We start from the raw sequence: 47,061 nt of genomic DNA, 5'->3' as shown, positions 1-47,061 counted from the left end.
GCCTTCATCTGGGTTTTCAGTTTTTTGGTTCATCGGGAGTAGTCCCCCGCTGCTATAGCTTTAAAAAATGTGCGCAAGATTCCGGACGTTATCGGCGCTGGCGATGTGGCGCTCGCTGGAGCAATGGATGAGTGCGAAAGGCCTTGGGACAAGCGCGAGACAACTGGTCAAGGAAATGGCGGGCGTCAAAAGCATGGACGTGATCATTCCTCTGAAACGCGCGGCTGAAGAGGCGCAAATGCGTTTGCGAGTGGTGAGCACGCCGGAGCCCGAGTTGGGGCAATTGCTTGCGCACCTCGGGTTGCGCCTGCCGAAAGGAGCTCGTCAAATTGCGAATGTAGTGCCGAAAATCGCCCACTAAATCGCGCAATCCGTTGATTCCCAACACTCGTGTTTTTTGAACTGACGAACTCGGGTTAAAACTGCACAGGCTTTTGTCTTCCGCGAGTCAGGAAAAATCAGTTTTAATAACTAATTTTTCCCGATTGTTAATCACTTTTTCGGAAATCAGGATGCCATCTTTAAATTTAAGAATTATATCTTTTTCAAATATTGATGCATACCCCATGTGTATATACGCTAGCATTTCTCCAACGGGTAGTCTAATTTTTCCAGAAAACCATTCTGCAAATACTTTTTTTTGACCCGGAAAGAAATACTCCAAGTCAACAGCAGCATAATTTTTATATGAATAAAAAATTTTCCTTTTCGTCTCCATATTCCGGATATTGGCAGAAATAGACACAAGAAATAGTTTTCCTTTTATTATTTCCCATTCCCCGTAATAGCCTCTCCAATTTGCAGTGCATTCTGATACTGTCTGTATGTTATGTGTCTCTAAATATATGTCAAATGGCTGTGTTGCCATTTTGTATTTTTTACCATTGTAACGAAGCTGGTCTCCGAATTGTGCTGTCATAATGTTTAGGTTTCTAAACTTTATTCGTCATAATTTTCAAAAAATATTGAAGCCGTAAAGCAATGTCGGGACACACTTTAGCAAAACAAATCAACGTAAAAATAAGCGGATGTAGTTTTGCTTTATTTTCATAGCAAATCATAACAAATCTTTTCTGGCCTTTTTGAATCTGCACCAGAAGGTTCATAAGATGGAATCAGTTTTTTCTTAAATTTCTGTGTCCAGAGATAGCACTTCCTCACATCGCATGTTCCATTGGCAAAAGCACGGTGTATTTCTTCAATTTTTCTGCGGCCATACAGACTTAAAGCCCAAGCATCGCGTTCATTATTTAATATCAAATCGCGCATCACGGCATCTTTACGAGCCCAGGCGAGAAGCGTGTGATATTTTGGCTCTTTCTTGTTTTCGTAAGAAGGAAGATCGTGTTTTGTGACATCGTAATAACCGGAGCGAGTTATATGATCGATTACCTCTTGCTTTGTATTCGTGCCGATTCGTTCGTGGAGTGTCTGTAAAACGAGTATCATGCCTTGCCAGCGATTGCTATATGCAGTAATTTTTAATGTTGGAGTCATAATATTATAGTATTTGATTAAGGGTAATATCTTTTTAAAATTTGAACTGCAGTCCAAAGATTATTCGCCTAGCGCTCTCTCTTTACCTCGCTGCAGACCGAAGTAACGGGCGGAATATTTTCAATATTCAAATATATGATACAGAAGCCCCATCCTTGGTTTGGGTGAAGAGTATCGGTGAGAATTACAAAATAAGTGGTTTAACGTGTGGCTTTATCGTAACTTGCCATCGGTTTTCCTCCTTTTGGCCTATGCGGGTTAAAATAAGCAAATCGTTAGGTTGGGCATGGGATTCCCTATACAAACGTCCTACTGCGCCCCGCTCTCTCAATTTATTACCTGGTTGAATTATTTCCGATTCTACTATTTCCGATTTTGTTTCTAGGATCATTTTTTGACCGGCCTTTAATTTCCCTTTTTTAATAGGCTTGGTAAAAGTCAGTAAATTTTGTCGAATCATGCCCTCCGTTATCTTGATTTCAACTTTATCGCGTTCATCAATCCCGGGCTTGTCGCTACCCAGAAGATCATTAAATGCCCGAGATACTTTTTCAGCATTCGAATCCACGAAAAAACCACCGCACCACGAAGAATTCTCAATATCCCACAGCTCTGCCTCAATCTTATCTAGCGCAGCAGCAACGCTAACTAAGCGGTCATGAATAACGATTGCGTTGCGCGCATAGCTGACGATGAAGTCTTTGTCTCCATCATACAGCCCATCTGCTTCCATTATCTTGAATGCCATAACTTCCTTACCATTTTGGATCGCCTCTCGGAGCGAGTCGATTTCTGGACATTTCTTGGATATCTTCATGTGCTTTGAGGTGGTTTAAAATTAGGGCCGTGTCAATAATAAAAGTTAAGACATGTTATTACAGTAAATCTAACTAATTTTCAATTAACATGATACACATAATAATTTTAAAAAATATCACAGCAGACCTTACAAAAGAAACAACAGGAGATGACATAGGAGGGTGTTTTGTCATTATAGATCTTTGGGCAAATCCGCCCAAGCATGCTGGTTTGTCGCTTCACGCTGCTAAAACCGTCAACCATATTGACAGGATGCCCAATGTTCCAAGTGGCACAAGCCGCAGAGTCGCAGAGCATGGAAGATTGCAATCAATGTTATCACTTGATTATTCGCAATTCGCGAATAATGTATTCCCATGTTTATCAAGCAACAAGACATTGTTGTTGCGCTCAAATTCACCTTGGGTGGCGACTTGCTCAGCTATGCCGAGTTGGGACGGGAACTGGGGATGAGCGCGTCGGAAGCGCATGCGGCAGTCCGGCGCTTGGACGAGGCGCGTTTGGTTGAGCCGGAAAGCAAAATCGTGCGGCGGGACGTATTGATGAAGTTTCTTGTTCACGGTGTGCCGTATGCATTTCCCGCAAGAACCAAGGAGGTCACTCGCGGCATGCCGACCGCTTGGGCCGCGCCGACGCTGGCGGACAAATTTCAAATTTCAGGGCAAATGTCCCCGGTGTGGCCCGCGCCTGATGGCACTGTGCAGGGCGTTGCGGTAAAGCCTCTCTATCCAAGCGTGCCCGGCGCGGCGCAACGCGATTCCGCGCTTTATGAAATGCTGTCACTTGTCGATGCTATCCGCATCGGACGCGCCCGCGAACGGCAGCTCGCGGAAAAGGAGCTCTCCAACCGTTTGAAACCCCATGCCGCCTAAGCGGTTATCCAGAATTAAGATTTTCCAATCTTTTTGACCACGGATTACACGGATAAATACCAAAATCCGGAGTCTGCATCCGTGTATATCCGTGTAATCCGTGGTCATGTATTATTCAGGGATAAGCTCTAATTTAGGAGCATTGCGCGCAATTGCCGACCGGCTTGAAAAACTGGGGCTGGATTATGCCTTTGTCGGCGGCTCCATCGTGGGTTTTTTGCTGGATAATCCCGATCTTTCCGGAGTGCGCCCAACGGATGACGTGGACGTGATTCTTGAGGTGGTGACTTGAAGGCGTCGGCCCCTTGTCATGCTCAAAAATTCCCTTCTGCCATTCTGCACCGTTGGGCTGGCCATTCAGCGCCGCTTTTTTTACCCCAGCAATTTTTCGAGGCGTTTTGCGCATTCGACGCGGTCGATTTTCCCGGCGGCGACATCGAGCACAAACCGTTCCCATGCATCGGCGGCCTTCGTGGTGACGGCCTCGTCGGCAAGAAGCCCGTTGAGGTCGAGAAAAACAAGGCACGCGCCGAGCGCGGCGCGTTTGTTTCCGTCGAGGAAGGGGTGATTGAGGCAAATATAATAAAGATACGCCGCCGCGATTTCGACGGGGTCTTGAATCATCGGCTCGCCAAGCATGGTTGCCTGCGGCGCGAGCACCGCCGATTCCAGCATTCCGCGATCGCGCAGGCCCGGCGCGCCGCCATGCGCGGCGAGCGCCTCGTCGTGAATCGCCTCAACCGCCGCCACGGTGAGGTGGGCGATTTCGCGTTTCATGAGAGGCTCCGGAAAACCCCGGCGTTTTTGCGGATGAGTTTTTTGGCGGAGGCGCGCGCGTCCCCGGCGGTGATTTTCCGTTTGAGCGGGGTGAGCGTCACGGTGCCGCCGTCGTGCACGGTGACATCAACCTGATCCCCGACCGCGAGGCGGGCCATGTCGAGCAGGGCGGCGTCAAAAATGATGCCCTGCGAGTTCCCGATTTTGGAGATGGTTTTGATCATGGTGTAAAACTATGTTTTACGCCATGGGTGTCAATAATCCGATGTCGCGCAATGCCGCGCCGCCGCATCTTGCGCGCGTGTGTTTTCAAAAAATTTTGGGACGCGCCCCGTTTCGCAAACAAATCTTTCCTCCCTTTACACCCGTCTTTGCATTTGTTCTCTTATGCGTTTTTAACAGCACGCAAGCACACACTTTTCCACCCATGTCGAACCACCCTCCGCACGCACACAACCCGAAGAAACCCGTTGACGAGACGCCTCGCGCACCCACATCGGACGAGCAACTCAAGAGCTTCTGGCTCAAGAACGAGAAAAGCATCTACATCATTTGCTTTGTCATAATCCTCGTGGTGGCCGGCGTCGGCGTATTCCGCAACATGCAGAAGGAAAGCGCCGACAAGGTCGGCCTCGAATACGCCATGGCCAAATCCACGGACCAGCTCCGCGCCTTCATCACCGCGCATCCCGGGCATCCCCTCGCCACCGCCGCCGAGCTTCGTATCGCCGACGAGGATTACCAGGCGAAAAATTACTCCTCGGCCGCCGCCGCTTACGACAAGGTGGCCGCCGCCAAGTCGCCGATCTTTTCCGGCCGCGCGCTCATTGGCGCGGCCATGTCGAAAGTGCTCGGAGGAGCCGTTTCGGACGGCGAGGCCCGGCTCAAGCAAATCTCCAACGACGCCACCCAGCCGCCCGTCATTCGCGGCGAGGCCACCTACCATCTCGCCACGCTTGCCGCCGACGCCGGGCGCGCAGCCGAGGCGATCGGCCTCTACAAGCAGGTGGCCGACATTGCCCCCGACACAATCTGGGCGGAAAACGCCAGCTATCAAAGCGAGCGTATTTCCGGCGGCGCCACCGCGGCCGCGACCCCGGCAGCCTAGTTTTAATAGCCGCCCGAACTTCGCGAAACATCGCGGCTTTGAATTCCAAAAACGCTCCCGGCAAACGGGGGCGTTTTTTTGAAATTTCAAAATTTATCCTTCCTTTACGTCTTCAAAATTCCCCCCTCAATTCATCCGAATTCACGGCAATTTTGGTCGGGGCGGAGAGATTCGAACTCTCGACCTCCTGCTCCCAAAGCAGGCGCTCTACCAGGCTAAGCTACACCCCGTCGGTGATAAAAACAATCGACACACGAACCTCCCGAAACCAACCTGTCAACTTTCTAGCGCAACTGTGAACAACTAATGCACTCTCTGCTTGCTACGGCAACTCATTAACCCTAACGGTAATTCAGCAATCTTTAATCCATGGACACTATTTCCTCGCACGAATCGAACACCAACTACCTGCCGCTGGCCGGGGTTATCACCGGAGGCGTCGCGCTTTTGCTCGCGATTTTTGCCTTCGTGCAAGTCAAGTCGGTTAAAAACGACATCGCCGACATCAGAAGCCTTTCGGATCGTGTCGCGGGCATTGAGACACAGCTCTCGCAGGTTGCCGGTGCCGTTCAGGTTGCCAATAACGCGAACCAGGTTGCCAGCAACACGCACAACAGCCTCATGACCGTGGCGAGGGAAACCAACGCGTCCTTCAGGACGGTCACCGAGCAGCTCACGGCGCTTCGCGACCGCCTCGACAAAATGGGAACCCGCGCCACCACCCGCCCCCCGCAACAAGCGGCGGCCGGCAATGCCACTGCCGCCGCGCCCGTCGAGGCCGGAACGGATGTTTACACCGTCAAGAGCGGCGACAACGGCACCAAAATTTTCCGCGCCACCGGTTTCTCCCAGGCGCAGCTTGAGGCCGTCAACCCCGGCATCAATTGGAGCCGCCTGGCCATCGGCCAGCGCATCGTTCTTCCAAAGAAATAAATTTCGCATCCTGAAAAGGAGCCTCCCGCGCCCCCGGGCCCGGGAGGTTTTTTGTATCCAAAAAAACAATACGCCGTCGCCCGCGCCGCCCGGTTTGAGCTTCAAAATCCATGCCGTCACAAAAAACAAAACCAAGCCCCGTCGCGCCCGCGCGATGGGAGAAGGGCGCGGACAATGTCATCACGCGCACGAGCATCTTCGATTTGCGCGCGACGCGCTACACCCATCCCTCGCGCAAAACGGAGCGCGATTTCTACGTCGTCAACGCGCCCGACTGGGTCAACGTCGTCGCGCTCACGCCCGACCACCGTCTCGTGCTCGTGCGCCAGTTTCGTTTTGGCATAAATGATTTTTCACTGGAAATCCCCGGCGGCGTCATTGATCCCGGCGAGACCGATCCCGTCGCCGCCGGCCTGCGCGAACTGCGCGAGGAAACCGGCTACGAAAGCCGCGACGCCCGCCTGCTCGGAAGCATCCATCCCAATCCCGCGTTTTTGAACAACAGCTGCCATCTTGTGTTTGCCGGGCAATGTGAAAAGACAACGGGCGTCGAATGGGACGAGGACGAGGAAATTGAGGTTTCGCTTGCTCCCGTCGACCAGGTTTACGAGTGGGCGCGCACGGGCAAAATCACGCACAGTCTCGTGCTCGACGCGTTGTTCCTTTTTGCTCCATATTGGGAAAAATTGAAATGACACGCACCGCCCCCAAGCCCGCCATCAAGCGCACCGTTGACATGCAAACCATCTCCGAATGGGTGGAGCCGCGCTCGCGTGTGCTCGACCTCGGATGCGGGCGCGGCGTGCTTCTCGAGTCGCTTGTGCACTCGAAGGACGTGCAGGCTGTGGGCGTCGATCTCGATGTCGGAAAAATCGCCGCGTGCATACGCCGCGGCATCACGGCGTATCAGGGCGACATGCTCGCGTTCATGCGCGCGTTTCCCGACGGACACTTCTCGCGCGTCATTTGCTCGCGCACGCTCGAGGAGGTCGGCAATCCCGCGGCGGTGATCGCGGAGGCGCTGCGCGTCGCCCGCGCCGTGGCGGTCGGTTTTGTGAACCACGGTTATTGGAGAAACCGGCTCGACACGTTTTTTCACGGACGCAAGCCGCGCAATGAGGTCTACACGACGCCGTGGCACGAGAGCCGTCCGGCGAACCTGGCGAGCATCGCCGACTTCGAGCAGTTTTGCGCGGAAAAAAACATTCGCGTCGCGCGCCGCGTATTTCTGCGCGGCGACTGGAAAACACCCTGCCACGCGTTTCCCAACCTGCGCGCCGGCTACGCGCTCTACGACTTGACGCGCTGAAACGCGTCGCGCCGCCCGCGTTCTGTTGCCCTCCGCTGAAAAGCAGACTTGGCAGTCCGCGCCTTCGCGCGCATGATGAGCGTTCTTCATTTTGCCCACATCCATGTCGCAACACCAAGCCCCCCAGCCGTTCGAGCCCTACATACCCGACAACACCAAGCTCCCCGAGTTTACCCTGCGCGCAGTCCTCACCGGCGCGATTCTCGGCATGGTCTTCGGCGCGTCGTCACTCTACCTCGTCCTCAAGGTCGGCCTCACCGTGAGCGCGTCGATCCCGGTCGCGGTCATTTCGCTGGCGCTGTTTCGCGGGCTCTCGAAGCTCGGCGTGCGCGACTCCTCCATTCTCGAAAACAACATCACGCAAACCGCCGGTTCCGCGGGCGAGTCAATCGCGTTCGGCGTGGGCGTCACCATGCCGGCGATTTTTATCCTCGGCTTCGACCTTGAGCTCACGCGCGTGATGCTTGTGGCGATCCTTGGCGGGCTGCTCGGCATCCTCATGATGATTCCGTTGCGCCGCACGCACATCGTCGAGGATCACGGCAAGTTGAAATATCCCGAGGGCACCGCGTGCGCCGCCGTGCTCAAGGCCGGCGCCAACGCGCGGGATCGCGCCGTTGCCTCGCCCTCCGCCCAGGCCGATATGCGCGCCGCCGAGGCCGCCGGGCTAGGCAATGCTCCCGGCGCCATCCAGATTTTCACGGGCTTCGGAATCGGGCTCGTTTACAAAACACTCAACGTCGCCATGCGCGGGTGGCAGGATATTCCGCAGAAAATTTTCGGCAAACCGCTCGCGGGCGGTTCGATCTCGGCGGAGGTTTCGCCGGAGCTGCTCGGCGTCGGCTACATCATCGGGCCGCGCATCTCGGGCATCATGTGCGCGGGTGGCGCGCTTTCGTATTTGGTGCTGATTCCGTTGATAAAATTTTTCGGCGACGGCATCAACGGCATCGTCGAGCCCGGCACCATTCCCATCAGTGAAATGCCCATCGAGGGAGCGAATAGTATTCGCGACGCGTATATCCTTTACATCGGCGCGGGCGCGGTGGCGTCCGCCGGCATCATCAGCATGGTGCAGGCAATGCCGGCCATCTGGCGCGGCATCAAGGCCGGCTTCGCGGATATTCGCGGGATGCCGCGGCCCGGCGAAAACGCCCCCGGGAAAAACGGCTCCACCGCGCGCACGCAGCGCGACCTTCCGATGAAAACCGTGTTCATCGGTATTCTCGCGCTCATCGCGGTCATTTCCCTCGCGCCCTCGCTGCACATGAACGTGCTCGGCGCGCTGCTCATTGTTCTTTTCGGATTTTTGTTTGTCACGGTTTCGTCGCGCATCACCGGCGAGATCGGTTCCACGTCGAACCCGGTTTCGGGCATGACTGTGGCGACGCTGCTGTTCACCTGCCTCGTGTTCCTGATCGTGGGATGGACGGGCAGCCAGTATTACGTGACGGCGCTTTCCGTTGGCGCGATCGTGTGCATCGCGGCGTCGAACGGCGGCACGACTTCGCAGGATTTGAAGACGGGTTTCCTGCTCGGCGCGACCCCGCGCTCGCAGCAACTGGCGATTTTGATCGGTGCGTTCGCGGCGGCGCTCGTGCTCGGGCCGCTGCTGAGCTTGCTCAACAACGGAAGCACGGTTTATGTGCCGGTCGCGCAAGTCGCCCCCGCGGGAATCCAGGTCGATGTCAGCGCGCTCTCGCGCAAGGAATCGCTGCACGGCCCGCAAAGTCGCGACGACTCCGGCGTTTATTACACTTGGCACAACACCGATCCCAAGGCCGGCATCGAGGGTAAGTATTTGGTTAATGAAAAAGGCGTGGCGGTTTGGTTTGTCGATCCGGGCATCAACGGCTCGTTTGACACACGCCCGGACGGCAGCAAGGTGCGCAAGTTTGTCGCCCCGAAGGCGACGCTCATGTCGTATATAATTAAGGGCATTCTTGACCAGCGCCTGCCGTGGGCGCTGGTGCTGCTCGGTGTGATGATCACGGTGACGCTGCAGCTTTCCTTTATTCCCGCGCTCGCGTTTGCGGTGGGCGTGTATCTGCCGCTTTCGTCCACGACGCCGATTCTTGCGGGCGGCATGATCCGCTGGTTGATCGACCGCTGGATGAGCCGGAAGTCCTCCCACGCGAATCTCACGCCGGAGCAGTTTAATGCCGAAAGCGACAAGAGCCCCGGTGTGCTGCTCTCGTCCGGCTACATCGCGGGCGGTGCGATAGGCGGCATTGTGTTTGCGGTGCTGGCGGGCTTTTTCCCCGGCGCGGACAACGCCATCGCAACTTGGGCGCAAAATCACAACCCGCTTTACAACGGCCCCCACGCCGGGTTGCTTTCGCTGATCCCCTTCGCGCTGCTGGCGATTTTCCTCTACGGCGTGGCCAGGGAATGGTTTCTGTCGCCGAGGAAAAAATAGGTGCGGGCATGGGAGCTTCTTAATAATGAAAAAACAACTGCTCGATCACATCAGGCGCATGGAGCGGGAGCTTGCCGCGATCGAATCCTCTCCCTGCGAAAACAGGCACCCCGGGCATCTTCGCGCCCTGCTTGCCTATCACCTTGCGCAAACACAGGCCTTTCAGCACGAACGCCTGATCCACCTGCTCGTAACGCTCTTTTTCGCGATGCTGCTGCTTGCGGCGGCCATTGGCGCGATATTCCTGCCCACCTGGCAAATGCTCGCGGTCACGATTATTCTCACACTCACCGAAATCTGCTACCTGCGCCATTATTACGTGCTCGAGAATAATACCCAAAAACTCTACCCGCTCACACAACGATTGCACGCGCTGCAATCCGGGGAACGGTAATATATAAAGGCGTATCCCAAAATTTGGGGATACGCGCGGTGCAAACGGTGTCCGATGAGATTGTCCCGTTTGATTTCACCGGCTGGCGCTGACTCAGCGGATTTTTTCAATCACCTTGCGCAATTCCTCGTTTTCCGGCCACGCGCGAACCCTCGCTGCAAGCATGTCGAGATATTCCTTCGGCAGTTTCACATCCGTGTGCGTCCATACCTGCGCAAATTGCACATACGTCTGCTGCGACGCGCCGTTTTGCTTGAGCGCCTCGGCTAGCGGCTCGATGACGGTGTTCAGTTCGTCTTTCGTCAGTCTATGCTTTTCACCTTTTAGCTCCAAAAGGTTTTCGAGTCGCAGTCGTGAAAGCGTGCGCCATGCCTCGGGGCGCACGACTTGTTTCGACGCCATGGCTTTTTCGAGCATGGCGACCGCGCTGTGTTTCCGCCCATGTGCGGCTTCGCTCAGGCCAAACGCGGCGACAAACTCCGGATCTCTTCGCACTTGAGCGGATTCGTCGTTGGCCTTGACCAGCACTTGGCGCGCCAGGTCGCGCGCGCCGCAAAGCGCGAACCAATCGCTTAGAATCCGCGCTGTCTCGCTGCGGCGTGACGGGCGAAACTTCGGAGTGGGGGGAATGTTCTCCCTCTTGAATTTCGCCACGGCAATCCCAGGCGGCCCCCACGGGTTGTCCTTGTGCTCGGGGTCGTTTTTGCCGAGCTGTGTGTAAAAATCATACATGCGCGCGCGAAATGCGTCGTAGTCCATGCCGAAGCATTCCTTAAAAACGACTTCGTTTGGTCGTTGTTTCCTCGTGCGGACGACAAACCGCGCAAATGCCATGCGCGTTTTAGCGTCCGCAACGAATGTGCAATAATACACAAAGTCCCGCGCCTCGCGCTCCGCGATAATCGCAGCATTCAGAATCGCGACATTTGGTTTTTTCCTCACCGGGTTTTCGAGAAAAACGCCAAGGCTCGCATTTGGCGCGAGCGCGTAATTGAGCCAGATTTTCTTTCGCCGTTCGATGGCATCCTTGTCGTCTTCGCGTGGATAATCAAACGCCCTGCTCAAAAACAAGGTCTCGCATGCGACACAGTAGCGCCCGACGAGCATTTCATAATCGCTAATCGAAAACCATGAGGGTCGATACTTGCGCTTGTAGATTGGCGACCCAAATCCACGGCTCGGCGTTGAGGGCGTTGGCGTGGATTGCGTGTGACCGCGCAAACACTTGAGCGCCGTCGCAAGCCACGGCGGACTGCCTCGCCCGGTCTGAATATCGACGCACATGAGCAAATAATTAAGCGCAAGGTCAATGGCATTTTCGGTTACGCGTTCATCAAACGGCGTTTCGTTATCGAGGTATGCTTGCGTGATAAGCTTTAAGAACACAGCTTGTTCTTCATCGTGGAAACCGCGCACGGAAATTTGTCTCGAAGGGATGAATAATATGCGATCCGGAAACACGCCCAGCGGTGGGTTATCGCGGGCGTGCCGCAGGTCTTCCTTGCCAGCGAGCACAAGGTAACGATCGACACCCTGGTCGTTGATAAAGATGAGTTTTGCGGGCAACTCGCGCTGCATTCGAAAGAGTGGGCTGTTTTTTTCAAACACACCGATGATTTGCTCCGCGCGCTGCACGACACGCGAAACAAACTTGGTATAGTCAACAGCTGAGAGAATTTCGAAATGCTCCGAGCGTGAGTAGCGCCACTGATGCCTCTTGGTGGACACAGTGAGCGTGTCGAGTGTGATGATCTCTTCATCAGCCGCATGGCAATGCAGCGGCACGAGCACAAACACCAGCAACAATAACAGTATGCGCGGGGTCTGGTTCATAGGGCGGTCAGGGTGCGCAACGCGCGGACAAAGGCAAGTAAAACGGCAATCCGCGCAACCCTTACGGCACAAAAAGAATACCATGTTCGCACTTTTTACAATCACGCTCTTAATTACACCTGTGCATCGGACATCATCCCATTTTAATATTACCCATATTTTATTTCACACAATACTCAAGCTGCATGTAAGAATATTGATAGATTTAGTTTTCGATAAACCCTTCGGAAACATGTTATATAAAAACTCAAACCCTACGATGAAAACTCCAAATATATTAAAATACCTACTGCTGTCGTCTTGTGTCATCCTAATTACCCAACAAGCGCACGCTTGCGAGGATTGCGGAGAGGGCGGAAGTCATTATGATCCCTGCTCCAGTTGCGGTGATCTCGAATGCGGCGGAGACTGCTCCCCGTGCGATAATTGCGGGAGCCCTAATTGCCCGGGCAGCGAGTGCATGCAAACATGCACCGATTGCGGCAATGAGACCTATGACTGCGAATACAGCGACCAATGCCCCCTATGCGGCTTCAGCAACTGGCTTTGCATGTGCGCTGATATATGTCCAGAGTGCGACAGCGATGGTTGTTCCTGTGATCCATGTCCCCATTGTGGATATCGGAATTGTAACTGTCCCACATGCATCTTTTGTGGCGACTATGGCTGGCTTTGTTTTGGCGAATGCATGGAAGAGTGTCCTATGTGCGGCAGTGACGGAGCGTGCCTTACAACTTGTCCTTGGTGGATTGACCCCGATGACATTGATCCCGCCCCGGCTCCGAGGTTACCCCACCTGTAACATGCCCCGATTGCGGCAGAGATAACTATTGCGGAGGTGGGTTTTGTAAATGTGGGGATAACGGATGCCAATGCGGACCGTGATCGAAATTATCATCAGAGTCGTGCTTAATTTTGTATTCATAGCCCAAGGCAGGCGTTCGCGCCCTTCTTGAGTTTGCTTTTAGAGAAGATTTTTCGTATTCGAACGCACGCAACAAAAGGCGGACCATTGACTTCGTTTGGCTGTTCTATGTGCAAGGTTCTCTTTGATATTCAAAATCTGAGATTCACCCTTTATAGTCCCTCTATGAAAAAAATATTATTTCACTCTTTCCTCGTTTTTATTTCCGGTCTTTTTGTTTCCGGTTTTGCGGGCGCACAATCGGCATGCAGTATCAAGCCGGTTAATTTGCGAACAGAGTATCTCGACAGGCCGGAGGGGCTTGATGAAAGGAAGCCCCGGTTTGGTTGGGCGTTTGAGGCTGCAAACTCCGACGGGCGCGGTCAGGGGCAGACTGCCTATCGTGTGATTGTTAAATGCGGGGAATGCACCGCTTGGGATTCCGACTGGGTTGCATCGAATCGGATGCAGCAGATCGAGTATCAGGGAAAGTCGCTGAAGTCCGACCGTCGTTATACATGGACGCTGCTCGTGAAAGATGAAAATGGCATCGAGGCGCCGCCCGCGCAAAGCGAATGGACGACCGGTTTGTTTGAACAATCGGAATGGAGCGCGAAGTGGATCGGCTCCGATGAGGTTTTTGATTATAAAATCGGCATGAAAAAAGGCGACTGCAACCTCGCCGATCCCTGGTTGCGCAAGACATTTATGCTAAATGAAAAACCGGGGCGCGCGGTCCTGTTCGTCGCCTCGGTCGGTTATCATGAATTGTATGTGAACGGGAAACAAATCGACAGCCACCATGTGCTTTCCCCGGCGGCGACCGACCATACAAAGAGGGCGCGATATATCGCCTACGATATTGCCGGGGCGCTTCAGCCGGGGAAAAACGCAATTACCATTTGGCTGGGCGCGTCGTGGTCGATTTTTCCCGGTTATATAACGGAAAATCTTCCGCGCACGCCAATCGTTCGCGCGCAGGCGGATATTTATAAAAATCGAAGCGACACATCGCCCCTTCTTCGCCTGCAAACAGATGAAACATGGAAAACACGTCCAAGCCCAAACAGGCTTTTGGGCACTTGGGATTTTGGCAACATGGGCGGCGAAATCTTTGACGGTTTGCGGGAGCAGGAGATGGATGATTTTTCCAGTGTTTCCCTTGATGATACAAATTGGAAAAGTGCCACAGTATATAATCCGAAACTTCAGGTGACGGCGCAGCGGGTTGAGAAAAATCGCCTTTTCGACGAAATCCGCCCGGTCGCAATTGAAGATCGTGGCGATGGCGTCTGGCGTGTTGACATGGGGGTGAATTTTGCCGGCTGGACGGAAATCAAAATCGCGGGGAACCCCGGCGACCGGATTGATTTTCTGTTTTCCGAGAGACAGCAGAACGAAATGACTTTCCGGAATCGAAGCGCATATATAATCGGAGCATCGGGGCGGGGCGTTTTCCGCAATCGCTTTAATTATAGCTCCGGGCGCTGGATCACAATTAAAGGCCTCAAGGCGAAACCGGCGCTTGATGATATTCGCGGCTGGAATGTGCGCACGGATGTAGGGCGTGCAACGACGTTCGAGTGCTCCGATCCCCTGCAAAACTGGATATATAATCGTGTTTGCTGGACATTTGAAAACCTCTCGATTGGCGGGATGGTAGTCGATTGTCCCCAGCGCGAGCGAATGGGTTACGGTGGCGACGCCCATGCGACGGCGGAAACCGCCATGTATAATTATCGCATGGCCGCGTTTTATACAAAGTGGCTGGAGGACTGGCGCGACGTGCAGGGAACCGAGGCGATGGTTGGCAGCATGAATGATCCGGATTATGCGCGGAAAGCGGAAACCAGCGGACGGCTTCTTGGAGGCGGCATCATGCCGCACACGGCCCCGACCTATTGGGGCGGCGGCGGTCCCGGCTGGGGCGGCATTTGCGTTGTCCTGCCATGGTATCTTTATCAACACGAGGGGGACGCGCGCGTTCTCGAAACCAATTTTGACATGATAAAGAAATGGCTCGCGTTTCTTGACACGCATGTCGAGGGCGGCCTGCTCAAGCGTTTTGGCGGCAAGTGGGATTTTCTTGGCGACTGGCTCTGGCCAAACGCGACCGCCGAGGGCATGAACAACGACAGCGCGCAAACACTGTGTCTTAATAATTGTTATCGCGTGTATAATATTAAAACGGCGGCGAAGATTGCGCGCGTCCTTGGCAGGGAGGCGGAGGCCGCGGAATGGGAAAACCAAGCCCGCGTTTCGAGCCGCGCGATTCATGAAAAATACTACAACGCCGGCGACAGCAGTTATGCCGACGGATCAATGGCGTGCCTGGCAGGCGCATTGCTTGCGGATGTGATGCCTTCGAAATTGCGGGGCGAGGTCATGCAACGCTTGGAGCATGAAATCCTGGTCGTGCGCAAAGGCCGCATGCACGCCGGAATCACCGCGGGTGCGATGCTTTTTAAGGTGCTCCGCGACGAGGACAGGCACGATCTGCTCCATTCCATGACATCGCAAACGGATTACCCAAGCTGGGGTTATATGCGGGAAAATGGCGCGACGACACTTTGGGAGATGTGGGAAAAAGACCTGCGCGGGCACTCGCTCCTGCACAGCTCGTATTTGTTTCCGGGTGCTTGGTATGTTGACGGTATTGCTGGAATCAAGCGCGACCCGGAGCATCCCGGCTTTCAGCATTTCATAATACGCCCGCCCCATCCCGGGGATGTTGGGGTGACATGGGCGAAGGCGGCGTTTGATTCGCCTGCCGGGCTGATTCGGTCCGCTTGGGAAATCGACGCAAACGGAAATATGCGGCTGCGCGTCAGCGTGCCCCCGAACACAAGCGCGACCATTTTTCTTCCTGACAACAAACGGCGCCATAAAATCATGAGTGTCGGCGCGGGAAATTACACATTTCAGGCCGGGTTTTAGATGCGTTTTCGATGCAGAATATTTTATAAACTCTGTCTTGGCACTTGTTTAAATGTCACCAAACGATTCCGTTTTTTGCAAATTCCCCACGCAATTATCTTCTTTGCTTTGCGCCCGGAGTAATGAAGATGCTTGGCTGACAATTCGTCCTTTTTTACATTCTGCACCTTCGCATCGTTGATGAAGCAGTTCACACATTCTGCCCGCGCATTTTCCTCCCTGTTTTTCACAGTGATGGCCGCGGCGCTTTTTTCACTTGGCTCGGGTGGCTCATGCCTGCGCGCGCAATCGGCCGCCACCGCGCCGCAGGACCGCATTTTCGCGCCGGCTCCCGGGTTCAACCGCGAGGCCGCCAGTGTCGTCGCCCTGCTTGAGCAATTTCACTACAATCGCAACGCCGTCAGGCCCGCCGACTACGCCGAGATCATCCCCAATTTCATGACCGACTTTGACGGGCAGCGCCTCTTTTTCCTCGAGTCCGACAAGGTTGCGTTCACCACCCGTTACAGTCCGCGCTGGGTTTACAACAACCTCACCAGCCTCGGCAAAACCGACCCCGCCTACGATATTTTCAGTGTCTATGCCAGGCGCGTCACCGACCGCATCAAATGGGCGCTCGACAAACTCGACGCCATCACATCCGACGACCTTGCCGGAAACGACGGCTACCTCTACGACCGCAAGGACGCCCCCTGGCCCGTCGACATGGCCGAGGCCGACGCCCTCTGGATGCAACGCCTCAAAAACGAAATCATCGGCGAAATGCTCAACGAAAAGAGTCTCGAAGACGCCGGGAAAAATATTCGCAAGCGCTACGAACGCTGGCTCAAAAATCTCGCCGACATTGAGCCGAAGGACATTTCTGAAACCTACCTCACCACCGTCGCCCATCTCTACGATCCGCACACTGCCTACATGTCCGCCGAAACCCTTGAGGAGTTTAGCATCGGCATCAAACTCCAGCTCATCGGCATCGGCGCCGTCCTCTCAATCGAGGATGATTATTGCACCATTCAGGAAGTCGTCGTGGGCGGCCCCGCCGACCTGAGCAAACAACTTCAGCCAAAGGATAAAATCATCGCGGTCGCCGAGGACGGGCATGAGCCCGTTGACGTCATCGGCATGAAACTCCGCAAAATTGTGCAGCTTATTCGGGGCAAAAAAGACACCAAGGTTCACCTCACCGTCATTCCCGCCGCCGACTCCTCCCAGCGCAAACAAATCATCATTACGCGCGATGTTGTCAGCCTCGACGCCTCGCGCGCGCGCGGCGCCATCCACGAGGTTCCCTCTCCTGACGGCAAGGGCACGACGCCCATCGGCGTCATCACGCTCCCCGGTTTCTACGACGCCGGCATCAATGACAAGGGCGAGCCCAGCCCCAGCGCCACGCAGGATATTGCCAGGCTCATCACCCAGTTTCAGCAAAGCGAAACCGGCATCCAGGGTCTCATCATCGACCTTCGCGGCAACGGCGGCGGCCTCCTCTCCGAGGCCATCAAGCTCACCGGACTCTTCGTGAAAGCCGGTCCCGTTGTCCAAGTCAAAAATTACTACGGCCAGGTGCAGGTGGACAGCAGCGAGGCGCCCGAGCCCCTTTACACCGGTCCCCTTGCCGTGCTCGTCTCGCGCTTCTCCGCCTCCGCCTCCGAGATCGTTGCAGGCGCGCTTCAAAACTACGGCCGCGCCATCATTGTCGGCGACAGCTCCACGCATGGCAAAGGCACCGTGCAGCAACTCCTCGAAATGCAGCAGCTCGTCCCCGCGCTCGCCCGCCTCAACAGCAAAACCGGCGGCGTGAAGCTCACCATTCAAAAATTCTACCTCCCCAACGGCGACTCCACCCAGCTCAAGGGCGTCGTTTCCGACATCCCGCTGCCGTCGATCGACGACTACCTGCCCATCGGTGAAAAAAGCCTTCCTCGCGCGCTTGCATGGGACGAAATCACACCGAGCAGATACGAGGGGTCCGCCCTCCATCCCGATCTTCTCGAGGCTCTTCGCGAAGCGAGTGAAAAACGCCAGCAATCACTCGAGGAGTTTGGTTATTTCCGCAAAAGCATCGACTGGTTCAAGACGCGCCAGGAGCAAAAAATCCTGTCGCTCAACCTTGATGAACGACTCGCGCAACAAGCCCGCGACAAAGCATTCAAGAAAGGGCAGGACGAGGAGCGCAACCGCCTTGCCGCCGCCGTCGGCTACACTTCCAAGGAGTTTCTCCTCGGTCCGCCAAAGGAAAAAAGGCGCAAGGCCTCGAAGACGCCCTCGGCAAACACCGTCCCTCCCGCGAGCGCCGAGCCCCTCCCCGAATCCACCCCTGACGCCGGGGATGACAAGCAGCCGGCGCTTCCCGACCAAAGCAGCGCCATTCCCAAAAACCTTCCGGACGGTATTCGCTTGGCGGGGACCAGTGTTGCCAGCTCCGGTAATGCCGATGCTCAGCCCGGCGCTGACGCGTCAGCCACCGGAAGCGACGAGACCACTATCAGCGACGAGCAACTGGAGGAGGATGCCAAAAAACTCGACATCCACCTCCGAGAAACCCTGCGCGTGTTGAACGACGCCATTAACATGGCCAGGCACCCCGGCCCCAGTGTCGCCGCCAACGCTCCCGCGCCCCTGACCGCCGCCGCTGTCGGACGCCATTGATTCTTTCGACGGCAGTATTATTTCTCTAAAAACCGCCCTCGCGCGGCATGCCGCCGCAACGGAAAGACGAGACGCGCTGCGATGCGGCAAGTTGGACCAAGGCTGCGTGAGTCTCGCATGAAAAAACACCGCGTGGAAACAAAACGCATTTTTCTAACTCCGCAATTAGTTGAAGGCCAAGGAGATGGGTGGACGAAAAATCGGGGGTTATTTTATACTGGAACCCGTGCGAGAATGCCTGTCTGTCAAAGCTCGCGCCGGTGAAAACCCGATTGATCCGGTTTTTCGACCGACGCAAAAAACAAACACTAATCCACCTAAACCATCCATATGAAATTCATCTACACTGCAGTTATCGCCCTCGCCGTTCTTGCTTTCGCCGGTTGCGGCGCGAAGAAAGAAGCGCTTCCCTCCACGCAAAACGCGCCCAAGTTTGAAAATGCCGCGACCAACGAATTTGTTAAGGCTTATTCCGACGTGGCCAACGAGGTCGCCGTCGCCTACAAGGCGAAGGACTACACCAAGATCGCATCCCTCTCGACCAAGATGGCTGAAATCACTGGCAAGAGCGCCGACGCCCTCAAGGGCCTCAAGGACGCCGATTCCAAGAAGCTCACCGACTGGATCAACGCTGTCACCCAGGAACTGGCCGACGCCGCCGCGAAGGCAGCAAAGTAAATTCTGTGTTTTGGATGAACCGGCGCCGCTCCCCGTGACGGCAGCCCCGTTTATTCCGTGACCTAAAATTAATCCGGAGTGGCCTCGCGCCACTCCGGTTTTATTTTGGATAGTCCGCGCCACGCCACTCCTCACACGGCGGCATTTTCCGTTTCCAATAAAAAGCCGAGAAGACCTTGGCCCGCGCCGTTGTGGTTTGGTGTGCCCGACGCGCCCGTGATGCCGAGCGCGCGGAGGTATGCGGCAAAACGCGCGGGCATGTCGCCCGCAAACCAGTTCGTCCACGCCTCGCGAAGCGTCTCCTCGCGCGCGTGATTTTGCGCGGCGAGAAGCGGCAGAAAACCGTCGCAAACAAGCGTGTCGAATCGCGAGCCGCCAAGCGCGTCGCCGCAGATTTCCATGCGGATGCGTTTGCGCAGCGAGGCGGCCTTGTTCACGCGCCGCCACTCAGCGACACTGGCCGGCGCCGGCTCGTTTTTTTGAAATCCCGCGGCAAACTTTTGCAGCAATTGAGGCCACGCGGGGCGCGCCGATGCCCACAAGGCATACTGGCGCAGGCGGGTGCGCGGATGATTTGCCGGGCGCGAGGAACGCGGCGCCCACGCGCGGTTGTCAGTCTGTTCGTTGAAAATGCGTTCCGCGAACGAAATGGCATTTTGCGCGCTCACCGATTGCGGCCAGCTTTCCAGCGGATGCTCCCCGGCAATCGCAACCATCGCGGGGCGGTTGTTCCGGTATCCGAGGATTTCGAGCGCGGTGTGATGGCACGCGTCGTCCCAGCCGAGCCGCGTGACGCGCCCGCTGGCGAAATGGATTTTCTGATGCCAGCGCTTTTGGGCGTGATGCGCGATCGCGGAGGAAAGCTCGGGGGGCGTGAGCGAGGAAAGGCTTTTGCCGGCGGTCGAAAGCGGATGCGCGGCGAGACGCTCGACGGCATCATCCGCCGCGTATTGCTCGAGGTCGTGGTGCAGGAGCGGGAGAAGCGCGAGGACCGGGATTTCGCGACCGTTGACTCCCCGGGTCGTGGCGCATTGCGGGGGAAAAAGCACGACGTGCAAAACCACGTTTGCATGGGCCGGATCGCTCGCGTGATGGTGCGCGTGCCAGTCGGCCTCCCGCAAATGCACCTCGACATCGCCGGTGATGCTTGCGTTTCCGATATGCAGGCGCGCGTTTTTGAAATCGGGCCCGCCGCCGTGATTCCACTGGCCGGGGTGCCCGATGCGCACGCGCTGTCCGCCGACGGTTGCGGCGTGAAGCGTGTCGAAATCGCGCCGGTCCCAGATTTTCTGGAGCAACGTCTCGGGAAAGGTGAACGGGCCGTAGAGCCCTTGGATTTCAGCGACGGCGGGGAATTTCATGGGGCGTGGTGGTTTTGCGTGGAAATGAAACAGAACACGGACGGTTTGTTGATTCCAAAGTGCGCGAATTTTTCAGGGGAGGCGCATCAGCGCTTGCACACGGAGGCGTATGCCCGCTTTTTATACACATTATGCAACCCGCAAAAGTCATCGGCCCAATCGTTCTCATCCTTGTAATCATCGTCGCGGCGGCGCAGGCCACGTTTGTTGTCGAGCCCGGTTATCGCGGTGTGCTTGTGACGCTGGGAACCGTCGGCAAACAATTTGAGCCGGAGGGCTTCGGCGTGAAAAAACCCTTTATCTCGACGGTGATCCCCGTGCTGATTCGCCAGCAAACGCGCGAGCTGCCGTCGGAGTGCTACTCGTCGGATTTGCAGCAAGTGCAGATGAAGCTGCGCGTGCTCTACCGCATTCCCGAGCAATCGGTCGTGAAGATTTACCAGGAATACGCGGGCGATCCGTTCACGAGCCTGATCGCGCCGCGCGTGCAGGAGGCGCTCAAGGAAGTGGCGGCGTTGCAAAGCGCCGAGCAAATCGTGCGCCAGCGCGAGCAGATCAAAAACCACGCGCTCGAAAACGCCCGCAGAAAAATCGGGGACATTCTCAACATCGTCGACCTCGTGATCGAGGACACCACGCTGTCGCGCGAACTGGAGGCGGCGATTGAATCCAAGATGGTCCAGGAGCAGGAGGCGGCCAAGGCGCGCTTCACGCAACAAAAGACCGAAATCGAGGCGGCGACGGCGATCATCCGCGCAAAGGGCGAGGCCGAGGCGATCCGCATTCGCGGCGAGGCGCTTCGCGACAACCCGACCTTGATCGAATTGCAGATTGTCGAGAAGTGGGACGGCAAGAGCCCGCTCGTCATCGGCGGCGGAAGCCAAAGCGCCGCAAACATATTGCTGCCGATCAACGTCTCCGCGGCCAACCGCGCAAAGTAAACCGCCCGGGCGCCGCGCAACAAGCTGTCGCCGGCGCGCGTGCTATCAGAGACAGCAGTGCTTGTATTTTTTGCCGCTGCCGCAGGGGCAGGGGTCGTTGCGCCCGACCTTGGGCGTTGCCGAAACCTTGGGCGCGGGGCCGGTGCGGATCGGGCGCGTGTAAATCCATTCGCCGCCTGTGCGCGTGAACGCGGACTTTTCCTGGAGCGGATGCTCGTTTTTCTCCTCGTCGAGGAAGTAGGCGGTGAACTCGACCGTGGACGAGTCGGGGTTGCCGTTGACGACGGCTTCGTGCGAGTGAATCACGAGGCGCGTCCATTCCAAGTCGTAGGTGTTTTCCTTTGCGCGGACTTCATCGTAGGGTTTTTTTGCGGTGCCGGCGTAGGAGAGGTGCAGGTGCTTGTAGTCGCGGACGACGTGCGCGGTGAAGCGCGAGCGCATGAGCGCCTCGGCCGTGGCGGCCGGCCGTTTTCTCTGGAGCACGGGCTGGCAGCATGCGCCAAAAGTTTGCCCGCTGCCGCAAGGGCAGGGGGATTCGGAAGTGATGTCGGCGGGGAGCGCGGCGGGAGTTGTCATGATGAGAATTGGGCGAGGTGTTAAGCGGATCGTCCGCAGCGCGCGAGCAAAGAAAATCGGCGCCGCCGGCGGCGCGCGTGTTTTGACCGCTTGCACTTGGACGGCGGAGGCCTCAAAGTGACCGTTCTTTTTCAACCATGGTCAAAGGACAAAAAGTCGTCTGCATCAATGACACGTTCAACGATTTCATTCGTGCGATCTATCTGCAGCTTCCCGTAAAGGGGAAGACCTACACGATTCGCGAGGTGTTTCTCGGTCGCGAGAAAATCGTGAAGGGCGGCGAATCCGCGACCGTGGGCATCCTCCTTGAGGAGCTGGTAAATCCGCCCGACCCGTTTCACGCGGCCAAGCAGGAACTCGGTTTCACATCGGAACGCTTCGCGCCGCTTGAGGAGCTGCCGCCCGAGCAAGAGGAGGTCGAGGAGGCCGTTGGCGCGGGCGCGGGCGCCGGCTTTGGCTACAACTGACGGGCGGTTGCGCCTTGCATTTTTTGAATCCAAAATCCGCAATCCAAAATCCAAAATTTCCATCATGAGCACAACAAAACCCAAGAAAGTCGCAATCCTCACAGCGGGCGGTCTCGCCCCGTGCCTCAGCTCCGCCATCGGCGGCCTGATCGAGCGCTACACCGAGATTGCGCCCGACATCGAAATCATCGCCTACCGCGGCGGCTACAAGGGCCTGCTGCTCGGCGACAGTTACAAGATCGGCCCCGCCGAGCGCGCCCAGGCGCACGTGCTGCACCGCCACGGCGGCAGCCCGATCGGCAACAGCCGCGTCAAGCTCACCAACGTCAAGGACTGCGTGAAGCGCGGCCTCGTCAAGGAAGGCCAGGACCCGCAAAAAGTCGCCGCCGACCAGCTCATCAAGGACGGCGTTGACGTGCTCCACACCATCGGTGGCGACGACACCAACACCGCCGCCGCCGACCTCGCCGCGTTTCTTGCCAAGAACAATTACGGCCTGTCCGTCATCGGCCTGCCCAAGACAATCGACAACGACGTGTATCCCATCCGCCAGTCGCTCGGCGCGTGGACGGCCGCCGAGCAGGGCGCGCGCTATTTCCGCAACGTCGTCGCCGAGCATGGCGCGAACCCGCGCATGCTGATCGTGCACGAAGTCATGGGCCGCAACTGCGGCTGGCTGACCGCCGCCACCGCTCGCGATTATCGCAAGCTGCTCGACCGCGAGGAATTCGCGCCCGGCCTCGGCCTCACCCGCGCCAACCTCGAAGTCCACGGCGTTTACATTCCCGAAATGGCCGTCGATCTCAAGACCGAGGCCGCCCGCCTGAAGGCCCTCATGGACAAGCAGGACAACATCAACATCTTCATCTCCGAGGGCGCCGGCGTGGAGTCCATCGTTGCCGAAATGGAGTCCAAGGGACAGGAAGTGCCGCGCGACGCGTTCGGCCACGTGAAGCTCGACGCAGTGAACCCCGGCAAGTGGTTCGGCGAGCAATTCGCAAAAATGATCGGCGCCGAAAAAACGCTCGTGCAAAAGAGCGGTTATTTCGCCCGCGCCGCCGCCGCCAACGTGGACGACTTGCGCCTCATCAAGAGCTGCACCGACCTCGCCGTCGAGTGCGCGCTCCGTCGCGAGAGCGGCGTGATCGGCCACGACGAGGATCAGGGCGGCGTGCTCCGCGCAATCGAGTTCCCGCGCATCAAGGGCGGCAAACCCTTCAACATCGACACCCCGTGGTTCACTGAAACGCTCGCCGCCATCGCCCAGCCCAAGGGCGCGCGCGTGGACGTGAAACACTAAGACCCGGGTTTTGTTTTCATCGGCGGAGGCGTTCATTGCGCGCGCCTCCGCCGATTTTTTAAACTAAAACGCCGTTTGTGTTTTGCGGCGCGGGCTTGGCCGCCTTCCGTGGCGCGGCCCGGACGCAATGCCTTTGGCGCTTCCCCGTTTTGTTTTTCCGACATCATGCCGAATCCTCGCGAACTTCCGATTTATGAACTTGAGAGCGCCATTGTTGAAGCCGTGCGCGCGCAGGGGCGGTTGATTGTGCAGGCGCCGACGGGGTCGGGCAAATCGACGCAGATTCCGCAGATGCTGTTGCGTCACGGATTTCTCGACGGCGGCGAGGTTGTCGTTTTGCAACCGCGCCGGCTGGCGACTCGGATGCTGGCAAAGCGCGTTGCGGAGGAAATGGAAACGCCGCTGGGCGACATCGTCGGCTACCAAATCCGGCTGGAATCGCGGTTGAGCAAGCACACAAAAGTCCGCTTCGTGACAGAGGGGATTTTGCTGCGGCAGATGTCGTTCGACGCGACTTTGCGCGGCGTGAACGTGATCGTGTTTGACGAGTTTCACGAACGGCATCTCTACGGCGACATTTCGCTGGCGAGGGCGTTGCAAATCCAGCAGTCAACACGGCCCGACCTGAAGATTGTTGTGATGTCGGCGACGCTGGACGCGGGGGCGCTGAAAAATTACCTGTCGCCGTGCGAGGTTCTGGTTTCGCAGGGGCGGAGTTTTCCGGTGAAAATCGAGTATCTGCAAAAGACGGCGGATTTTGAGCGCGAGCCGGTATGGGATGTGGCGGCGCGCGAATGCGCGCGCGTGGCGGCGCAGTCGGCGGGCGGCGATTTTCTGGTGTTCATGCCGGGCGCGTATGAGATTTCGCGCACGGTGCAGGCCTTGCAGGGCAGCCGCGAATTGCGCGATTTTGTGGTGTTTCCGCTGCATGGCGAGCTGCCGCCGGAGGCGCAGGATCGCGCGGTGGCGCGTTATGACGCGCGCAAGATTATTGTTTCAACAAACGTCGCGGAGACATCGCTGACAATTGACGGCGTGACGGTGGTGATTGATTGCGGGCTGGCGCGCGTGGCGCGGTTCGATCCGCATCGCGGGATCAACACGCTGCTGATCGAAAAGATTTCCGTGGCGAGCGCGGACCAGCGCGCGGGGCGCGCGGGGCGAACGGCTCCGGGTGTGTGCGTGCGGCTGTGGACGGAGCGCGAGCATGCGCAGCGTCCGGCGCAGGAATTGCCGGAGGTGAGGCGGCTCGACCTGGCGGAGGTGGTGCTGACGTTGAAGGCGAGCGGCATCGACGACGTGGCCGGTTTTCCGTGGCTGGAAAAACCCGACGCGAAAGGTTTGGAACGCGCGGAAATGTTGCTCGAGGATTTGGGCGCGGTGGCGCGCCATGAGAAAGACGCGCATGCGACGATCACCGAAACCGGCCGCAGGATGCTGCGTTTCCCGGTGCATCCGCGTTACGCGCGCATGTTGCTGGAGGCGGATGCGCGCGGGTGCGTGAGGCCGGTCGCGATGATGGCGGCGCTTGTGCAGGGAAGAAATTTTCTTTTGCGGGGCGTGCCGCGCGCGGTGGAGGAAGCGCGCGAGGACTTGCTCGGCGAGGAAGCGGAGTCGGATTTCTTTTTGCTCATGCGCGCGTGGCGGTTTGCCGACCAGAATCGCTACTCAATGGACGCGTGCCGGCGGCTGGGAATCCACTCGATGGGGGCGCGCCAGGTGGGGCCGCTGTTTGCTGAGTTTTTGCGAATCGCGGAGCGCGAGGGGCTCGACGCGGGCGAGAAACGCGTCGAGGGCGAGGCGGTGAGCAAGTGCGTGCTCGCGGGATTTTCCGACCAGCTGGCGAAGCGCCTGGACGCGGGAACACTGCGTTGCGACCTGGTGCACAAGCGGCGCGGTGTGCTGGCGAGGGAGAGCGCGATGCAGCGCGCTCCGTTGTTTGTGGCCGCGGAGGTGAGCGAGGTCGAGGGGCGGGGCGGCGAGGTGAACGTGCTGCTGAGCATGGCGACGGCGGTGCGGGAGCCGTGGTTGAAGGAACTTTTCCCCGACGATTATTTTGAGGCGACAAGCGTCGTCTATGACGAGTCGGCGAAGCGCGTGATTGCAAAACGCGAGCGCCGGTTTCGCGACCTGGTGCTCGAATCGAGGGCGAGCGCGGACGATGTGCCCTACGACGCGGCGGCGGCGTTGCTGACGCAGCAGGTGCTGGCGGGCAAAATCAAGCTGGAGCAGTGGGATGAAAACGTGGAGCAATGGATCGTGCGCGTGAACCGGCTCGCGGAATGGTTTCCGGAGCTGGAGGTGAACCCGCTTACGGACGCGGACTGGGCCACGTTGATCGAGCAGATTTGTTACGGCGAACTCGGCGCGAAGGATGTGCGCGGCAAGCCGGTGATGCCGGTGCTGCGCGACTGGTTGACGGCGGAGCAACTGGCCGTGATTGACGACTACCTGCCGGAGCGCCTCGTGATGGGCAACGGCCGTCGGTCGCGCGTGCGCTATGCGAAGGAGGGGCCGCCCATATTGAGCGCGCGAATACAGGAACTCTATGGAGTCGAGGGACGCTTCACGCTCGGCCACGGGCGCGTGCCGGTGAAGATCGAGGTGCTCGCGCCGAACCAGCGGCCGATTCAGGTGACGGACGATTTGACGGCGTTCTGGCGCGACATGTATCCGAAGATAAAGGCGGAGCTGTCACGACGCTACCCGAGGCATGAGTGGCGTTAATGGGCGCGTTAAGGCCAGGAATTGGCGGTAAGATGTTCAAAAAATAATGGAACTTTTCCCGTAAAGCGGTCTTGCGCGTCGCGCTCACGCGTATGCAATCAATGCACTCAAATCCATGTTGATCCCGATTCTAGCTTCGATTGTGGCGGGGTATTTCCTGGGCGCGCTGCCGTTCGGGTATGTGGTTTCGCGCGCAAAGGGTGTGAACATTTTTGAGGAGGGGAGCAAAAACCCGGGCGCGACAAATGTGCTGCGCGTGCTGAGCCAGAAGTTTGGCGAGCCGGGCAGGCGGCTGGGTATCATGGTCTTCGTGCTGGACGCGTTGAAGGGGGCCGTGGCGACGGGCTGGCCGTGGATCGCTTTCAAGATGGGCGTGTGGGACGCGGCTTACGACCATTGGGACGTGGTGTCGTTGATCGGGCTCGGCGCGGCGTTGCTGGGGCATTGTTTTTCGTGTTTCACGCGGTTCAAGGGCGGCAAGGGCGTGGCGACGGGCGCGGGCGGTTTTATGGTGTTGATGGCGCCCTCGCTTTTGATCGCGCTGCTTGTGTGGTGGGTGGTTTTCCAGACGACGCGGTATGTTTCGCTGGCGTCGATTCTGGCGACGGTCTCGCTGCCGGTGTCGAGCTGCACCATGTGGTGCCTTTGGGGCTGGCCGCCGTTTTCGGTTGTTATCATCTCGGCGGGCGCGGCCATTTTTGTGGCGGTGCGGCATCGGGCGAACATCGGGCGGCTGATGCGCGGCACGGAAAACAAGTTCGTGAAAAAAACGCCGGAAGAAAAAATGTGACCGCGCGCGCCGGGGTGTCGCAAACACGCGCCGGCCGGCCTTGATGCGCGACGCGCTTTTTGGCGAAAAAGCCGTTTGCGTATGCCGGTTTATTGTTACCTTGTCGTTTTACGATTTTGAAAATGGACACAATGGCAAACGCACCCGCGCGCGATCCCGCCCACGCGGACACATCGCGCAAACCTTCATGGCTCCGCGCCAAGCTGCCCTCCGGCTCGGGTTACAACGCGGTGCGCAAGCTGGTCGACGGGCACCATTTGCATTCCGTCTGCCAGAGCGCGCAATGCCCGAACCTCGGCGAGTGCTGGACGCGCGGCACCGCCACGGTGATGATCCTCGGAAACATTTGCACGCGCTCGTGCAACTTCTGCGCGATCGCCACGGGGCGTCCGACGGAGCTTGATCTTGGCGAGCCGGCGCGCGTGGCCGACGCCGTCGCGAAGATGGGGCTGCGGCATTGCGTGATCACATCGGTGGCGCGCGACGAGTTGCTCGACGGCGGGGCGTCGGTTTGGGCGGCAACGATTCGCGCGATTCGCCATGCAAATCCGAAAACCGCCATCGAGGTGCTCGTGCCGGACTTCAAGGGAAAGATGGAGCACGTCGACATCGTGCTCGAGGCAAGGCCGGACATCTTCAATCACAATCTCGAAACCGTCGAGCGCCTGCAAAAACCCGTGCGTGTGCAGGCGCGCTACGACCGCTCGCGCAGCGTGCTGCGCCATGCGAAAAGCCGCGGCCTCACGACCAAGACGGGCATCATGCTCGGCCTCGGCGAGGAGCCGGGGGAAATCGAGCAAACATTGCGCGACATCGTCTCGGACGGCACGGACATCGTGACCATCGGGCAGTATTTGCAACCCACGCCGCAGCACTGGCCCGTGAAGCGCTGGGTGCCGCCGGCGGAGTTTGAATATTGGAAAAAATTCGGCCTTTCAATCGGCCTTGGTGTTGTCGAGAGCGGTCCGTTGGTGCGTTCGAGTTATCACGCCGACGAACAATCCGAAAAATACACCGGCGCCGACCACCTGAACACCGAGAACAACCTGACCTCCGAAAAAACGCGCCCCGCGTCTTGAGCTGAGCGGACGTTGGTCTTCTCCGGCGATCCCGCCGCGATGCGGCTGTTGCGGTTTAAATTGCCGCGACGGTTCGCCCTGCCTGCTAAAGACCAAAACAAGCTCGTGAATAGTATCAGATCGTCACGCTTTCGCCGGGTTTGAGCGGATGCGCGAGGTGGCCGCGTTGTTTGGCGGCGGCGGCGAAGGCCGGGGCGTCCTGCGCGATCGGGGGCCAGGTGTTGTAGTGCATTGGAATCGCGGCTTTCGGTTTGAGCATGTCGAGCGCGTCAATCGCATCCTCGGGCCCCATGGTGAAGTTGTCCCCGATCGGAAGCATGGCGAGGTCGAGTCCGGCGCGACCGATGAGCTGCATGTCGAGAAAGAGCGCGGTGTCACCGGCGTGGTAGATTCGTTTGCCGTCGGCTTCGATGATGATTCCGCACGGACTGCCGAGATACGGGGGCAGGAGCGGATCGGAGCTGTCGCCGTCCTCGCTCGACGAGTGGTGCGCGATGGTGAGCTTGACCCGTCCGAATGGAAACTTGAACGCGCCGCCGGGGTTCATGTTGTGAACCTTCGCGCCTTGGGCGGCGAAAAAGTTGCAGATTTCGTGATTCGAAACGATGACCGCGTCGTTCGTCTTTGCGATGTCGAGCGCGTCGCCCGTGTGGTCGCAGTGTCCGTGCGAGATCAACACATAGTCGCAACGGATGTCGTCGGCCTTTGCGGTTGCGGTCGGGTTGCCGGTGAGAAAAGGGTCGATGACAAGACTGGCGGTGGAGGTTTCGACGAGGAAGCAGGAGTGGCCAAGATAAGTGATTTTCATGACACGCCCCTTTAAGCATGAATTGGCCGGATTTTCACAGCCTAAATCGCGGGGGCCGGGTAGAGACATCCGCGATTCCGAACAAACGTGGTGGATTAAATTAAAATGCCCCGGTAGCGTTTGCCCTCAACTCTTAACAATTCTTCCGATTAATGAATAGCATCAGCGGATACGGGGCATCTGTTAAGGGAAGAGTATTAAAAATTATATAATAACAATTATGGGCACTATGTTTGAAAAAGGAAAAATATTGGAATTTGCGGCGCTGGCCGATTACTCTGAGGGCGGAATCGTCAGCAAGCAGGTTTTGAAAAACGAGGCGGGCAACATCACGCTTTTTGCCTTCGACAAGGGGCAGGGGCTGAGCGAGCACACCGCGCCGTTCGACGCAATGGTGCAAATCCTGGACGGGGAGGCCGAAATAAAAATCGGCGGCAACCCCTTTGTGCTCGGAAAGGGCAAGGCCGTTATCCTGCCCGCCAACATTCCTCACGCGCTGCACGCCGTCGAAAAATTCAAAATGCTATTAACGATGATAAAGGGCTGATGGTGTTTTTGCCGGGCGCGTGGCGGGCGCGAAAGAAACCGTCCCGGTTTTTTCGCGACGTTTCCGGCCAGGCGCCGTCCTTAATGATCACGCATAGGCAATCGCCTCGCAGCCGGGCGCGGGGCGCACGTGCTCAAAAAAATCGGACGACTCCGAAGCGTTTGCGTATTCCGGCGCGGATTCGGACAGCAGCTTGCGCAGGCTTTCGCGCGCGCGCGCAATGCGGCTTTTCACCGTGCCCACGTTGATGCCCAGCGCGGAGGCGATTTCATCGTAGGGAAGGTTGAGCACGTTGCGCATTGTCAGGATTTCGCGGTGCCGCGTGTCCAGGCGCTCCATGCAATCGGCGATCAAATTGGTGAACTCCTGCGTCACGGCCTCCTGCACCGGTGTGTGCTCGGTGGCGGCAATCATGTCGCTGAACGCGCTGTCCGAATCATCGCCCAGTTGCATTTCGAGCGAAATCGAATCCTGCCGGCGTCGGCGGAAAAAATACCAGTAGCGATTGCGCGAAAGGTTCAACGCGATGCGATACAGCCATGTGGCCAGCGACGAGTCGCCGCGGAAATTTGCCAGCGCCCGGTGCGCGCGAATAAAAGTGTCCTGCGTGATCTCCTCCGCGTCGGCGGCATTGTGCAGAAGATTGTTCGCCAGTCCGAAGATGCGCGTGCGATAACGTTCCATGATTTCCGTGAACGCGGACTCTTCGCCCGCCCGAAAACGGCTCACCAGCTCCCGGTCATGAGCCGCCTCGCGCGCGGTGATCTCGGATGGCGTCATCTCCGGCGTCGATGCGACGCTAAATGGGTTCGCTGATGCTGTTGTGTGATGGAGTGTGTTCATAAGTTATTCGAAAGACTTGCTGCGTGCGCACTGGGCAGCCAACGCGCGTGCTGCACCAACAGCTTTCATGCCATCCGCATAAATGGCAACATAACGCGATGAATATTAGGGTATTAAAATATTTTTTTACATATCCACCTTTTTGGAGTTAGCGCAAAATGCACGAACACCAACACCTCCGGTATGCAAAATGCACGATAGCCGGCAATTGCGTCACGCCGCAATGGATCAACGGCGCGCGGAAGATTTTTTCGAATAACTGCCGCGACTGACCGCTTTTTTGCCGGTTGGTTTCACGGGTTTGCGAAAATTGCCGGATTTTAACGCCTCTATCTGGTCGCGCAAAACGGCTGCGCGCTCGAACTCCAGGCGCGCGGAGGCCTCGGACATTTCGTTTTCCAACTCCGCGATGACCGCCTGCACCTCGTCGGGACTCGTCTCGGCCATGGCGAGCGCGACTTCGTCGTCGTGACCGTCGCCCGTGCCGCTGCCGTCGTAGGTGTGCAGGCTCGTTTGCGCGGCGCGTTTCACGCTGCGCGGGGTGATGCCGTGCTCGCGGTTGTAGGCGATTTGTTTTTCGCGGCGGTAATTTGTTATCTCGATCGTGTTGCGAATCGAGTCGGTGATGTTGTCAGCGTAAAAAATGACGCGGCCTTTTTCGTGGCGCGCGGCGCGGCCCGCGGTTTGCACGAGCGAAGTCTGGCTGCGCAGGAAACCCTCCTTGTCGGCGTCGAGGATCGCGACAAGCGCGACCTCGGGCAGGTCGAGCCCTTCGCGCAGAAGGTTGATGCCCACAAGCACGTCGAAATTGCCGAGGCGCAGGTTGCGCAAAATCTCCACGCGCTCGATCGCGTCGATGTCGGAGTGCAGGTATTCGACGCGAATTTTCTGGTCGCGCAAATATCCGGTGAGGTCTTCCGAGAGGCGTTTTGTGAGCGTGGTGACGAGCACGCGCTCGCCCGCGGCGACGGCCTTTTTGATTTCGGCGATGAGGTCCTCAACCTGTCCCTTGATCGGGCGCATCACGATCTCGGGATCGAGCAGGCCCGTCGGGCGGATGAGCTGCTCGGCGACCACGGCGGAATGCTCCATCTCGAACTTCGCGGGCGTGGCGGAGACGTAAACGGTCTGGCCGGTGACGCGCTCGAATTCGTCGAACGCCTGCGGGCGGTTTTCGAGCGCCGAGGGCAGGCGGAAGCCGTGGTTGACGAGGTTCTGCTTGCGGGCGCGGTCGCCGTTGAACATGCCGCCGATCTGCGGGATGGTGGCGTGCGATTCGTCGATAAAGAACAGCGCGTCCTTCGGGAAAAAGTCGAGCAGGCAAAACGGCCGGTCGCCGGGTTTGCGCGCGGCCATGTGCATGGAGTAGTTTTCGATGCCGTTGCAGAATCCCATTTCCTGGAGCATTTCCAGGTCGTAGTTGGTTTTCATGCGGATGCGCTGGGCCTCGAGGAGCTTGCCCTGCGACTCGAACCAGGCGACGCGCTCGTCGAGCTCGATCTTGATGGCGTCGATCGCCTTTTTAAGTTTGTCGCGCGAGGTCACGTATTGGTTTGCCGGATACAAGTCGAACTGGTCGAGCTTGCGGAGCGTGTTGCCGGTGAGCGGTTCGAACTCGGTGAGCGCGTCCACGTCGTCGCCAAAAAACTCGACGCGTAGCCCGTGCTCCAGATACGCGGGCATGATGTCCACGACGTCGCCGCGCACGCGAAACGTGCCGCGCTTGAGCTCGTAGTCGTTGCGCTCATAGAGATTTTCGACGAGGCGCTCAAGCAGGCGGTTTCGTCCGAGCGGGCGGTTGAGGCGAATCTGGATGCGCTGCTCGGCGAAGTCCTCCGGCGAGCCGAGGCCGTAGATGCACGACACGCTGGCGACGACGATCACATCGCGGCGCGAGACGAGCGAGCTGGCGGCGGCGATGCGCAGGCGCTCGAGCTCGTCGTTGCGCGAGGAGTCTTTTTCGATGTAGGTGTCGCTCGACGCGATGTAGGCCTCGGGCTGGTAATAGTCGTAGTAGGAGACGAAGTATTCGACGGCGTTTTCGGGGAAGAAATTCTTGAACTCGGAGTAGAGCTGCGCGGCGAGGGTTTTGTTGTGCGAGATGATGAGCGCGGGCCGGTCGAGGCGCGCGATGACGTTGGCCATCGTGAAAGTTTTGCCCGAGCCGGTGACGCCGAGAAGCGTCTGGTGCTTGTGCCCGGCGCGGATGGAATCAACAAGCGTGTCGATCGCCTGCGGCTGGTCGCCCGTGGGCTTGTATTCGGCGTTGAGTTTGAAAAGGGACATGGGTGGAAAAATTCCTCTGCGAGGATTGGCGAGCGGTCTTGCAATCACAAGGTCTCAAATCCCGAATTTTTAAAAAGATGGCCGCCTCATCAATCGCGGGGCTGCCTCTTTTTCCCCTCGCTCCGCGTTCATCGTTTCATCCCAATTCACCAACCGCATGCCTCCGCAGAAAATCCTCATCGCGCCCGACAAGTTCAAGGGCACGCTCACCGCAACGCAGGCCGCGCGCGCAATCGAGCGCGGCCTGCGCGCCGTTGCGCCGAATGGCGGCGCACTGGCCGTCCGGCTGCTTCCGATTGCCGACGGCGGCGAGGGCACGACCGACGCGGTTTGCGCCGCGCTGCCCGGCGCGCGTCTTGTGGCGGTTCCGTCAGCCGGCCCGTTTGGCGAGCCGTGCGAGGGGGTGGCCGCGGTTTCGGACGGCGACGCGTTTTTTGAGGTTGCCTGTGTCTCCGGTCTCAAGCTCGTGCCGCCGCAATCGCGCGATCCCTGGCGCGCCACAACGCGCGGTGTCGGCGAAATGCTGCGCGCGCTTGCTGCAGGTGGCGCGAAAAAAATCCATGCCGGTCTCGGCGGAAGCGCGACCAACGACGCGGGGCTCGGCGTCGGCGCGGCCCTCGATTATCGCTTTCTCGACGCGCGGGGAAACGAGGTCGTTCCGCTTCCCGAAAACTACGAGCACATCACCGGCATCGTCGCGCCCGCGTCAAATCCGCTCGGAGGCGTGGAGGTGGCCGGGTTGTGCGATGTCACAAATCCGCTGCTCGGGGCCGACGGCGCGTCGCATGTTTACGGTCCGCAAAAAGGCCTGCGCGATCCCGCGTGCCTCGACGCCGCGCTGGCGCGCATTGCCGGGCTGATCGCGCGCGACTTGGGCGTCGATTACCGCGACTCGCCGGGCGCGGGGGCTGCGGGCGGTCTCGGTTACGGCTTGATGACTTTCGCCGGCGCAAAGTTGAAACCCGGTTTTGAAATAATCGCCGCGCTCGCCGGAATTGAGGCGGCGGTGCGCGAATGCGACCTTGTCATCACCGGCGAAGGCAGGCTCGACAACCAGACACTTTTTGGAAAAGGCCCCGCCGAGCTTGCGCGCCTCGCCCGCCGCGAAGGGAAGCCCGTGGTCGCCTTTGGCGGGTGCGTTGAAGCCGGCGCGGAAAAAGGCCTGCGCGAGATTTTCGCCGATATTTACACGCTTGCCGGCGCCGACTCCGCGGGCGCGGGAGCTGGCGCCGCGCTTGAGGCCGCCGCCAGCCGTTTCGCCGCGGAAAGAATGCAACCCTGAGCGCGCGAAATCACGCCGGGGCAAAAGTCACCACACGAGCAACCCGCTTGCGAAGGTCAGTCCGGCGCCGACGCTGCAGAAAATGATTTTGTCACCCGTGACAAAAATCTCCTCTTCCGCGGCCCAGCCGAGCGCCATCGAAATGCTCGCCGCCGAGGTGTTGCCGTATTTGCCGATTGTAACGACAAATTTCTCGTAGGGAATGCCGACGCGTTTGCTCACGGCGCGCAGGATGCGTTCGTTGGCTTGGTGCGGCACGATCCAGGCGATGTCCTCGGCTTTCAGGTTGTGGCGCTTGAGCGTCGATTCGATCTGGTCGGCAAACGCGATCACGGCGTGCTTGAACACAACGCCTCCGTTCATCTGAAGGTAAAAGTCGTGATGATCCTCGCCGCTCTTGTCCGGGAAGGGCTGGCGCGCGCCGCCGCCGGGGCGCTGGATTGCCTCGAATTGGTTCGCGTCGCCGGAGAGCGCCATGGGGGCGAGTCGGTGTCCGCCGGCCGCGCTGGTGAGGATTGCCGCGCCCGCGCCGTCGCCGAAGAGAAACGCCGTGGCGTGGTCCTTCGGGTTGGTGATGCGCGAGAGGAGCTCGGCGGTGACAACGATCAGCTTTTTCGCGGTGCCGGCGCGGATGAAGGCGCGCCCGACTTCGAGCGCGTAGAGCCAGCCGGCGCAGGCGGCGTTGAGGTCGAACGCGAGCGCGTGCGGAATGCCGAGCTGCCTGGCCAGCGCGCTGGCCATTGAGGGCACGGGCTGGTCGGGGATGAGTGTCGCCATGATCACGCCGTCGATTTGCGACACGTCCATTTTCGCCTGCGCGAGCGCGTGGAGCACGGCGGTGGCGGCGAGGCTTGTGGCCGATTCGCCCTCGCCGGCGTAGCGGCGTTCGCGTATGCCGGTGAGCTTGAGGACTGCTTCCTCGGTCATGTCGGGAAACTCCTTCAAAATATCCGTGTTTGTGCGCACGACTTTCGGGAAGGCGTAGCCGACTCCCGCGATGCACACGGTTTCGTCGGCGGGTTTGGCGGCGGCGGGGATTGTGCGCTTGGCAAGCCAGGCGGTGACATCGTCGCCCGATACGCGTCCACCGGGGCCGGTGGGCGTGATGTCTGTGATCGCCGCGTGGTTGAGGCCGGCTTCCTGGACGAGCTTGATTGCGCGCGGCGTCCATTGCACTGCTGTCGATGCCGGGGCGGACTTGGCCGGGGCGGGCGGTGGCGGCGTTGCGGGTTTGGCGGCGGCCGGGATTGTTTTTGGGGCCGGTGCCGGCGCGGAGGGATTTCCGGTTGCCTGCAGATGTTTCAAGGTTTCGTCGTCCGTTTCCATGCGCAGGAATGGTGCTCCCGAGGGCATGATGTCGCCCGCGCGCCCGAATATTTCGCGCACGATGCCGGCGCACGGCGATTCGAACTCAAAAACGGATTTATCGCTTTCGAGCTCGGCGAGCTTTTGGCCCTTGGAAACTTGCGCGCCGGGTTGCACGATGATGTCGATCACCGTCAACTCGCTAACCGTCGCGCCCATTGAAGGCATGGGAATGTCGATAAGGAAGGTATCCATTTTGTGAAGGGTGGCGTTAAATAGTGCGAAGCCTCCAATCGCAAGCACGCCTTCGCAAATTGAAAATTTATCAAATCGTTTTGAACGCGCTCGAATTTCTGCGATTTTTCAACGATCGTAACAATTGAAAGGACACAGACCCATGCGCGACATTCCCTTTGGCAAGGCCATCAAAATCCATCCGCTCGCCTGGCTTTGGGAGCCGCTTGAGGGCGATCCGAGTTTCATGCTTCGCCCCATGTTTGGCGGCAAGGCGGCGTATCTCGACGGCAAACTGATGCTGTTTTTCCCCTCGGGCGGTGATCCCGCGTGGCGCGGCATGTGCGTGTGCACGGGATACGAGCACCACGGGTCGCTCATGGCGGATTTTCCCGCGCTGGCTCCGCACTCGGTTTTGCCGAAGTGGTTGTTCTTGCCCGAGGAGCACGAGCGTTTCGAATCGGTCGCCGAAAAAATCGTCGAGATCGCCGGGAGACGGGACTCGCGTCTTGGCGTGATCGGCAAACCCAGGAACAGGGCGGGAAAGGAAAAGCGCGTGCCGGGGCGGGGCGCTCCGGGATGCCGGGCGCGACGAGGCCGCGCCCCTTGATTTTTTCGGGCACTTTTTTGCGAGGCGCGCTGTGCCTCGTCCGGAGGCTTGGAGCTCGCCGCTCCGGGTTATTCGGCGGGGTTGCCGCCCGATTGATGCGTGAGCGTTTCGACGAATTTTTTCATCGCGGGCGTGAGCACGCGGCCTTTGCGGTGGAGGATCGCCAGCGGGCGCGTGAATTCTTTTCCGGCGAACTGCACGACGGCGAGCGTGCCCTGCTTGGCCTCCTGCTGCACGGTGGCTTGCGGCACGATGGACACGCCGTGGTCGATTTCGACGGCGCGCTTCACCGTTTCGATGTTGTCGAACTCCATGACGGGTTCGATTTCCATTTTACCGTCGCGGAAAATCTGGTCGACCGCCTTGCGCGTCGGGATGTCGGGATCAAAGCCGATGAACTTTTGCCCGACCAGATCGTCGAGCGTGAGCGCGGAGCGTTTCGCTAGCGAATGCGCCGGGTGCGTGATGAGCACGAGCCGGTCGTTGCGAAACGGCAGCATCTCGACCTGGCGCGTTTTTACCGGAAACGCGACGAGCCCGAAATCGACCGAGTTGTGCAGGATGTCCTCATAGACGAGGTTTGAGCGGCGGTATTCGATGCGCACGTTGACCGACGGATAGGCGTGAAGGAAGCGTTTGATGAATGGCGGCAGCTCGTGAAGGCCGATCGAATAAATCGTCGAGATGCGGATGGTGCCGCTGATCACTTTTTTCATCTCCTGCAACTCGCTTAACAACTTGTCGTATAGGTGCAGGATTTCCTTGGATGTCTCGTAAATGCGCATGCCCTCGCGCGTGAGTTGAAACTGCTTCTGGCTGCGGTCGATGAGCAGCGTCTTGAAGTTGCGCTCCATCGCGCGCGCTTGCTGGCTCACCGCCGACTGTGTAATGTGGTTGATCTTGGCCGCCTTTGAGAAACTTTTTGTCTCAACAAGGTCGGCGAATACTTTGAAATTTTCCAGTTGCATGTTTCCCTAGTAAGAATGCTTCACTATAAATCGCGCTAATTGATGCGCAAACTATTAAATTTTTTTTCAACAATGATCACTTTTGAGCAGTATAAAGTGCGCGCCGATGCGTTGCGGGAGCAAATGGCCGAGGCCTGTCGCTCCGCCGGGCGCGACCCGTCTGAGGTGCGGTTGCTGGCGGTCACCAAGACACACGATGCCTGGGCGGTGGATTACGCGGCGCGCCTCGGACTTGCCCTCGTCGGTGAAAATCGCGTGCAGGAAGCCGCCTCCAAAAAACCGCTCGTCTCGCCCGAAACCGCCGCCGCGATGAGCGCGGGCAAACTGAAATGGGAGCTGATCGGCCACTTGCAAAGCAACAAGGCCCGCCTCGCCGCCGAGCTCTTCGACCGCGTGCAAAGCGTGGACGGCGAAAAACTCCTCCGTCATCTCGACCGCGCCGCCGGCGAGCTTGGCAAAACGCTTCCAATCCTTTTGCAAATCAACGCCGGCAACGACCCCGCGAAATTTGGCGCCGAACCCGCGGACGCCCCGCGCCTGCTTGACACCGCGCTCGCGCTTCCGCACCTGCGCGTGGACGGCCTCATGACAATTGCGCCGCTTTCCGAAAACCCCGGCGAAATGCGCCAGATGGCCGTGCGCACCTTTGCGAACTTGCGCGCCATCCGCGACAATCTCGCCGCGACGCGCGGCACCGCGCTTCGCGAACTCTCGATGGGCATGACGGGCGATTACAAGGAGGCGATTGCCGCGGGCAGCACGATCATCCGAGTCGGCACGGCGTTGTATGGCGCGCGGGAGTGACGCAAAGTGATGTCAGCGAATGCAAGAGGGCAGGGAAGACGCGTGCGTCGGAGCGGCGATCTCCAGGTCGCCGGACGCGACAGAGCCGCGCCCTGTTTGGCGGACGAAAGCCGGGGCAAGCGAGGCGCGTTGCGCCTCGTCCGGCGGACTGGATTTCCGTGCGAGTGACCGCGACCTTTGAGTTGAAATAAGGCGCAGGGCTTGCCGAAAATCCGCACGGTAAAAACACCTTGATGCTCGCGTTCGGTTTCGCGGGCGTTTCTGTTGGGCGGACACTGTTTCCTTTTTAATCATGCACAAACCCTCGACCCTGTTCTTCGCGTTTTTCGCGCTCACTATCCTCGCCGTTTTTTCGAATGCGCAAACACCGTTCGCTTCCGGCTCCGCGCGCGAACGCACTTCGTTCAACGACGGCTGGCGATTCACCCGCGGGGATCCCGCCAATGTGGGCAACTCACTCGACTATGAGCGCGTCAAGCCGTGGTTGCTCCCGTGCGGCGACGACCTGCTCAACATGAGCCCGCCCGCCGCGCTCCGCCTGCCGCCGCCGGCGCCAAATCCCGCCCATCTTTACGGCCGCGCCATTGATTACACCACATCCAAGTTCGACGACTCCGCCTGGCGCGCGCTCGACCTCCCTCACGACTGGGGCATCGAGGGGCCGTTCTATCAGGAGCTTACCGGCAAGACCGCGAAACTGCCGTGGTTCGGCGTCGCGTGGTATCGCAAAACCTTCGACCTGCCCGCCGCCGACGCCGGACGCCGGATATACCTCGAACTCGACGGCGCGATGTCTTATTCGATGGTTTGGATCAACGGCCAGTTTGCCGGCGGCTGGCCCTACGGCTACTCCTCGTGGCGCGTCGATCTGACGCCGCACATCAAGCCCGGCGCGAAAAACGTGATCGCCATCCGCCTCGACAATCCCCGCGAAGCGTCGCGCTGGTATCCCGGCGGCGGCATTTATCGCAACACCTGGCTGCTCAAAACCGCGCCCGTCGCCATTGCGCAATGGGGCGTTTTTGTCACCACGCCGCGCGTCACCGCGGCCTCCGCCATCGTCGATGTCGCGGTCACGCTCGACAATAAAACCGACGCCCGCGCCGACACCAAACTCACGACGCGCCTCTACGCCGCCGATGCCAACGGCGCGCCCTCCGGCCCCGCCATCGCCACCGCCCAACCCGCCGCGCTCAACGCCGCCGCGCGCAACCAGGCGTGGATTTCGCAAACCTTCACGCTCGAAAACCCGCGTCTTTGGAGTCTCGGGGAGCGCAACCGCTACGTCGCGGAAACAGAAATCACCCAAGGTGGAAAAGTCGTCGACCGCGTGCTCACGCCCTTCGGAATCCGCTCCATCGAGCACACCACGGAGGGCTTTTTTCTCAACGGCAAACGCGTTCCCATTCGCGGCGTCTGCATGCATCACGACCTCGGCGCGCTCGGCTCCGCGCTCAATCTCCGCGCGCTCGAGCGCCAGATCGAAATCCTCCAGTCGTTTGGCGCCAACGCCATCCGCACTTCGCACAACCCGCCCGCGCCCGAACTCCTCGAACTCTGCGATCGCATGGGCATGCTCGTGCAAGTCGAGGCGTTCGACGCCTGGGCCATCGGAAAAGTGCGCGACGACTACTCGCGCCTCTTCCCCGACTGGGCCGAAAAAGACCTTCGCGCCATGGTGCGCCGCGACCGCAACCACCCCTGCGTTATCCAGTGGAGCATTGGCAACGAAATCCGCGAGCAAGCCGCGCCCGGCGGATGGAAAACCGCCGCGTATCTCGCCGGCGTCATTCGCGAGGAGGACCGCACGCGCCCCGTGGCCGCCGGCTTCAACGTGATTCAGGCCGCCTACAACGGCATGATGACTGCCGTCGACATCGTCGGTTACAATTACAAACCGCGGGAATACGCCAAGGTTCGCGCTACCCACCCGCACCTCCCTCTCTTGGGCGCCGAAACCGCCTCCACCATCAGCACGCGCGGCGTGTATGTGTTTCCCGTCAGCGACGACAAGGCCGATGGCCTGGATCGTCAAAACTTCCAGATGAGCTCCTACGACCTCTACGCCCCGCGCTGGGCCACCACACCCGACGACGAATGGCGCTCGCACGACGAAGTGCCCGGCGTCATGGGCGAGTTTGTTTGGACCGGTTTCGATTACCTCGGCGAACCCACGCCCTACAATAGCGACACCACCAACCTCCTCAACTTCGCCGGCGCCGCCGACCGCGCCCGCATGGAAAAGGAAATGAACGCGCTCGACAAAAAACGCGTTCCCTCGCGCAGCTCCTATTTCGGCATCGTCGATCTCGCCGGTTTCCCGAAAGACCGCTACTACCTCTACCAATCGCACTGGATGCCCGACAAACCGATGGCGCACATCCTGCCGCACTGGAACTGGCCCGAGCGCATCGGCCAGGTCACGCCCGTGCACGTTTACACCAGCGGCGACGAGGCCGAGCTGTTCCTCAACGGCAAATCCCTCGGGCGCAAAAAACGCGGCCAATACGAATACCGCTTCCGCTGGAACGACGTTGTTTACGCGCCGGGCGAGTTAAAAGTCGTCACCTATAAAAACGGCAAGCCCTGGGCCGAAACGACAACACGCACCACGGGCGGGGCGGAGAAACTTTTGCTCGCCGCGGACCGCCGGGAAATCCGCGCCGACGGCCGGGATCTCAGCTTCATCACCGTGACCGTTGCCGACAAAAACGGGCGGCAAGTCCCCCGCTCGATGAACAAGATTAATTTCTCCATCACCGGGCCCGGCGAAATCGTGGCCGTGGACAACGGCGACCCCACGAGCCACGCGCCCTTTCAAGCCAGCGAACGCGAAGCGTTCAACGGCCTCGCCCTCGTGATCGTCCGCGCGAAACCCGGCGCGGGCGGCGACTTCACGCTGCGCGCCGAAAGCGAAAGCCTCGCGCCCGCGGAAATCGCGATCAGCGCCAAATAAGGGACGCGGGAGTGATTGGAAGTGTGACTGTGGCGCGGGCGGTGTGTTTTGCGTTTCACCCGCCCGGCCCTCCGCGATGGCGAAAGTAATATTGCAAAACAGACGGCGCGCGCGCAGGCACAGCGTGGAATAAACGCCGCTTGAAACCGCCTGTCACAACTTCCGATTCGCCCGCCGCCGACGCCTTGCACAAACGCGCGATCGCGTTGTTGTTTGCGACGGCGTTGTTTTGGAGTCTTGGCGGGGTGCTCATCAAACTGGTGCCGTGGTCGCCGCTCGCGATTTCGAGCGGGCGCGGATTTATCGCGGCGGCGGTGCTCGCGTTGGTGATTCGGCCGCGGCGCCTGTCGTTTTCACGGGCGTCGCTCGCGACGGCGCTCAGTTACGCGGGGTGCACGATCACGTTTGTCGCGGCCACAAAACTCACCACGGCGGCCAATGCGATTTTGCTCCAGCACACATGCCCGGTCTGGGTCGCCCTGCTCGGCTGGTGGCTGCTGCGCGAGCGCGCCACGAGGGCCGATTGGATCGCGATCGTGGCCACGCTCGCGGGCATCACACTGTTTTTTGCGGACAAGTTTCGCGCGGATTTGTTTTTGGGCAATATCGTCGCGATCATCAGCGGCGTGTTCTTCGGGCTGACGGCGATTTTCATGCGCAGGCAAAAAGACTCGTCGCCGGCGGAGGCGTTGATCCTCGGCAATCTTATCAGCGGATTTGTCGGGTTGCCGGTGTTGATTCACGCGCCGTTTGGCGGGACGTCCGCGACGGGGTGGGGCGCGCTTATCGCGCTTGGGACGGTGCAGCTCGCGCTCGCTTATTTCCTCTATGCGCGGGCGATCAGGCACGTCACCGCGCTCGAGGCGGTTTTGATTCCGGTGATCGAGCCGATACTCAATCCCGTGTGGGTGATGCTCGCGATCGGCGAGGCGCCCGCGCCGTGGGCGATTGTCGGCGGGGTGATTGTGCTTGGTGCGTCGGTGTTTCGCGCGTGGGTGGCGATCCGCAAAAGCTCGCCGATAACGCATGCGAAATAAATTGTCCCGCCGAGGAGAATGATCGCGGGGCGCCATCCGCCCCGCTTATTTCGCGGCACGCGCATTTTCCAGCAGGTAGATGCCGCTTAGATAGCCGTTTTCCTCGATCGCGCCGACTCGAAGCGTGCCCTCAAACGATTTCGGGACATCGGGCGCATAAGCGCCGGGTTTTGCCATGCGCACGACAACCCACTCGTTCATTTGCGGCTGCTCGCCGAAGCAGCACATGGACTGGTCGCGCAGAAGCAGGAACTCAACCGCCCGCCCGTCTTTCATTCGCACGGGCAGCATGAAGCCGGTGATGGTGACTTTTTTTCCATTGAGTTTGCGAACGGCGACGGGGAGTTGTTCGTCCACTTGCGGGCCGGCCTGCGCGCGGGGTTTGTCCGGATCATAGGCAGGCGGGCTGAACGGAAAACCGCCGAGCACATCGAAGCCAACCTTGTTGCTGTCGCCGCCTCCTGAGTTAGCACCGGCAACCGCGCCAATGAGCGCGAACGCGGCGGCGAGCGAAAGGAAACGGACGGCAAAGGACATGCTGGCAAAATTTGGCCGTTGGCGCGGAAGGGTCAACAATCGGCTTTCCAGTTCGGCGCACTTTGCTCAACCTGTGCGTTTTTGTGAGCCAGAACGACGACAACAACGACGACGATATCTATGAGGCCGACGGCAGTTTGCCGGAGGACGTCATGGATCCGCGAGAGAAACCCATGGGCTTCTTCGATCACCTCGAGGAATTGCGCTGGGTGATTCTCAAATGCATTGTCGTTTACGTGCTCTTTGCGGTGGTGATCGGCGTTTTTCTCCGGCAGGCGAACTCGATCCTCCTGCTGCCGTTCAACATGGCGCGCGAGCAGTTTCCCGAGCTTCCGGAAAACCTGCGGATGATTTATGTCACGGATTCGTTCACGGCGGTGATCCAGCTTTGCTTTCTCGGGGCGCTGGTGCCGGCGATGCCGTTTTTCTTTTTCTTCGCATCCCAGTTTGTCGCGCCCGCGCTTACTAAAAAGGAAAAGCACATGATTATTCCCGTGTGCCTGTCGTCGCTGGTTCTTTTTGTCGTCGGCTCGCTGTTCAGCTTTCTCCTGCTCGTGCCGAGCACGTTAAAAATTTCCGCGCTGACCGGCGACATTCTTGGCGCGACCGCGGAGTGGACGATTGCGAGTTATTACGGCACGCTTGCCTGGCTGACAATCGGCGTGGGCATATCGTTTGAATTTCCGCTCGTGATCGTGCTGCTGGTTTATCTCGGCATCCTGCGGGTGGAGACGCTGCGCAAATACCGCCGCCACGCGATCGTGGGCATTTTTATCATGGCGGCAATCATCACGCCGACGCCCGACCCGTTCACGCAAACGATCTTCGCGCTGCCGTTGTATGTGTTGTTCGAGACGGCGATTTTCATCGGCGGCCGCATGCAGAAAAAACGCGACGAGGCCGCGCAAGCCCAGTAGCGTGCGAAAGCGTTCGCTTGTGTATTGAGCACCGCGCTCGGAATGCAATATGAGCCCGGGCGCGCGTTTGCCGCCCTGCAGCATGGTGGTCATTTGCAACGCGCCAAGCCGCGCCGCCGCCATGCCCTCAGGCTGTTGGTCGAAACACCAAAGCGCTCGGCGGTGAGCCTGAGGCTCGTTCCCGTGCTCGTCTGGTAGGCGGCGCCTCGTTTTTGAATTCCGGCGTGCAGGCTGGTTTTGTTTTGGCATGTTTGTTTTGTGGTTATGCCTGCACCCTCCTGTCCACAAATCAGGGGTAACCTCACTTTGTTCGCGCTTTCATGATGAGCGCGGTTTTCATGTCGAGGAGGCTGCGCTCCAATCCCACCGGATATTCGTGCGGGTTGAGGAGACGTTTGCTGCCTTCATGGAGCGCGGCGATTTGCGCGCGACGGCGGGCGCGAATTTCTTCGAGCGTCGGCATTTCGCGGACGAGTTTGCCGTTTCGAAAAACCGGCACGAGCAGGTCCTCGGTTGTCGCGTCGGATGGAATCGGCTTGAAGCGGATGAAGTTCACCGCGTCGTAGACCGTGCGGTTCGCGTCGTCGATCGGCGGGCCGTCCTCGTTGTAGATCATGTCGCCGACGTATTCGCCATCGAGCGTGAAGCGGCGCACTTGCTGTATTCCGGGGTTGGTGATTTTTATCGTTTGCTCGGAGAGTTTGATTTTGTGGTCCCACGCGCCGTCGCCGTTGCGAAGCGCGGCGAGTTTGTAAACACCGCCGAGCGCGGGCTGGTCGTATGCGGTGACGAGTTTCGTGCCCACACCCCAAAACGCGATTCGCGCGCCTTGTTGCTTGAGGCTTGAGATGATGTGCTCGTCCAGGTCGTTGCTCGCGAAAATCGCCGTGTCCGCAAAACCCGCGTCGTCGAGGATTTTCCGCGCCTCGATGCTCAGGTAGGCGAGGTCGCCGGAGTCGAGCCGGATGCCGGCCATTTTGTGTCCGCGCGCGCGCAGCCATTTGCCGGACTCGACGGCGCGGCGCACGCCTTCGAGCGAGTCGTAGGTGTCCACAAGAAACACGCAGTTGTTGGGCATCGCCTCGGCGTAGGCTTGAAACGCCTCCGGTTCGCTGTCGAACGACATCACCCAGCTGTGCGCGTGCGTGCCGCTCACGGGAATGCCGAAGAGTTGTCCGGCGAGCACGTTCGAGGTGGACGCGCAACCGCCGATATACGCGGCGCGGCTCGCGGCAAGCGCGCCGTCGACACCTTGCGCGCGGCGCAGGCCGAACTCGAGCACCGGTTCGTCTCGCGTGATGTGGCAGATGCGCGCGGCCTTGGTCGCGACGAGCGTTTGAAAATTGATGGTGTTGAGAAGCGCGGTTTCGACGAGCTGCCCTTGGATGATCGGGCCGCGCACGCGCAGCAGCGGCTCGTTGGGAAACACGACCGTGCCCTCGGGAATGGCGTCGACATCGCAGGTGAACGCAAATCCGCGCAGGTATTCGAGGAAGCCGTCCGAAAAAAGCGGCGCGCCATCGTTGCCCTTGAGCGTGGCGAGGTAGGCAATTTCGTCGCCGTTGAAGCGCAGCTCGCGCAACCACGCGACCGCGTCCGCAAGCCCTGCGGCGACGGTGTAGCCGCCCTTGAACGGATTATGCCGGAAGAAAAGGTGGAAGACGGCGTCCTTGTCGTGCGCGCCGGTTTTCCAATAGCCGTGCGCCATTGTGAGTTGATACAGGTCGGTGAGCAGGGGCGAGCTGCGCAGGCGTTCGGGCGCGGTGGTGTTCATGATTGTGGCGGTTAATGTATCTGAAAATAGTCTCCACACAATGCGCGTTGTGTGCGAGATTTTGCGCATCATGAAAAAATGCACCGCCGCGCGTTTCCTTCTCACGGTTGTTTTTGCGTTTGCGCTGCTCGCGCCGCTCGGGGCGGTCGAGTTGCCTGGGCTGTTTGCCGACCGCATGGTTTTGCAAAGCGGCGTCGAGGCGCCTGTCTGGGGAAAGGCGAGGGCGGGCGATGAAATCACGGTGACATTTGCCGGGCAGACAAAGCGCGCGAGGGCCGGCGCGGACGGCCGCTGGGTCGCGCGCCTCGACCCGCTCGAGCCAAGCGCGCAGCCGCGCGAGCTGGTGGTGAAGGGACCGGATGGCGAGACGCGTTTCACCGACGTGCTTGTGGGCGAGGTGTGGCTGTGCTCGGGGCAGTCCAACATGGAAAAACCGATCGGCGAACGGCGCAGGCAGAAGCCCGTTTTTAACGCCGAGGAGGAAATACGCGCGGCGGACTTTCCGCAAATCCGCCTGTTTCGAGTCAAAAAAACACGCGCCGACGAACCCAGGGACGACGTCGAGCTGGCCGCGCCGTGGACCGTGTGCTCACCCGACACAATCGACGCGATCAAGTTTTCCGCTGCGGGATATTTCTTCGGACGCAAACTGCACACCGAGATCAACGTGCCCGTTGGCCTGATCGAAGCGAGCTGGGGCGGCACGCGCATCGAACCATGGACCGCGCCGGAGGGGTTTGACGCAGTGCCGGAATTGTCGGTCTTCGCGGTGGCCGCGCGGCAGCCGGGCGCAAAAGTCGAGAACACGCAGCCGTCGTCGCTCTACAACGCGATGATTTACCCGCTCGCGCCGTATGCCATTCGCGGAGTGATCTGGTATCAGGGCGAGTCAAACCTCACCTCGGGCGACGGTGCGAACTACGCGCAAAAAATGGTCGCGCTCGTGCAAGGTTGGCGCGCCGCCTGGAAAAGCGAGATGCCGTTTTATTACGTGCAGATCGCGCCCTTCCTGTATCACGTGGCGCGCAACACACAGGTGGCGTCGCCCGAGGCCGCGCCGATTTTGCAGGAGGCCCAAACCCGCGCGATGCAACTGCTGCCGCGCACCGGCATGGTCGTGACCACCGACCTTGTTGACGACCTCTTCGACATTCACCCGCGCAACAAACGCGACGTGGGCGAACGCCTCGCGCGCTGGGCGCTCGCGCATGACTACGCGCGCAGCGACGTGGTGTTTTCCGGCCCGGTCTTCCAGTCGATGGAGGTGAAGGGCCAACTCGCCTACCTGACATTCGACCATGTGCACGGCGGCCTCATCACGAACGACGGCAAGCCGCCGCGCTGGTTCGTGATCGCGGGCGACGACGGCCTCTTTTATCCCGCCAAGGCCGTGATCGAAGGCGGCCGCGTGATCCTCTCCAACCCAAAAGTCCCCGCGCCCAAAACCGTGCGCTTCGCATGGGACGAGGCCGCGCAACCCAACCTCTTCAACAAAGCCGGCCTCCCCGCCGTCCCGTTCCGGATGGACGCGGGAAAATAGTTTTCGGCGTGCGCCATCCGACGTGGCACGGGCGTCCATCTGTGTAGTGCTAGGCACCGCAAGCAGGCGCATGCCGCAAAAAACAACAAAATTCAGCCCTCCTGCTTTTTGTCTTTCTTGCCGTCAAAAAACACAACACGTCAATTCTCGATAACGTCCGGAATCTTGCGCACATTTTTTAAAGCTATAGCAGCGGGGGACTACTCCCGATGAACCAAAAAACTGAAAACCCAGATGAAGGCG

The 47,061-nt window shown here is 59.1% G+C and carries 41 protein-coding genes and 1 tRNA gene; 26 read left to right on the top strand and 16 right to left on the bottom strand.

Features of this window, described 5'->3' with window-relative positions; all coding sequences use genetic code 11:
- The first annotated feature begins 67 nt into the window (after nucleotides 1-67).
- On the top strand, nucleotides 68-361 hold the full coding sequence (locus M2103_RS12535; protein WP_277510992.1) for a hypothetical protein: 294 nt from the start codon (nucleotides 68-70) through the stop codon (nucleotides 359-361).
- 87 nt (nucleotides 362-448) lie between these two features.
- On the opposite strand, the gene M2103_RS12530 is transcribed toward M2103_RS12535, so the two are convergent.
- From M2103_RS12530 to M2103_RS12520, 3 genes are all read right to left on the bottom strand, one after another.
- Nucleotides 449-919, bottom strand: a complete 471-nt coding sequence (locus M2103_RS12530; RefSeq protein WP_277510991.1) for a hypothetical protein — start codon at nucleotides 917-919, stop codon at nucleotides 449-451.
- A 128-nt stretch (nucleotides 920-1,047) separates the two neighbouring features.
- Complete coding sequence (locus tag M2103_RS12525; RefSeq protein WP_277510990.1) at nucleotides 1,048-1,497, bottom strand: hypothetical protein; 450 nt, start codon at nucleotides 1,495-1,497, stop codon at nucleotides 1,048-1,050.
- Between the two features lie 184 nt (nucleotides 1,498-1,681).
- Nucleotides 1,682-2,314, bottom strand: a complete 633-nt coding sequence (locus tag M2103_RS12520) for a hypothetical protein (protein WP_277510989.1) — start codon at nucleotides 2,312-2,314, stop codon at nucleotides 1,682-1,684.
- A gap of 358 nt (nucleotides 2,315-2,672) precedes the next feature.
- On the opposite strand from M2103_RS12520, the gene M2103_RS12515 reads away from it, so the two are divergent.
- Together M2103_RS12515 and M2103_RS12510 are read left to right on the top strand one after the other, a co-directional pair.
- The gene (locus M2103_RS12515; RefSeq protein ID WP_277510988.1) at nucleotides 2,673-3,188 is read left to right on the top strand and encodes an AsnC family protein; all 516 of its coding nucleotides are present in this window, start codon (nucleotides 2,673-2,675) and stop codon (nucleotides 3,186-3,188) included.
- Nucleotides 3,189-3,288: 100 nt separating this feature from the next.
- On the top strand, nucleotides 3,289-3,480 hold the full coding sequence (locus tag M2103_RS12510; RefSeq protein ID WP_277510987.1) for a hypothetical protein: 192 nt from the start codon (nucleotides 3,289-3,291) through the stop codon (nucleotides 3,478-3,480).
- 80 nt (nucleotides 3,481-3,560) lie between these two features.
- On the opposite strand, the gene M2103_RS12505 is transcribed toward M2103_RS12510, so the two are convergent.
- Nucleotides 3,561-3,965, bottom strand: a complete 405-nt coding sequence (locus tag M2103_RS12505; RefSeq protein WP_277510986.1) for a type II toxin-antitoxin system death-on-curing family toxin — start codon at nucleotides 3,963-3,965, stop codon at nucleotides 3,561-3,563.
- Nucleotides 3,962-4,189, bottom strand: a complete 228-nt coding sequence (locus M2103_RS12500) for a hypothetical protein (RefSeq protein ID WP_277510983.1) — start codon at nucleotides 4,187-4,189, stop codon at nucleotides 3,962-3,964. The genes M2103_RS12505 and M2103_RS12500 overlap by 4 nt, the downstream gene beginning before the upstream one ends.
- A gap of 203 nt (nucleotides 4,190-4,392) precedes the next feature.
- Here M2103_RS12500 and M2103_RS12495 point away from each other — a divergent pair, with 203 nt between their 5' ends.
- A complete protein-coding gene (locus M2103_RS12495) occupies nucleotides 4,393-5,073 on the top strand; it encodes a tetratricopeptide repeat protein (RefSeq protein WP_277510981.1) in 681 nt (226 codons plus the stop codon).
- A 153-nt stretch (nucleotides 5,074-5,226) separates the two neighbouring features.
- Here M2103_RS12495 and M2103_RS12490 read toward each other — a convergent pair.
- Nucleotides 5,227-5,303 (bottom strand) — tRNA-Pro (locus M2103_RS12490).
- Nucleotides 5,304-5,442: 139 nt separating this feature from the next.
- On the opposite strand from M2103_RS12490, the gene M2103_RS12485 reads away from it, so the two are divergent.
- The 5 genes from M2103_RS12485 to M2103_RS12465 all read left to right on the top strand — a co-directional run bounded on the left by M2103_RS12485 (nucleotide 5,443) and on the right by M2103_RS12465 (nucleotide 10,128).
- Nucleotides 5,443-6,006, top strand: coding sequence for a LysM domain-containing protein (locus tag M2103_RS12485; protein WP_277510978.1), 564 nt, complete (start codon nucleotides 5,443-5,445; stop codon nucleotides 6,004-6,006).
- A 110-nt stretch (nucleotides 6,007-6,116) separates the two neighbouring features.
- Nucleotides 6,117-6,701: an NUDIX hydrolase gene (locus M2103_RS12480; protein ID WP_277510977.1), complete on the top strand. Its 585-nt coding sequence runs from the start codon at nucleotides 6,117-6,119 to the stop codon at nucleotides 6,699-6,701.
- Nucleotides 6,698-7,315, top strand: coding sequence for a methionine biosynthesis protein MetW (locus M2103_RS12475; RefSeq protein WP_277510974.1), 618 nt, complete (start codon nucleotides 6,698-6,700; stop codon nucleotides 7,313-7,315). Before M2103_RS12480 ends, M2103_RS12475 begins: the two co-directional genes overlap by 4 nt.
- Nucleotides 7,316-7,418: 103 nt before the next feature.
- Nucleotides 7,419-9,734, top strand: coding sequence for an oligopeptide transporter, OPT family (locus M2103_RS12470; RefSeq protein ID WP_108824823.1), 2,316 nt, complete (start codon nucleotides 7,419-7,421; stop codon nucleotides 9,732-9,734).
- Between the two features lie 25 nt (nucleotides 9,735-9,759).
- Complete coding sequence (locus M2103_RS12465; protein WP_277510971.1) at nucleotides 9,760-10,128, top strand: hypothetical protein; 369 nt, start codon at nucleotides 9,760-9,762, stop codon at nucleotides 10,126-10,128.
- Between the two features lie 93 nt (nucleotides 10,129-10,221).
- On the opposite strand, the gene M2103_RS12460 is transcribed toward M2103_RS12465, so the two are convergent.
- Nucleotides 10,222-11,961: a hypothetical protein gene (locus tag M2103_RS12460; protein WP_277510970.1), complete on the bottom strand. Its 1,740-nt coding sequence runs from the start codon at nucleotides 11,959-11,961 to the stop codon at nucleotides 10,222-10,224.
- 1,369 nt (nucleotides 11,962-13,330) lie between these two features.
- Between M2103_RS12460 and M2103_RS12455 the strand changes: the two genes are divergently transcribed.
- The 3 genes from M2103_RS12455 to M2103_RS12445 all read left to right on the top strand — a co-directional run bounded on the left by M2103_RS12455 (nucleotide 13,331) and on the right by M2103_RS12445 (nucleotide 19,129).
- Nucleotides 13,331-15,802 (top strand): family 78 glycoside hydrolase catalytic domain, encoded by a 2,472-nt coding sequence (locus tag M2103_RS12455; protein WP_277510969.1) that lies wholly within the window; start codon nucleotides 13,331-13,333, stop codon nucleotides 15,800-15,802.
- 234 nt (nucleotides 15,803-16,036) lie between these two features.
- Entirely contained in the window at nucleotides 16,037-18,451 is a 2,415-nt protein-coding gene (locus tag M2103_RS12450; protein ID WP_277510968.1) for a carboxy terminal-processing peptidase, read from the top strand.
- A gap of 330 nt (nucleotides 18,452-18,781) precedes the next feature.
- Nucleotides 18,782-19,129 (top strand): hypothetical protein, encoded by a 348-nt coding sequence (locus M2103_RS12445; protein WP_277510967.1) that lies wholly within the window; start codon nucleotides 18,782-18,784, stop codon nucleotides 19,127-19,129.
- A 131-nt stretch (nucleotides 19,130-19,260) separates the two neighbouring features.
- Here the strand turns inward: M2103_RS12445 and M2103_RS12440 are convergent, their stop codons facing one another.
- Complete coding sequence (locus M2103_RS12440; RefSeq protein WP_277510966.1) at nucleotides 19,261-20,490, bottom strand: DUF2851 family protein; 1,230 nt, start codon at nucleotides 20,488-20,490, stop codon at nucleotides 19,261-19,263.
- Between the two features lie 131 nt (nucleotides 20,491-20,621).
- On the opposite strand from M2103_RS12440, the gene M2103_RS12435 reads away from it, so the two are divergent.
- Nucleotides 20,622-21,431 carry a prohibitin family protein gene (locus M2103_RS12435; protein WP_277510965.1) on the top strand — a complete coding sequence of 270 codons (810 nt, stop codon included), beginning with the start codon at nucleotides 20,622-20,624 and terminating at the stop codon, nucleotides 21,429-21,431.
- 45 nt (nucleotides 21,432-21,476) lie between these two features.
- Here the strand turns inward: M2103_RS12435 and M2103_RS12430 are convergent, their stop codons facing one another.
- A complete protein-coding gene (locus M2103_RS12430; RefSeq protein ID WP_277510963.1) occupies nucleotides 21,477-22,007 on the bottom strand; it encodes a YchJ family metal-binding protein in 531 nt (176 codons plus the stop codon).
- Nucleotides 22,008-22,144: 137 nt separating this feature from the next.
- On the opposite strand from M2103_RS12430, the gene M2103_RS12425 reads away from it, so the two are divergent.
- The 5 genes from M2103_RS12425 to lipA all read left to right on the top strand — a co-directional run bounded on the left by M2103_RS12425 (nucleotide 22,145) and on the right by lipA (nucleotide 28,370).
- Entirely contained in the window at nucleotides 22,145-22,474 is a 330-nt protein-coding gene (locus tag M2103_RS12425) for a hypothetical protein (protein ID WP_277510960.1), read from the top strand.
- 64 nt (nucleotides 22,475-22,538) lie between these two features.
- Nucleotides 22,539-23,774, top strand: a complete 1,236-nt coding sequence (locus tag M2103_RS12420) for a pyrophosphate--fructose-6-phosphate 1-phosphotransferase (protein ID WP_108826469.1) — start codon at nucleotides 22,539-22,541, stop codon at nucleotides 23,772-23,774.
- Nucleotides 23,775-23,939: 165 nt separating this feature from the next.
- Complete coding sequence (gene hrpB / locus M2103_RS12415) at nucleotides 23,940-26,501, top strand: ATP-dependent helicase HrpB (RefSeq protein WP_277510957.1); 2,562 nt, start codon at nucleotides 23,940-23,942, stop codon at nucleotides 26,499-26,501.
- Between the two features lie 115 nt (nucleotides 26,502-26,616).
- Entirely contained in the window at nucleotides 26,617-27,291 is a 675-nt protein-coding gene (gene plsY / locus M2103_RS12410; RefSeq protein WP_277510956.1) for a glycerol-3-phosphate 1-O-acyltransferase PlsY, read from the top strand.
- 131 nt (nucleotides 27,292-27,422) lie between these two features.
- Nucleotides 27,423-28,370, top strand: a complete 948-nt coding sequence (gene lipA / locus M2103_RS12405) for a lipoyl synthase (RefSeq protein ID WP_277510955.1) — start codon at nucleotides 27,423-27,425, stop codon at nucleotides 28,368-28,370.
- 115 nt (nucleotides 28,371-28,485) lie between these two features.
- Here lipA and M2103_RS12400 read toward each other — a convergent pair whose 3' ends face one another.
- A complete protein-coding gene (locus M2103_RS12400) occupies nucleotides 28,486-29,178 on the bottom strand; it encodes a metal-dependent hydrolase (RefSeq protein ID WP_277510954.1) in 693 nt (230 codons plus the stop codon).
- Between the two features lie 220 nt (nucleotides 29,179-29,398).
- On the opposite strand from M2103_RS12400, the gene M2103_RS12395 reads away from it, so the two are divergent.
- The gene (locus tag M2103_RS12395) at nucleotides 29,399-29,725 is read left to right on the top strand and encodes a cupin domain-containing protein (protein WP_277558865.1); all 327 of its coding nucleotides are present in this window, start codon (nucleotides 29,399-29,401) and stop codon (nucleotides 29,723-29,725) included.
- An 87-nt stretch (nucleotides 29,726-29,812) separates the two neighbouring features.
- Here the strand turns inward: M2103_RS12395 and M2103_RS12390 are convergent, their stop codons facing one another.
- Nucleotides 29,813-30,568, bottom strand: a complete 756-nt coding sequence (locus M2103_RS12390; protein ID WP_277510952.1) for a sigma-70 family RNA polymerase sigma factor — start codon at nucleotides 30,566-30,568, stop codon at nucleotides 29,813-29,815.
- 228 nt (nucleotides 30,569-30,796) lie between these two features.
- Nucleotides 30,797-32,854, bottom strand: a complete 2,058-nt coding sequence (gene uvrB, locus M2103_RS12385; protein WP_277510951.1) for an excinuclease ABC subunit UvrB — start codon at nucleotides 32,852-32,854, stop codon at nucleotides 30,797-30,799.
- Nucleotides 32,855-33,011: 157 nt separating this feature from the next.
- On the opposite strand from uvrB, the gene M2103_RS12380 reads away from it, so the two are divergent.
- Nucleotides 33,012-34,136, top strand: a complete 1,125-nt coding sequence (locus M2103_RS12380; RefSeq protein ID WP_277510950.1) for a glycerate kinase — start codon at nucleotides 33,012-33,014, stop codon at nucleotides 34,134-34,136.
- A 27-nt stretch (nucleotides 34,137-34,163) separates the two neighbouring features.
- On the opposite strand, the gene M2103_RS12375 is transcribed toward M2103_RS12380, so the two are convergent.
- Nucleotides 34,164-35,696: a beta-ketoacyl-ACP synthase 3 gene (locus tag M2103_RS12375; protein ID WP_277510949.1), complete on the bottom strand. Its 1,533-nt coding sequence runs from the start codon at nucleotides 35,694-35,696 to the stop codon at nucleotides 34,164-34,166.
- Between the two features lie 142 nt (nucleotides 35,697-35,838).
- Between M2103_RS12375 and M2103_RS12370 the strand changes: the two genes are divergently transcribed.
- A complete protein-coding gene (locus M2103_RS12370; protein ID WP_277510947.1) occupies nucleotides 35,839-36,285 on the top strand; it encodes a hypothetical protein in 447 nt (148 codons plus the stop codon).
- A 68-nt stretch (nucleotides 36,286-36,353) separates the two neighbouring features.
- Here M2103_RS12370 and M2103_RS12365 read toward each other — a convergent pair whose 3' ends face one another.
- Nucleotides 36,354-37,253, bottom strand: a complete 900-nt coding sequence (locus tag M2103_RS12365; protein ID WP_277510946.1) for a LysR family transcriptional regulator — start codon at nucleotides 37,251-37,253, stop codon at nucleotides 36,354-36,356.
- A 72-nt stretch (nucleotides 37,254-37,325) separates the two neighbouring features.
- Between M2103_RS12365 and M2103_RS12360 the strand changes: the two genes are divergently transcribed.
- The 3 genes from M2103_RS12360 to M2103_RS12350 all read left to right on the top strand — a co-directional run bounded on the left by M2103_RS12360 (nucleotide 37,326) and on the right by M2103_RS12350 (nucleotide 42,050).
- On the top strand, nucleotides 37,326-38,057 hold the full coding sequence (locus M2103_RS12360; RefSeq protein ID WP_277510945.1) for a YggS family pyridoxal phosphate-dependent enzyme: 732 nt from the start codon (nucleotides 37,326-37,328) through the stop codon (nucleotides 38,055-38,057).
- 292 nt (nucleotides 38,058-38,349) lie between these two features.
- Nucleotides 38,350-41,013, top strand: coding sequence for a beta-galactosidase GalB (gene galB, locus M2103_RS12355; RefSeq protein ID WP_277510944.1), 2,664 nt, complete (start codon nucleotides 38,350-38,352; stop codon nucleotides 41,011-41,013).
- A gap of 140 nt (nucleotides 41,014-41,153) precedes the next feature.
- Nucleotides 41,154-42,050, top strand: a complete 897-nt coding sequence (locus tag M2103_RS12350) for a DMT family transporter (protein WP_277510943.1) — start codon at nucleotides 41,154-41,156, stop codon at nucleotides 42,048-42,050.
- Nucleotides 42,051-42,095: 45 nt separating this feature from the next.
- Here the strand turns inward: M2103_RS12350 and M2103_RS12345 are convergent, their stop codons facing one another.
- The gene (locus M2103_RS12345; RefSeq protein ID WP_277510942.1) at nucleotides 42,096-42,587 is read right to left on the bottom strand and encodes a DUF3299 domain-containing protein; all 492 of its coding nucleotides are present in this window, start codon (nucleotides 42,585-42,587) and stop codon (nucleotides 42,096-42,098) included.
- An 83-nt stretch (nucleotides 42,588-42,670) separates the two neighbouring features.
- Here M2103_RS12345 and tatC point away from each other — a divergent pair, with 83 nt between their 5' ends.
- A complete protein-coding gene (gene tatC, locus M2103_RS12340) occupies nucleotides 42,671-43,504 on the top strand; it encodes a twin-arginine translocase subunit TatC (protein ID WP_277510941.1) in 834 nt (277 codons plus the stop codon).
- A 301-nt stretch (nucleotides 43,505-43,805) separates the two neighbouring features.
- On the opposite strand, the gene M2103_RS12335 is transcribed toward tatC, so the two are convergent.
- Entirely contained in the window at nucleotides 43,806-45,278 is a 1,473-nt protein-coding gene (locus M2103_RS12335; protein WP_277510940.1) for a nicotinate phosphoribosyltransferase, read from the bottom strand.
- 70 nt (nucleotides 45,279-45,348) lie between these two features.
- Here M2103_RS12335 and M2103_RS12330 point away from each other — a divergent pair, with 70 nt between their 5' ends.
- Nucleotides 45,349-46,818, top strand: coding sequence for a sialate O-acetylesterase (locus M2103_RS12330; protein WP_277510939.1), 1,470 nt, complete (start codon nucleotides 45,349-45,351; stop codon nucleotides 46,816-46,818).
- The last annotated feature ends 243 nt before the right edge of the window (nucleotides 46,819-47,061 follow it).

The sequence above is a fragment of the Ereboglobus sp. PH5-5 genome (assembly GCF_029504805.1).
GTDB lineage: Bacteria > Verrucomicrobiota > Verrucomicrobiia > Opitutales > Opitutaceae > Ereboglobus.
The sequence above is the reverse complement of the archived record's forward strand: the minus strand, read 5'-3'. Positions and strand labels throughout refer to the sequence as shown.

Coding starts and splice junctions, on each gene's coding strand:
- M2103_RS12485 (WP_277510978.1), top strand. CDS start 5,443: ATGGACACTATTTCCTCGCACGAATCGAACACCAACTACCTGCCGCTG.
- M2103_RS12460 (WP_277510970.1), bottom strand. CDS start 11,961: ATGAACCAGACCCCGCGCATACTGTTATTGTTGCTGGTGTTTGTGCTC.
- M2103_RS12505 (WP_277510986.1), bottom strand. CDS start 3,965: ATGAAACGCGAAATCGCCCACCTCACCGTGGCGGCGGTTGAGGCGATT.
- M2103_RS12480 (WP_277510977.1), top strand. CDS start 6,117: ATGCCGTCACAAAAAACAAAACCAAGCCCCGTCGCGCCCGCGCGATGG.
- M2103_RS12475 (WP_277510974.1), top strand. CDS start 6,698: ATGACACGCACCGCCCCCAAGCCCGCCATCAAGCGCACCGTTGACATG.
- galB (WP_277510944.1), top strand. CDS start 38,350: ATGCACAAACCCTCGACCCTGTTCTTCGCGTTTTTCGCGCTCACTATC.
- hrpB (WP_277510957.1), top strand. CDS start 23,940: ATGCCGAATCCTCGCGAACTTCCGATTTATGAACTTGAGAGCGCCATT.
- M2103_RS12500 (WP_277510983.1), bottom strand. CDS start 4,189: ATGATCAAAACCATCTCCAAAATCGGGAACTCGCAGGGCATCATTTTT.
- M2103_RS12390 (WP_277510952.1), bottom strand. CDS start 30,568: ATGAACACACTCCATCACACAACAGCATCAGCGAACCCATTTAGCGTC.
- M2103_RS12420 (WP_108826469.1), top strand. CDS start 22,539: ATGAGCACAACAAAACCCAAGAAAGTCGCAATCCTCACAGCGGGCGGT.
- uvrB (WP_277510951.1), bottom strand. CDS start 32,854: ATGTCCCTTTTCAAACTCAACGCCGAATACAAGCCCACGGGCGACCAG.
- M2103_RS12395 (WP_277558865.1), top strand. CDS start 29,399: ATGGGCACTATGTTTGAAAAAGGAAAAATATTGGAATTTGCGGCGCTG.
- M2103_RS12515 (WP_277510988.1), top strand. CDS start 2,673: ATGTTTATCAAGCAACAAGACATTGTTGTTGCGCTCAAATTCACCTTG.
- M2103_RS12445 (WP_277510967.1), top strand. CDS start 18,782: ATGAAATTCATCTACACTGCAGTTATCGCCCTCGCCGTTCTTGCTTTC.
- M2103_RS12380 (WP_277510950.1), top strand. CDS start 33,012: ATGCCTCCGCAGAAAATCCTCATCGCGCCCGACAAGTTCAAGGGCACG.
- plsY (WP_277510956.1), top strand. CDS start 26,617: ATGTTGATCCCGATTCTAGCTTCGATTGTGGCGGGGTATTTCCTGGGC.
- M2103_RS12360 (WP_277510945.1), top strand. CDS start 37,326: ATGATCACTTTTGAGCAGTATAAAGTGCGCGCCGATGCGTTGCGGGAG.
- M2103_RS12535 (WP_277510992.1), top strand. CDS start 68: ATGTGCGCAAGATTCCGGACGTTATCGGCGCTGGCGATGTGGCGCTCG.
- M2103_RS12400 (WP_277510954.1), bottom strand. CDS start 29,178: ATGAAAATCACTTATCTTGGCCACTCCTGCTTCCTCGTCGAAACCTCC.
- M2103_RS12450 (WP_277510968.1), top strand. CDS start 16,037: ATGGCCGCGGCGCTTTTTTCACTTGGCTCGGGTGGCTCATGCCTGCGC.
- M2103_RS12375 (WP_277510949.1), bottom strand. CDS start 35,696: ATGGATACCTTCCTTATCGACATTCCCATGCCTTCAATGGGCGCGACG.
- M2103_RS12430 (WP_277510963.1), bottom strand. CDS start 22,007: ATGACAACTCCCGCCGCGCTCCCCGCCGACATCACTTCCGAATCCCCC.
- M2103_RS12335 (WP_277510940.1), bottom strand. CDS start 45,278: ATGAACACCACCGCGCCCGAACGCCTGCGCAGCTCGCCCCTGCTCACC.
- M2103_RS12495 (WP_277510981.1), top strand. CDS start 4,393: ATGTCGAACCACCCTCCGCACGCACACAACCCGAAGAAACCCGTTGAC.
- M2103_RS12440 (WP_277510966.1), bottom strand. CDS start 20,490: ATGAAATTCCCCGCCGTCGCTGAAATCCAAGGGCTCTACGGCCCGTTC.
- M2103_RS12365 (WP_277510946.1), bottom strand. CDS start 37,253: ATGCAACTGGAAAATTTCAAAGTATTCGCCGACCTTGTTGAGACAAAA.
- M2103_RS12345 (WP_277510942.1), bottom strand. CDS start 42,587: ATGTCCTTTGCCGTCCGTTTCCTTTCGCTCGCCGCCGCGTTCGCGCTC.
- M2103_RS12330 (WP_277510939.1), top strand. CDS start 45,349: ATGAAAAAATGCACCGCCGCGCGTTTCCTTCTCACGGTTGTTTTTGCG.
- M2103_RS12470 (WP_108824823.1), top strand. CDS start 7,419: ATGTCGCAACACCAAGCCCCCCAGCCGTTCGAGCCCTACATACCCGAC.
- M2103_RS12425 (WP_277510960.1), top strand. CDS start 22,145: ATGGTCAAAGGACAAAAAGTCGTCTGCATCAATGACACGTTCAACGAT.
- M2103_RS12465 (WP_277510971.1), top strand. CDS start 9,760: ATGAAAAAACAACTGCTCGATCACATCAGGCGCATGGAGCGGGAGCTT.
- M2103_RS12435 (WP_277510965.1), top strand. CDS start 20,622: ATGCAACCCGCAAAAGTCATCGGCCCAATCGTTCTCATCCTTGTAATC.
- lipA (WP_277510955.1), top strand. CDS start 27,423: ATGGCAAACGCACCCGCGCGCGATCCCGCCCACGCGGACACATCGCGC.
- M2103_RS12525 (WP_277510990.1), bottom strand. CDS start 1,497: ATGACTCCAACATTAAAAATTACTGCATATAGCAATCGCTGGCAAGGC.
- M2103_RS12530 (WP_277510991.1), bottom strand. CDS start 919: ATGACAGCACAATTCGGAGACCAGCTTCGTTACAATGGTAAAAAATAC.
- M2103_RS12370 (WP_277510947.1), top strand. CDS start 35,839: ATGCGCGACATTCCCTTTGGCAAGGCCATCAAAATCCATCCGCTCGCC.
- M2103_RS12520 (WP_277510989.1), bottom strand. CDS start 2,314: ATGAAGATATCCAAGAAATGTCCAGAAATCGACTCGCTCCGAGAGGCG.
- M2103_RS12455 (WP_277510969.1), top strand. CDS start 13,331: ATGCAGCAGATCGAGTATCAGGGAAAGTCGCTGAAGTCCGACCGTCGT.